This window comes from Bradyrhizobium sp. P3_C3 (assembly GCF_056402655.1).
Map to the genome: position 1 here is coordinate 1 of NZ_JBFUGY010000051.1, position 51,150 is coordinate 51,150.

50 protein-coding genes and 2 pseudogenes are annotated in these 51,150 nt (G+C 63.4%); 27 read left to right on the forward strand and 25 right to left on the reverse strand.

Annotated elements, in window-relative coordinates; translation table 11 throughout:
- A pseudogene (locus AC1DW2_RS37395) lies at positions 1–437 on the reverse strand (DUF2147 domain-containing protein); the annotation flags it as partial.
- 317 nt (positions 438–754) lie between these two features.
- On the opposite strand from AC1DW2_RS37395, the gene AC1DW2_RS37400 reads away from it, so the two are divergent.
- Positions 755–1,648: an alpha/beta hydrolase family protein gene (locus AC1DW2_RS37400; RefSeq protein ID WP_477008477.1), complete on the forward strand. Its 894-nt coding sequence runs from the start codon at positions 755–757 to the stop codon at positions 1,646–1,648.
- A gap of 16 nt (positions 1,649–1,664) precedes the next feature.
- On the opposite strand, the gene AC1DW2_RS37405 is transcribed toward AC1DW2_RS37400, so the two are convergent.
- Positions 1,665–2,447: a transporter substrate-binding domain-containing protein gene (locus AC1DW2_RS37405; protein ID WP_477008478.1), complete on the reverse strand. Its 783-nt coding sequence runs from the start codon at positions 2,445–2,447 to the stop codon at positions 1,665–1,667.
- 114 nt (positions 2,448–2,561) lie between these two features.
- Between AC1DW2_RS37405 and AC1DW2_RS37410 the strand changes: the two genes are divergently transcribed.
- Positions 2,562–3,065, forward strand: coding sequence for a DUF1993 domain-containing protein (locus AC1DW2_RS37410; protein WP_135213857.1), 504 nt, complete (start codon positions 2,562–2,564; stop codon positions 3,063–3,065).
- Here the strand turns inward: AC1DW2_RS37410 and AC1DW2_RS37415 are convergent.
- The 6 genes from AC1DW2_RS37415 to AC1DW2_RS37440 form a co-directional block, all read right to left on the reverse strand.
- Positions 3,062–3,544 carry a hypothetical protein gene (locus tag AC1DW2_RS37415; RefSeq protein ID WP_477008479.1) on the reverse strand — a complete coding sequence of 161 codons (483 nt, stop codon included), beginning with the start codon at positions 3,542–3,544 and terminating at the stop codon, positions 3,062–3,064. The genes AC1DW2_RS37410 and AC1DW2_RS37415 overlap by 4 nt on opposite strands.
- A 168-nt stretch (positions 3,545–3,712) precedes the next feature.
- Positions 3,713–4,702 (reverse strand): hydroxyacid dehydrogenase, encoded by a 990-nt coding sequence (locus AC1DW2_RS37420; RefSeq protein WP_477008480.1) that lies wholly within the window; start codon positions 4,700–4,702, stop codon positions 3,713–3,715.
- A 34-nt stretch (positions 4,703–4,736) separates the two neighbouring features.
- Positions 4,737–5,837, reverse strand: a complete 1,101-nt coding sequence (locus AC1DW2_RS37425) for an ABC transporter ATP-binding protein (protein ID WP_477008481.1) — start codon at positions 5,835–5,837, stop codon at positions 4,737–4,739.
- Positions 5,838–5,843: 6 nt separating this feature from the next.
- Positions 5,844–6,755 (reverse strand): carbohydrate ABC transporter permease, encoded by a 912-nt coding sequence (locus AC1DW2_RS37430; protein WP_063983243.1) that lies wholly within the window; start codon positions 6,753–6,755, stop codon positions 5,844–5,846.
- Complete coding sequence (locus AC1DW2_RS37435) at positions 6,755–7,693, reverse strand: carbohydrate ABC transporter permease (RefSeq protein ID WP_477008482.1); 939 nt, start codon at positions 7,691–7,693, stop codon at positions 6,755–6,757. Before AC1DW2_RS37435 ends, AC1DW2_RS37430 begins: the two co-directional genes overlap by 1 nt.
- Positions 7,694–7,841: 148 nt before the next feature.
- Positions 7,842–9,182, reverse strand: coding sequence for an ABC transporter substrate-binding protein (locus AC1DW2_RS37440; RefSeq protein WP_477008483.1), 1,341 nt, complete (start codon positions 9,180–9,182; stop codon positions 7,842–7,844).
- 484 nt (positions 9,183–9,666) lie between these two features.
- Between AC1DW2_RS37440 and AC1DW2_RS37445 the strand changes: the two genes are divergently transcribed.
- On the forward strand, positions 9,667–10,455 hold the full coding sequence (locus AC1DW2_RS37445) for a Spy/CpxP family protein refolding chaperone (protein ID WP_477008484.1): 789 nt from the start codon (positions 9,667–9,669) through the stop codon (positions 10,453–10,455).
- A 111-nt stretch (positions 10,456–10,566) separates the two neighbouring features.
- Positions 10,567–10,944, forward strand: a complete 378-nt coding sequence (locus AC1DW2_RS37450) for a response regulator (RefSeq protein WP_477008485.1) — start codon at positions 10,567–10,569, stop codon at positions 10,942–10,944.
- Positions 10,945–11,039: 95 nt separating this feature from the next.
- On the opposite strand, the gene AC1DW2_RS37455 is transcribed toward AC1DW2_RS37450, so the two are convergent.
- The 3 genes from AC1DW2_RS37455 to glk form a co-directional block, all read right to left on the reverse strand.
- Positions 11,040–11,195 (reverse strand): hypothetical protein, encoded by a 156-nt coding sequence (locus tag AC1DW2_RS37455; protein WP_477008486.1) that lies wholly within the window; start codon positions 11,193–11,195, stop codon positions 11,040–11,042.
- 146 nt (positions 11,196–11,341) lie between these two features.
- On the reverse strand, positions 11,342–11,545 hold the full coding sequence (locus tag AC1DW2_RS37460; RefSeq protein WP_014495215.1) for a hypothetical protein: 204 nt from the start codon (positions 11,543–11,545) through the stop codon (positions 11,342–11,344).
- Positions 11,546–11,684: 139 nt separating this feature from the next.
- On the reverse strand, positions 11,685–12,671 hold the full coding sequence (gene glk, locus AC1DW2_RS37465) for a glucokinase (RefSeq protein WP_477008487.1): 987 nt from the start codon (positions 12,669–12,671) through the stop codon (positions 11,685–11,687).
- Positions 12,672–12,928: 257 nt separating this feature from the next.
- On the opposite strand from glk, the gene pncA reads away from it, so the two are divergent.
- The 9 genes from pncA (at position 12,929) to AC1DW2_RS37510 (ending at position 23,590) form a co-directional block, all read left to right on the forward strand.
- Positions 12,929–13,555 (forward strand): bifunctional nicotinamidase/pyrazinamidase, encoded by a 627-nt coding sequence (pncA, locus tag AC1DW2_RS37470; protein WP_477008508.1) that lies wholly within the window; start codon positions 12,929–12,931, stop codon positions 13,553–13,555.
- Positions 13,556–13,571: 16 nt separating this feature from the next.
- A complete protein-coding gene (locus tag AC1DW2_RS37475; protein ID WP_477008488.1) occupies positions 13,572–14,687 on the forward strand; it encodes an alpha/beta fold hydrolase in 1,116 nt (371 codons plus the stop codon).
- A 151-nt stretch (positions 14,688–14,838) separates the two neighbouring features.
- Positions 14,839–16,872 (forward strand): NAD(+) synthase, encoded by a 2,034-nt coding sequence (locus tag AC1DW2_RS37480; RefSeq protein WP_477008489.1) that lies wholly within the window; start codon positions 14,839–14,841, stop codon positions 16,870–16,872.
- Positions 16,873–17,344: 472 nt separating this feature from the next.
- Positions 17,345–18,160 (forward strand): sugar phosphate isomerase/epimerase family protein, encoded by an 816-nt coding sequence (locus AC1DW2_RS37485; protein ID WP_477008490.1) that lies wholly within the window; start codon positions 17,345–17,347, stop codon positions 18,158–18,160.
- A 30-nt stretch (positions 18,161–18,190) separates the two neighbouring features.
- Complete coding sequence (locus AC1DW2_RS37490; protein WP_477008491.1) at positions 18,191–19,828, forward strand: ABC transporter substrate-binding protein; 1,638 nt, start codon at positions 18,191–18,193, stop codon at positions 19,826–19,828.
- A complete protein-coding gene (locus tag AC1DW2_RS37495) occupies positions 19,829–20,815 on the forward strand; it encodes an ABC transporter ATP-binding protein (protein WP_477008492.1) in 987 nt (328 codons plus the stop codon).
- On the forward strand, positions 20,812–21,804 hold the full coding sequence (locus tag AC1DW2_RS37500) for an ABC transporter ATP-binding protein (protein ID WP_354096480.1): 993 nt from the start codon (positions 20,812–20,814) through the stop codon (positions 21,802–21,804). The genes AC1DW2_RS37495 and AC1DW2_RS37500 overlap by 4 nt, the downstream gene beginning before the upstream one ends.
- Positions 21,804–22,733 carry an ABC transporter permease gene (locus tag AC1DW2_RS37505; RefSeq protein WP_014495224.1) on the forward strand — a complete coding sequence of 310 codons (930 nt, stop codon included), beginning with the start codon at positions 21,804–21,806 and terminating at the stop codon, positions 22,731–22,733. The genes AC1DW2_RS37500 and AC1DW2_RS37505 overlap by 1 nt, the downstream gene beginning before the upstream one ends.
- The gene (locus AC1DW2_RS37510; RefSeq protein ID WP_354096481.1) at positions 22,730–23,590 is read left to right on the forward strand and encodes an ABC transporter permease; all 861 of its coding nucleotides are present in this window, start codon (positions 22,730–22,732) and stop codon (positions 23,588–23,590) included. The genes AC1DW2_RS37505 and AC1DW2_RS37510 overlap by 4 nt, the downstream gene beginning before the upstream one ends.
- A 47-nt stretch (positions 23,591–23,637) precedes the next feature.
- Here AC1DW2_RS37510 and AC1DW2_RS37515 read toward each other — a convergent pair whose 3' ends face one another.
- Both AC1DW2_RS37515 and AC1DW2_RS37520 read right to left on the reverse strand, forming a co-directional pair.
- Positions 23,638–25,014: a SagB/ThcOx family dehydrogenase gene (locus AC1DW2_RS37515; protein WP_477008509.1), complete on the reverse strand. Its 1,377-nt coding sequence runs from the start codon at positions 25,012–25,014 to the stop codon at positions 23,638–23,640.
- 95 nt (positions 25,015–25,109) lie between these two features.
- The gene (locus AC1DW2_RS37520) at positions 25,110–27,356 is read right to left on the reverse strand and encodes a TOMM precursor leader peptide-binding protein (protein WP_477008493.1); all 2,247 of its coding nucleotides are present in this window, start codon (positions 27,354–27,356) and stop codon (positions 25,110–25,112) included.
- A 905-nt stretch (positions 27,357–28,261) separates the two neighbouring features.
- Between AC1DW2_RS37520 and AC1DW2_RS37525 the strand changes: the two genes are divergently transcribed.
- From AC1DW2_RS37525 to AC1DW2_RS37535, 3 genes are all read left to right on the forward strand, one after another.
- On the forward strand, positions 28,262–29,131 hold the full coding sequence (locus AC1DW2_RS37525) for a VOC family protein (RefSeq protein WP_477008494.1): 870 nt from the start codon (positions 28,262–28,264) through the stop codon (positions 29,129–29,131).
- 201 nt (positions 29,132–29,332) lie between these two features.
- Positions 29,333–31,183 carry a dihydroxy-acid dehydratase gene (ilvD, locus tag AC1DW2_RS37530; RefSeq protein ID WP_477008495.1) on the forward strand — a complete coding sequence of 617 codons (1,851 nt, stop codon included), beginning with the start codon at positions 29,333–29,335 and terminating at the stop codon, positions 31,181–31,183.
- Positions 31,184–31,405: 222 nt separating this feature from the next.
- Entirely contained in the window at positions 31,406–31,729 is a 324-nt protein-coding gene (locus AC1DW2_RS37535) for a hypothetical protein (protein WP_283016508.1), read from the forward strand.
- Between the two features lie 349 nt (positions 31,730–32,078).
- Here the strand turns inward: AC1DW2_RS37535 and AC1DW2_RS37540 are convergent, their stop codons facing one another.
- Positions 32,079–32,600, reverse strand: coding sequence for a GNAT family N-acetyltransferase (locus tag AC1DW2_RS37540; protein WP_283016507.1), 522 nt, complete (start codon positions 32,598–32,600; stop codon positions 32,079–32,081).
- A gap of 152 nt (positions 32,601–32,752) precedes the next feature.
- Between AC1DW2_RS37540 and AC1DW2_RS37545 the strand changes: the two genes are divergently transcribed.
- Genes AC1DW2_RS37545 through fabI form a run of 4 tightly spaced genes read left to right on the forward strand, consistent with a single transcriptional unit; the run spans position 32,753 to position 37,972 of the window.
- Positions 32,753–34,975 carry a DUF3141 domain-containing protein gene (locus AC1DW2_RS37545; protein ID WP_477008496.1) on the forward strand — a complete coding sequence of 741 codons (2,223 nt, stop codon included), beginning with the start codon at positions 32,753–32,755 and terminating at the stop codon, positions 34,973–34,975.
- Positions 34,976–35,004: 29 nt separating this feature from the next.
- Entirely contained in the window at positions 35,005–35,967 is a 963-nt protein-coding gene (locus AC1DW2_RS37550) for a phosphate acetyltransferase (protein ID WP_477008497.1), read from the forward strand.
- A 5-nt stretch (positions 35,968–35,972) separates the two neighbouring features.
- A complete protein-coding gene (locus AC1DW2_RS37555; protein ID WP_071913859.1) occupies positions 35,973–37,187 on the forward strand; it encodes an acetate/propionate family kinase in 1,215 nt (404 codons plus the stop codon).
- Entirely contained in the window at positions 37,184–37,972 is a 789-nt protein-coding gene (gene fabI, locus AC1DW2_RS37560) for an enoyl-ACP reductase FabI (RefSeq protein ID WP_477008498.1), read from the forward strand. The genes AC1DW2_RS37555 and fabI overlap by 4 nt, the downstream gene beginning before the upstream one ends.
- Before the next feature lie 6 nt (positions 37,973–37,978).
- Here fabI and AC1DW2_RS37565 read toward each other — a convergent pair whose 3' ends face one another.
- The 5 genes from AC1DW2_RS37565 to AC1DW2_RS37585 form a co-directional block, all read right to left on the reverse strand.
- A complete protein-coding gene (locus tag AC1DW2_RS37565; protein WP_071913863.1) occupies positions 37,979–38,437 on the reverse strand; it encodes a MaoC family dehydratase in 459 nt (152 codons plus the stop codon).
- A 13-nt stretch (positions 38,438–38,450) separates the two neighbouring features.
- On the reverse strand, positions 38,451–39,101 hold the full coding sequence (locus AC1DW2_RS37570; RefSeq protein ID WP_477008499.1) for a 3-oxoacid CoA-transferase subunit B: 651 nt from the start codon (positions 39,099–39,101) through the stop codon (positions 38,451–38,453).
- 4 nt (positions 39,102–39,105) lie between these two features.
- Positions 39,106–39,753 carry a CoA transferase subunit A gene (locus AC1DW2_RS37575; protein WP_477008500.1) on the reverse strand — a complete coding sequence of 216 codons (648 nt, stop codon included), beginning with the start codon at positions 39,751–39,753 and terminating at the stop codon, positions 39,106–39,108.
- A 93-nt stretch (positions 39,754–39,846) separates the two neighbouring features.
- Positions 39,847–40,443: a hypothetical protein gene (locus AC1DW2_RS37580; protein ID WP_477008501.1), complete on the reverse strand. Its 597-nt coding sequence runs from the start codon at positions 40,441–40,443 to the stop codon at positions 39,847–39,849.
- A complete protein-coding gene (locus AC1DW2_RS37585; RefSeq protein ID WP_477008502.1) occupies positions 40,440–41,366 on the reverse strand; it encodes an alpha/beta fold hydrolase in 927 nt (308 codons plus the stop codon). Before AC1DW2_RS37585 ends, AC1DW2_RS37580 begins: the two co-directional genes overlap by 4 nt.
- Before the next feature lie 132 nt (positions 41,367–41,498).
- Between AC1DW2_RS37585 and AC1DW2_RS37590 the strand changes: the two genes are divergently transcribed.
- The 6 genes from AC1DW2_RS37590 to AC1DW2_RS37615 are packed head-to-tail and all read left to right on the forward strand — an operon-like array spanning position 41,499 to position 46,348.
- Positions 41,499–44,006, forward strand: coding sequence for an alpha/beta hydrolase (locus tag AC1DW2_RS37590; RefSeq protein ID WP_477008503.1), 2,508 nt, complete (start codon positions 41,499–41,501; stop codon positions 44,004–44,006).
- Between the two features lie 9 nt (positions 44,007–44,015).
- Positions 44,016–44,879, forward strand: coding sequence for an alpha/beta fold hydrolase (locus tag AC1DW2_RS37595; protein ID WP_477008504.1), 864 nt, complete (start codon positions 44,016–44,018; stop codon positions 44,877–44,879).
- 27 nt (positions 44,880–44,906) lie between these two features.
- Positions 44,907–45,257 carry a phasin gene (locus AC1DW2_RS37600; protein WP_354118217.1) on the forward strand — a complete coding sequence of 117 codons (351 nt, stop codon included), beginning with the start codon at positions 44,907–44,909 and terminating at the stop codon, positions 45,255–45,257.
- Positions 45,258–45,306: 49 nt separating this feature from the next.
- The gene (locus AC1DW2_RS37605; protein ID WP_014495244.1) at positions 45,307–45,483 is read left to right on the forward strand and encodes a hypothetical protein; all 177 of its coding nucleotides are present in this window, start codon (positions 45,307–45,309) and stop codon (positions 45,481–45,483) included.
- A 19-nt stretch (positions 45,484–45,502) separates the two neighbouring features.
- Complete coding sequence (locus AC1DW2_RS37610) at positions 45,503–45,634, forward strand: hypothetical protein (protein WP_477008505.1); 132 nt, start codon at positions 45,503–45,505, stop codon at positions 45,632–45,634.
- A 24-nt stretch (positions 45,635–45,658) separates the two neighbouring features.
- On the forward strand, positions 45,659–46,348 hold the full coding sequence (locus AC1DW2_RS37615) for a MarC family protein (protein ID WP_477008506.1): 690 nt from the start codon (positions 45,659–45,661) through the stop codon (positions 46,346–46,348).
- 13 nt (positions 46,349–46,361) lie between these two features.
- Here AC1DW2_RS37615 and AC1DW2_RS37620 read toward each other — a convergent pair.
- The 6 genes and pseudogenes from AC1DW2_RS37620 to AC1DW2_RS37645 form a co-directional block, all read right to left on the reverse strand.
- Positions 46,362–46,529, reverse strand: a pseudogene (locus AC1DW2_RS37620) (helix-turn-helix domain-containing protein); the annotation flags it as partial.
- Between the two features lie 24 nt (positions 46,530–46,553).
- The gene (locus AC1DW2_RS37625) at positions 46,554–48,056 is read right to left on the reverse strand and encodes a multicopper oxidase family protein (protein WP_477008507.1); all 1,503 of its coding nucleotides are present in this window, start codon (positions 48,054–48,056) and stop codon (positions 46,554–46,556) included.
- A gap of 1,001 nt (positions 48,057–49,057) precedes the next feature.
- The gene (locus tag AC1DW2_RS37630; protein WP_162136800.1) at positions 49,058–49,228 is read right to left on the reverse strand and encodes a hypothetical protein; all 171 of its coding nucleotides are present in this window, start codon (positions 49,226–49,228) and stop codon (positions 49,058–49,060) included.
- A complete protein-coding gene (locus AC1DW2_RS37635; RefSeq protein ID WP_038955530.1) occupies positions 49,225–49,416 on the reverse strand; it encodes a hypothetical protein in 192 nt (63 codons plus the stop codon). The genes AC1DW2_RS37630 and AC1DW2_RS37635 overlap by 4 nt, the downstream gene beginning before the upstream one ends.
- Positions 49,417–49,553: 137 nt before the next feature.
- Positions 49,554–49,826 (reverse strand): hypothetical protein, encoded by a 273-nt coding sequence (locus tag AC1DW2_RS37640; protein ID WP_038955531.1) that lies wholly within the window; start codon positions 49,824–49,826, stop codon positions 49,554–49,556.
- 42 nt (positions 49,827–49,868) lie between these two features.
- Positions 49,869–50,123, reverse strand: coding sequence for a hypothetical protein (locus AC1DW2_RS37645; RefSeq protein ID WP_038955532.1), 255 nt, complete (start codon positions 50,121–50,123; stop codon positions 49,869–49,871).
- Between the two features lie 356 nt (positions 50,124–50,479).
- Here AC1DW2_RS37645 and AC1DW2_RS37650 point away from each other — a divergent pair, with 356 nt between their 5' ends.
- Positions 50,480–50,917: a hypothetical protein gene (locus tag AC1DW2_RS37650; RefSeq protein WP_038955533.1), complete on the forward strand. Its 438-nt coding sequence runs from the start codon at positions 50,480–50,482 to the stop codon at positions 50,915–50,917.
- Positions 50,918–51,150 lie beyond the last annotated feature (233 nt).

The following is a 51,150-nucleotide window of genomic DNA, read 5'->3' on the forward strand; positions in this document are numbered from 1 at the left end:
GTGCAGGTGGCGGCAACACGGCCGCCTCAGCCGGCGCGTTGTGCAGGTGGCGGCAACACGGCCGCCTCAGCCGGCGCGTTGCTGGCGGTTGCAGACGGCGGCGGAGCGGGCGGGGGCGGAACTGGCGGCGGCGCTGCAGCGGCGGGCGCTTGTTCGGTTGCGGGCGGCGCTGCGGCAGGGGCGGGAGCTGGCGCCGGAGCGGCCGGCGGTTGCGGATCAACCTTGGCCTGTTGCGGCGCCTGCTGGCCCGGGGTCGTCTCGTTCTTCTTGGCTTTCTTCGCCTTGCCCTGGCCGGTGTTGTCGTAGACGCCGGGGATCTGCACCGTGCCGCGGTCCGGATCGATGCGGATGGTGCGCCCGCCATATTCGAAAGTGTACTGCGCCTGCGCAGCGGTGCTCGCCAAAAGGAATGCGGCCGTGGCCAACAGCTTCCTCATTTCGGTCTCCTGAACAGCTGGTCCCCGTACCAACGCTTACGCGCCGGTTCGATCGCAAAAAGTGATCTAGATCACTGTCACCGTATGAGTCGTGGTCCGGCGGTTCCGGGTTCAATAACGCTGAACTCCGTCCAGAGTTGGACGGCGGCGCGGCGCAGCTCTGGACGGGGTATGGGATGGGCAAGTAAAACCGTTGTGGTTGAAGCTTCCGAAAGCACACGCAAATGCTATGGCCGCGCCTTGGCGAACTTGTTCTGATCGTAGTCGCTTGCCTTGCTGCGACACTGGCGCACGCGGCCGGGCTCGGATTTATCGAAGTGTCGGCGGACGCCGGCGGCCCCGCGCTCACGGGCATGGTGTGGACACCTTGTGCGGCGCCGCCCTCCGAGGTCGTTCTGGGCGGCGGTGTCGTCCTGCCGGGTGTGAAGGATTGTCCGGTAGCGGGCAGTCGACTGCCGCTGATCGTCGTGTCGCACGGACGGCGCGGCTCGTTTTTGGGCCACGTCGACACGGCGACCGCGTTGGCCGATGCCGGCTTCGTGGTCGCTGCGATCAATCACCCAGGCGACACTGCCAGCGACAGCAGCCGGACCGATGAGTTCTCCGTCCTGGTCGAGCGTCCCGCCGACATGAAGCGGCTTACGGATTTCATGCTCGGCGCCTGGAAGGAAGCGGCGGTCCTGGACCCCAAGCGGGTTGGTTTGTTCGGGTTCTCGCGCGGCGCCTATACCGGTCTCGTCGTGATCGGCGGCAACCCCGATTTTGGCGCGCTCGCTCCGCTCTGCGATAGAGATGGAGCCACGACGCCAAAATGCCAGGCCATTCGCGATGGCCTTGTGCCAACAGAGGCGGCCGTACACGACCCCCGCATCAGAGCTGCCGTGCTGGCGGATCCGCCGCTTTATGAAGGCCTTTTCAACCGGGAGCGCGTCGCCAATGTGACGATCCCGATTCTCTTATGGCGTTCGGCGCTCGGCGGCGACGGTGTCGTGCCCGCTTCAGTCGATACGCTGGAACAAATGCTTCCCGCGCGCCCTGACTTCCGGATCGTGCCGAACTCGTCGCACTTTTCCTTTCTTGCGCCATGTCCGCCCAAGCTGGCCGAAGCCGCGCCGATCCTGTGCACTGATCCGCCCGGGTTCGACAGGGAAGCGTTTCACAGCGCCTTCAACGACGCGGCCGTGAGCTTCTTCCGCAAGCATCTGGAGTGACAGACGGGATCGGTCGCTAGTCGAACCATGCGGCGTAGATCTTCCTGTAGCTGCCGTCCTCCATCGAGATGTGCAGCCACTGGTCGACGAAAGCCTTCAGCGCCATGTCGCGCTGGAGCCAGTAAGCCTTCTCCGAGAAGTCGAACGGCTTTTCGGGATGCACCGCGCACAGCACGCCGGAATGCTGCTTCTGCTGGTAGCGGGTCTCGGAGGCGTCCGTCATCATCAGATCGGCGTCGCCCTTGGCGATCTCGTCGAAGATCACGGTGTTGTCGGGGAAGACGTTGATTTCGGCGTCCTTGATGTTGGCGCGCGCGAACCGCTCGTTGGTGCCGCCGGGGTTGACGATGACGCGGGTGCCCTTCTTGTCGATGTCGGAGATGGTCTGGTACTTGCCGGCGTCGGCGCAGCGGGCGATCGGTGTCTTGCCTTCACGCATGATCGGCATCGAGAAGAAGCCCTTCTTCTGCCGATCGAGCGTGACCGAGACGCCGCCCATGGCGATGTCGAACTGGTCGGCCTCGAAGTCCTTCATGAGCTTCGGCCAGGCCGTCGGCACGAATTCGACCTTGACGCCGAGCGCCTTGCCGAGCGCCTCCGCCATGTCGACGTCGAAGCCGCTGAACTGCTGTGTCGCCTTGTCCAGGTAGGTGAAAGGCTTGTAGTCGCCGGTCATGCCGACGCGCAAAGTGCCGCGCTTGACGATCTCGTCGAGGCGCGATGGCGCCGGCTGCTGTGCATATGCCGAAAAGTTCGCCAGCAGGACCGCGGCCAAAGCCGCCACGATTCGAACGATCATCTCTTTTCCACCCATGCCCGAGCTGTCATTGTGCAGCTCTTGAAACTTGGATTTAGACCAGATGCCCGTCGCTGGCGAGGCGGAATTGAAGGGAATTTTGGGGTGACGATCTCGATGTATGACGCCTCGGTCGGCGTCTTCGTGCCGTATCTGCGCAACCTGTCGGCACTGCTGGACAAGGGCGTCGCCTATGCCGAAAGCCGGAAGTTCAATCCGGCCGTCCTGCTCGGCATGCGCATGGCGCCGAACATGTACGATCTGGCGCAGCAGATAGGGGAGGCGTGCCGCCATGCCACGGTCGCGCCGGCCTTGCTGGCCGACCAGGAGCCGGTGACGCTGCCGGCGCTGGAGCACGACATCGCCGGGCTTCAAGCGCGCATTGCGACGTCAATCGAGTTCATCGAAAGCCTGTCGCGCGCCGAGATCGATAGTGCGGCGGAACGGAATGTCTTCTTCAGGCTGAAAAACGGGACCGAGCTGCCCTTCACCGGGCGGACGCTGCTGCTGACGTTCAGCGTCCCGCAATTCTTCTTTCACGTCACGACGTCCTACGACTTGCTCCGGCATGCCGGCGTCGAGCTCGTGAAGCGGGATTTTCTCGGCCCCCGCGAGCGCTAGGCTTCGCCCTTGCGCTCGTAATCGGCGAGCGAGCTGCGGCCGGCGATCTCGCTGCGCAGCTCCTCGAAGCGCCGATGTGCCTCATCCTCGTGCGCGTCGACGAAATGCACCGCGGCTTCGCTCGTCATCGGGCCGCTGACCACGGGCGCGGACTGCTCGCCGATGGTCTCGTGGACGTAGAACTGGCCGTCATCGCCGCGATGGACCGTCCATTTCAGACGGATCGCCACCATCGGCCCCGGACCGACCTTGCTGTAGCCGTCGGCATCGGTGTGCTCCGGCACCAGCGGCTGCTCCTCGACCACGGGATGCTCGTGCTCGTCGACCACCACATGCTCGTCGGCGATCGGATGCTCATCGGCGACGACCTGCTCACCGTCGACCATCATTTCGGTCTCGGTCTCGCGGACGGGCTCGGGGTGCTCCAAAATGCTGGCGATGGTTGCCAGCGCGTGGTCGGTCGGGTCGATCTCTGACAAGGGTTCATCCTCCAGCTCGACGCGGCCGGCAAGTCTGTCCCACTGCCGCCGCGGCCGGACTTATTACGCGGGTTTGATTAAGGCTGAGTTGGGGCTCGATCTGCACCAAAATGGGACGCATTCTGGCGTTCCGGAGGCGGGCGGCTAACCGCCCGCCTGGAGGTCGGCTCAGCCGAGCACGTCCTGGTTGATGATGTTCTGCCGGATGGGATCGCCGTCCAGCACACTCAGGATATTGCGAGCGGTCTGCTCGCTCATGCGGCTCACCGCCTCGACGGTGACGCCGGCGACGTGCGGGGCCATGATGACGTTGGGCAGCGCGAACAGCGTGTTGCTGACCGGCGGCGGCTCCACCTCGAACACGTCGATCCCGGCACCGGCAATCCTGCCGGAGACCAGAGCGTCGTATAGCGCAGCCTCCTTCACGATGCCGCCGCGTGCGGTGTTGATGAGATAGGATTTCGGCTTCATCCGGCCGATCCGCGCCGCATCGAACAGGCCGACGGTTTCCGGGGTCTTCGGGCAGTGAATGGTGACGAAGTCGGCGTTGGGCAGTGCGGCGTCGAGGTCACCGACGGGCTCGCAACCCGCGGCCTTGATCTCGGCGGCAGGCTTGTAGGGATCGTAGACCTGCACCTTCATTTCCATCGCTTGGCAGCGCTTGGCGGTGCGACTGCCGATGCGGCCGAAGCCGATGATCAGCACGGTCTTGCCGTAGAGGTCGAACGGCAGCATGCCGAGCCGGTTGGCCCATTGGCCATCCTTGACGCAGGCGTGCATCTCATTGGCGCGCTTGGCCAGCGTCAGCATCATGAACAGCGCCTGCTCGGCGACCGAGGGCGAGTTGGCGCTGCCCGCCACCATCAGCGGCACCTTGCGGCGGGAGAGGGCGGGCACGTCGACGGCGTCGTAACCGACGCCGATGCGGGTCACCACCTTCATGTCCTTCGAGGCCTCGAGCTCGGTCTCACCGAAGGCGGTGGCACCCAGCGCCACGCCGTGAACCGGCGCGTGGTTCTTCAGCAAGGCTTCGAAATCCTTGGCCGAGATCAGGTTCGGAAACTCGACGAGCTCGATATCGTCCCGCTGGGTGAGGAGGGCGCGGGCCCCTTGCGACAAAGTTTGTGTAACGAAAATCTTCTTCTTGTTGGTCGCCATCGCTCCCCGCCTGCTTGCGTTTCTTGAGACGGCGTCACAGCACGACGCCGGTGTCTTCGTTTAGCAGGTGCATATTGTTGAGGTCCATCGCCAAACGCATGGGTGCCCCGTCCTTGGCGCCGGCGTTGGGATCGACGCGGCCACAGACGGGCGTGCCGTCGAGCCCGAAATAGACCAGGGTCTCCATCCCCATCGGCTCGGTGACGTCGAGCACGGTGTCGAAGGTCTCGACGCCCGGCCCCAGATGCGCATGCGACTCGGTGAGGTGCTCGGGCCGGAGCCCGAGCAGCAGCTTGTCGGTGCGCGGCAGCGCGTTGTAGCGCGCGGCGCGAGCCTGTGGCAGCGCAAAGGCGATGCGGTCGGTCAAACGGATCTGGAGCGCGCCGCCGACATCCTCTAGCCGGCACGGGATGAAATTCATCGCGGGCGAGCCGATGAAGCCGGCAACGAAGCGCGTCGCCGGCTTGTGGTAGAGTTCGTTGGGCGTGCCGATCTGCTCGATGCGGCCCTTGTTCATCACAACGACGCGGTCAGCCAACGTCATCGCCTCGACCTGGTCGTGGGTGACGTAGACGGTGGTGGTGCGCACCTTCTGGTGCACCTTCTTGATCTCGATCCGCATCTGCACGCGCAGCTTGGCGTCGAGATTGGACAGCGGCTCATCGAACAGGAACACTTTCGGATTGCGCACGATGGCGCGGCCCATCGCGACACGCTGGCGCTGGCCGCCGGATAGCTGCTTCGGCTTGCGGTCGATCAGGTCGGTGATGTCGAGGAGGCGGGCGGCTTCCGTCACCCGCGCCTTGATCTCGGCCTTGGGAAAGTGCTTCAGGCGCAGCCCGAACGACATGTTCTCCGCGACCGTCATGTGCGGGTACAGCGCGTAGTTCTGGAACACCATTGCGATGTCGCGGTCCTTGGGCGGCACGTCGTTGACGACGTCGCCGCCGATCATGATGTCGCCGTCGGTGATGTCCTCCAGTCCCGCGATCATGCGCAACGTCGTCGACTTGCCGCAGCCAGAGGGGCCGACGAGCACGATGAACTCGTGGTCGGAGATATCGAGATCGATGCCGCGCACGGCTTCGACATCATCGTAACGCTTGACCACCTTCCGCAATGCAACGTCAGCCATGAGACATCAACCCTTTGTCGCGCCGGCGGTCAGGCCGGCGATGTAGTAGTCCATCAGGAAGGCGTAGATGACCAGCGGCGGAGCTGCGCCGAGCAGCGCGCCGGTCATGATCTGGCCCCAGTTGAAGACGTCGCCCTTGATCAGGGTGGTGGTGATGCCGACCGGGAGCACGAGCTGGTCGATGGACGTCGTGAACACCAGGGGATAGAGGAACTGCGCCCAGGACACCGTGAAGGCGAAGATGGTCGCGGCAATCAGGCCCGGCAGCGCGACCGGAATAAAGATCCGCGTCAGGGTCTGAAGCCACGAGGCGCCGTCGATGATCGCGGCCTCGTCGAGCTCCTTCGGGATCGAGGCGAAATAGCCGATCATGATCCAGGTACAGAACGGCACCGTCAGCGTCGGATAGACGAATAGCAGCACGTACCATCGGTTCAGGAGCGTGATGCCGGTGATGTCCTGAACCAGCGCCAGCATCTTGAACAGCGGGATGAAGAGGAGGCTGTCCGGAACCAGGTAGGTCAGGAACACGCCGGTGGCGAGCGTCGTCGAGCCCCAGAACTTCATCCGCGCGAGCGCGAAGGCGGCAGGGATGCTGATCAGCATCGTGACGAGCACAACCACCAGCGACACGATGGTCGAATTCCAGAAGAACCGGAGGAATTGGTTCGACGTCAGTAGTTCGACATAGTTCGCCAGCGTCGGGTGGAACACCCACCACGGATTGGTCGCAGCCGAGATCTCCGCGCTGCTCTTGAGCGAGGTGATCACCATGTAGAGCGGCGGCGTCAGAAAGAAGATCGCAAACAGCACCAGGAAGAAATAGGACCAGCGCAGCGCCCAGGTACGGTCGCGGCTCATGCTGCCATATTTAACCTTGCGCCGGGGGCCGGCCTTGTCGATCGCTATTGTGCTCATCAGGATTCGTTCMCGCGTTTATTGACGTCGCGCAGGATGAAGATCGCTGCGACGGCGAGGATCGGGACCATGAACAGCGAGACGCTGGCGCCGAGCGGAATGTCGTTGCTCTCGATGCCGACCCGGAACGCATAGGTGGCAAAGATCTGGGTCTGGTCGAGAGGCCCGCCTGAGGTCAGGATGCGGACGATGTCGAAATTAGCGAAGGTGACGATCAGCGAGAACAGCGTCGTGATCGCGATGATGTTGCGCATCATCGGCAGCGTCACGTACCACATCTTCTGCCACCAATTGGCGCCGTCGATTGCGGCGGCCTCGTAGAGCTGGTCCGGCACCGATTTCAGCGCCGCCAGGTACATGATCAGGAAGAACGGCGCGCCGTACCAGACGTTGACGAGGATGACGGAAAAGCGCGCCCAGGCGGCATTGCCGAGCCAGTTGATGGGACCGATGCCGAAGAAGGAGAGCGTGTAGTTGAAGGCGCTGTAGGAGGGGTCGAACAGCCACAGCCAGGCGAGCGTGCTCATCGCCGGCGGGATCACCCAGGGCACCAGCAGCATGCCGCGCCATTTGCGCTGGCCCTTGGCCGGTATGTTGTGCACGAAATGCGCGACGATGAAGCCGATCAGCGCCTTGAAGAACACGGCGGTGATCGCGAAGATGCAGGACTGCTCCACCACCATCCAGAACGTCTCGCGCTTGAACAGGAAGGTGAAGTTGCCGAAGCCGACGAATTTTTGCATCGACTTGTTCAGCGTCGCGAGGTGGATCGAGAACAGGGCAGGGTAAAGCACGAACAGCGCGATCAGCAGGATCAGCGGCAGCGTCAGGAAGAACGCCACGGTCGATTTCCGCTTCAACGCATTGTGCAGGCCCGTCCGTTTGCGCGCGCTCGCCGTGCGGGCGACGCGACCGTCCTCAACGACGACATCGGCCATGTCAGTGTCCTTGGGTCAAGCTTCCTTGCGGAATGTCCAACGGCGGAGCCGGCACCCGCGTGTCGGCTCGATCTGCTCATTCCATCGAACGGTGGGGTGCCCTGGCGGCTCACGCGGGGATGCGTGAACCGCCGTGGCACACCCCGGCTTAGGTTCGCATGAAGCCTTCACACTCGCCTTCGCCCCAGGCGAGTGCGGTCTCCAACTTTTCGCCCTGCGCAAAGCGCAGCGCCATCTTGGTCAGCGTGGCCTGCGCGTAGATCTGCTGGGCGATCTTCGGCGGCGCCGGAGAGGCCGCAATCGACAGTGTCTGATGATTGTAGGGATTTGGATAGTGATAGAGCGTGCCCTTCGGCGGGCCTACCTCGGCCCAGGTCTTCAGCGTCGTCATCTTCGCATAGGCCGGCAAATCGTATCCGCCGCTCGCTGCGACGAACTTTTCGATCGATGACGGCTGTGACAGAAAAGCCAGAAGGCTCTTGGCCGATGCCTTGTTCTTGGAGAAATTCCAGAGACCCCAGAAATAGGGCAGGAACGGCGCATACCGGCCTTTAGGACCGGAGGGGAAGCCGTGCGTCCAGCATTGCTCGGCGACCTGCGGCGCGTCGCGCCTGGCGACCGCCCAGGCGCTCGGCGGATTCATGATGAGGGCGCCGCGGCCGGAGATCAGCCATTTGTTGTTCGAGGCGTCGTCCCAGGACGGAGCGTCCGGCGGCAGGAAGGCGATCAGCTTCTTGTAGTATTCGAGCGCCTGGCGAACCTCATCGGTCTTCACCGTGACATCGCCCTTGGCGTTGACGAGTTCGGCGCCGAACGACTGGAAGATGGCGCCCGCGGTATCGACGCTGTCGGTGGTCTCGCCGAGACCTATTCCGAATGGGAAACCTGCCTTCTGGCAGGCTTCCGCCGCCTTCAGGAATGTATCCATATTCCAGCTATCGGCCTTGGGCGGCGCGCCGACGGGGTACAGTTCCTGGACGTCGATCCCCGCATGCTTCTTCATGAGGTCGATGCGCGAGCAGGGCCCCTTGATCTGGCTCCCCGGGGTTGCCGGGACCGCAAGCCATTTGCCGTTGGCCTTGCCGAGATATTTGACCGTGTCGTTGACCTCACCGTTCTGCTTGATCGCCTCCTCGACCACGTCGTTCACCGGTTCAAACTGCTCGGCATACGCATGCGGCCACCAGGTATACATCTGAAGAATGTCGTGACCGGATTTGGCCTGCGCTTCGGCCGCGACCGTCAACTCGATCTTCTTGTTGTTGCTGGTGATGTAATCGATGGAGACTTCGACCTTCTCCTTTTCAGCCCATTCCTTGACCATGGCGGTGGAGGCGTCGTTGGCACCGGGCACCCAGTGGTCCCAGAAGCCGATCGAGAGTTTGCCGGCGGCGTAAGCGCCGCGGACATAGGGCGCTGTGATCAGCGCTGCGGAGGACATTGCAGTGGCAGCTACAAATTGACGTCGCGTCAGTTTCTTGCGTGACATCTCGTTTCCTCACCTGGATGTTTTATTGTTCTCGCGTTTCCTCTGGCATTCCGAGTTTTGTTTTTGATTTTTCGTTCGCGTTTCTTGGTGCTACGCCTCGCCGTGAAATCGCGCGAAGTGCAGCAAATTGGTAGCGCGATCAGATCATGATTGATCCCGTCTGTCGAGGAAGCCGAACGACTCGCCGTCTAGAACTAACGTTGCGTCCGGGAACGCGGCGGCGCCGTCTCGCGAAGCACACCTGGAGGTGAACCTCGGAGGCGCATTTTGCGACGCACACTTCGGGTCAAGGACCGCAGGACATCTCGTGCGCAATTACGCCGCAGTTTCGAATAAGCCTTCATAACCGCTTCGCGCCAAACAGTTTTCGGGCGTGGACAGCAATTGGCTGCGGCTGGACCGCGAAGCGGCGAAAACGATAGAGTTGCAACCGGCGGGTGGCCCCCACCCGGACAGGACAATCGGATCGACGATGGAGACCAGAATGATCAACCCGGCGCCGCCTGCGCGGCTTCACCTGCGACGATGGTTCGCGCTGGGCTCCGTGCTCGCGGTGCTGTTCGGCGCCGCCGCGGTTGCGCAGGCGCAAGGCCTGGTCAAGGGCGTTCAGGATGGAGCCGCGGCCGGCAACAAGGCGGCCGGACCCGTTGGCGGCGTGCTGGGCGGTGCGATCGGCGGCGTGGTCGGTGTCTTCACCGGCGTGCTCGGCGTCAACAACCAGCCGGCTCCGGCTGCCAAGGACGTGAGCAAGGATTCCAAGCAGCCGGGCGCCGGCAAGGACAAGGATGCCAAGAGCGCCAAGGAGACCGCCAAGGCGGGCAAGGGCGCCAAGGCGAGCAAGGAAGCCAGGAATGCGCCGCAGGACAACAAGGATAATAAGGACGTCACCGTCCTCACCCAGCCCGGCGCGCCGCAACAGTCCGCCGAGCAGATCGTCGCCAACAGCGATTCCTATATCGAGCGGATCAAGACCGAGTTGAACCTGACGCCCGATCAGGAGAAGCACTGGTTCGGCTTCTCAAGCGCAATGCACTATCTGGGGCATAATGGCGCGGAGCGGCTCAACCTGCGGATCGCCCGCGCCAAGCGGGATCCGCCTGACGACATCATCGAGCAGATGCGCAACGAATCGCAATTCCTGATCGACCGCGCCGCCGACCAGCGCAACGTCGCCGATGCCGCCGAGCCGCTTTATTCGAGCCTCGACGACAAGCAGAAGCAGGTCTTCATCCAGGAGATGGTGCGCCTCAGCCACGAGCGCGGTCTGGATTAATCAAGTTGAATCCGATCGCGGGCGTCTGAATTAACGGCGCCCGCCACGAATTCGTGAATCCTCTCCGCATTTCGGGTATGGTTAGCTTCGTAAGCTGACTGCGGGGTTGATATGGCGGACGGACTCTCCGTTTTCCTGGTCGAAGACGAGGCGTTGATCCGGATGATGATTGCCGACATGGTGGGGGAACTCGGCCACCATGTCGTCGCGGAAGCGGACAATGTCCGGGACGCGAGCGCCTTCGCAATGACCGCGCAATACGATTTCGCCATCCTCGACATCAATCTGAAGGGCCTCTACGTCGATCCCGTCGCCGACCTGATCGAGCGCCGCGGCAAGCCGTTTCTGTTCGCCACCGGCTACGGGCCGGAACTGCTGCCGTCCTTGCTCCGGCGGCGGCCGATCCTGCGCAAGCCGATTTCCCTCGACCAGCTCAAGGTGATGATCGATTCGCTGTTTCCGGACGCGGTCGCCAAAACTCCTCACTGAGAAGGCTCCTCACCGAGAAGGCGCCGTACCGAGATCGCCAACGAAAATGGCCGCCCGTGAGGGGCGGCCATTTGGCGAAAGAATGTCTCGTCGTCTCAGATCAGGCCGGCGCTGAGGTCGATGCCGCGCGCCATCAGGCCGACCGAGGCGACCAGGCCCATGCAGCAGAACAGCAAGATGATCTTGAACGAAGAATCGGCAAAACGGGTTTCGACGGCGACCGGGATCGCGGCAAGCGAAATCATGCTCATGTTCATTCCCCCCTTTGTTGACCCCTGAATTGCATCAGGTAAGGGAAGCTCTTAGAGCAAAAAGTTTGACGCGAGCTTGCGAGGGATCGTTAACGGAATCGCAATCGCTCGCGTGTTTTCGCGAGCAGCGAGCGGTCCCGCAAGTCTCAGTTGCGGCCGTTCTTCAGCACGGTGGCGATGGTATGGGCCGTCATGGCGGCGCGATCAGAGGCGCGCTGCGCGGCCAGCCGGTCGCGGGCCTTTTCCTCGATCAGGAGCTCGATCAGGGCCAGCCGCTTGTCATCGTCGTCCGCCTCGGTCAGCAGGCGGTGATAGCGGTGATAGTCGAAACCGAAGTCCTGCTTACGCATGTCACGCCCCCGCAACTACGGGAATTGTTTCCCATCGGACACAGTCGGGCAAGCACGATCCTGCGTGGAACCGCGCCTTGGCTGCAATCAGCTGTGTATAGTTAACGGACTGGACGGCGTCGGAGCCGATCGCGGCTCATCAATCCGGATTGTGGTCGGCGAACATCTTCAGGCCGAGGAAGCTCGCGTCGGGTTTCGTCACCAGCCTGGTCGGGATACTGCGCAAATAGTCCTGGAAGCGTCCCTTGGCTTCGAAGCGCGCCCGGAACGCGGAAGCGGCAAGGAACTCCGGAAAGCGCGGCACGATCCCGCCGGCGATGTAGACGCCGCCGCGGGCGCCGAAGGTCACCGCGAGATTGCCCGTGACTGAGCCGAGGATGGCGCAAAACATCTCCAGCGTCGCGCGGCTCAGTTCGCAACTGCCCTCCAGGGCGGCCTTGGTGATGGCGGCGGCGTCGCGGTGCGGCACCTGGGCGCCGTCGACCTCCGCCAGCGCCTCGTAGAGGTTTTGCAGGCCGGAGCCCGAAAGCGCGCCGCGCTCGATGGAGACATGACCGAGACGTCGGCGCATGGCCGCGATCACGCGCTCCTCGCGCTCGGTCTCCGCCGGCAAAGTCGCGTGGCCTGCCTCGGTGACGACCGCCAGCCGGGCGCCGTGGCGTTCGACCAGACAGGAGACGCCGAAGCCGGTTCCAGGCCCAACCACCAGCAGCGGCTCGCCCGGGAGGCCGTCCTGGCCCCCGAGCGGGATCAAATCGGCAGGCTTCAGGGCGGGCAGGGACCAGGCCACGACCTCGAAATCATTGAGCACATGCACGCTCTCAAAGCCGAGGGCCGGCTGGAGCTCGTTGCCGTCGATGACCCACGGACTGTTGGTCATGACGCAGCGGTTGTTGGTCACGGGACCCGCGACGGCCAGCACGGCTCGTTTGGGCTGCTTGCCGCCGGACCGGCGCGCAAGGACGTCGGCGATGGCTTCCCGGACGGTCGGGAAGTCAGCGACCTTCACATAGTCGATGGGCCCGGCCTGGTCGCCGCTGTCCGATGCGCTTTCGCTCAGCGCAAAGCGCGCATTGGTGCCGCCGATATCGGCGAGAAGAATCTGTCCTGTCTTGCCGATACTCATGACCTTGTGGCTGCCGCGCCCTGCAGGCTCGCGGGAACCGTTCCCTCCGCTCCATCCGATCCGCAATTTGCGAACGTCTCTAGAATCCGTCCTTGGGTGAGCCTAGTCAACTCTGACAACGCCAAACCGTTGCATCCCAGGTGCGACGGGCGCGATATCGCCGCATGGGTCGATGGTTGCGAAGCCGCGCGGGAAGATCGACATTGGACGGAGCGTTCGGCGCCCGTCGCGCCGAACGGCTGGAACGGGACCTTGCGATGCAGATTTCCGACCGCGACGTGCTGCTGGTGATCGACGTGCAGAACGACTTTTGCTCCGGCGGAGCGCTCGCCGTTCCCGGCGGCGAGAAGGTTGTCCCGGCCATCAACCGAATTGCCGCAAAATTCACCAATGTGGTGCTGACCCAGGACTGGCATCCGGGCGATCACGTCTCGTTCGCACCGAACCATGCGGGCAAGCAGCCGTTCCAGACCATCGAGCTCGACTACGGCACCCAGGTGCTGTGGCCGACGCACTGCGTGCAAGGCACGGCGGGCGCTGAATTCCATGGGGAGCTCGAAATTACCAGGGCAAACCTCGTGGTGCGCAAAGGCTTTCGTCGCGGTATCGATTCCTATTCGGCGCTGTTCGAGAACGACCACCGGACGCCGACCGGGCTGCTCGGCTATTTGCGCGAGCGCGAGCTGAAGACCGTCTTCATCGCCGGTCTGGCGCTGGATTTCTGTGTTCGTTTCTCGGCGGAAGATGCCCGCAAGGCGGGGTTCGAGGTCGCCGTCATCGAGGATGCATGCCGCGGCATCGATCTCGACGGCTCGGTGGCCGCGACCCATCGGAGTTTTCGCGATCGCGGTATTTCGATCGTCAGCCTGGAGGCCTTGCTGTGAGGACCTTGAGATAGTCATGGTGGAGAAGAGAGGAAAACCGCTGGGTGGATCGGATCGTCCTCCGGATGATCCACTGCTATGGCCGTTTGCGGCGGCGCGGCTCGCGATGGACGCCTGCTTCTGGTGGCTGGAACGCGGTCCGCCGGAACAGGACGCGAGCAATCTGCCGTGGACGACACCCAACACGGTCGCCCTGGAGCTTGCGACCATGCGCCTGCGCGATTGCACGCGGACGCGATCCGGCCAGCCGGCATTGGTCTGCGCGCCCTATGCGCTGCATCGGGCCCTGATCGCCGACTTCGCACCGGGCCACAGCGTGGTGCAGTCCCTGCAGAATGGCGGCATCGATCGGGTGTACCTCACCGACTGGCGCTCGGCCTCGCCGGACATGCGCTATCTCTCGATCGACAGCTATCTCGGCGATCTCAACGTCGCCGTTGACGAAATCGGCGCGCCGGTCGATCTCGTCGGCCTGTGCCAGGGCGGCTGGCTGTCGCTGCTCTATGCGGCGCGCTTTCCCGCCAAGGTGCGGCGGCTGGTGCTGGTGGGGGCGCCCGTCGATCTCTCGATCGATTCCGCGCTGTCCCAGCTAGCTCGCAATGCGCCTGAGGCGCTCTACGACCAGCTCGTGGCGCGCGGCGGCGGCAATGTCAGCGGCGACGAGATACTGCGCTTCTGGACGAAGGCGCCGAGCCGCGACGACATTGCGGCGGCGTTGCAGAGGGATCTCTCGGACGAGGAGGGCGGGGCACTGCTCGCGCGTTTCGATCGCTGGAATACCGAGACGCTCAACCTGCCCGGCACCTATTATCTGGAGATCGTCAACCGAATCTTCCGGGAGAATCGGATTGCCGGCGGCAACTTCACGGCGCTCGGCCGCGAGGTTGATCTGAGGGACGTCAAGGCGCCGGTCTTCCTGCTCGCCGGGCTCGATGACGACGTCGTGCCGGCCAGACAGGCGCTTGCGACCGCCGGTCTGCTCGGAACGCCGCCGGCCTTCATTGCCGCGGCCTCCGAGCCCAGCAATCATCTCGGCCTGTTCATGGGGGCGCGCACCCACGCCCATGCCTGGCCCCGGATCGCCGAGTGGCTGCGCAACGACCTCTCCGGAGTGCTGGCCCGCAGCGCCTGACCTTGTCAGGTGCCTTGGCCCGGCCGGGCCGGCGAACACGCAAATCCGTTATGCATGACGGCGGATGGCCTGCACGGGGCCCGGTCGATGGGTTACATATCATGGGGAACTGGCGGCTGCGGCCGCGACAAGATTAAGGGTACCGCGCTCGATGAGCTTCCACTCGATCTACGCCCACGGATTTGCGCGCGTGGCGGCCTGCGTCACCACCTCCCATGTGGCCGATCCCACGGCCAATGCGAAGGCGATCCTGGCGGCGGCAGGCGCTTGCCACGAACAGTCGGTGGCGGTTGCCGTGTTTCCGGAGCTGTGCCTGTCGGGCTACGCGATCGAGGATCTCGTCAAGCAGGACCCGCTGCTCGATGCGGTCGAGCGCGGGCTCGCCTCAATCGTCGAGGCGTCCTCGGCGCTGATGACCGTCCTGATCGTCGGCGCGCCGCTGCGCTTTGGTCATCGCATCTACAATTGCGCCGTCGTCATTCATCGCGGCAACGTCCTTGGCGTCGTGCCCAAGTCTTATCTGCCGACCTATCGCGAATTCTACGAGGGACGGCATTTCGCCTCCGGCGCCGGCATGGCCGGAGAGACGATCGCGTTTGGCGGGCTGCACGCACCGTTCGGCGTTGACCTCCTGTTCGCGGCCGAGGATGTTCCAGGCCTGATCATCGGCGTCGAGATCTGCGAGGACATGTGGATTCCGGTGACGCCAGCTTCCGAACTCGCGCTTGCCGGCGCCAGCGTGCTGATCAACCTATCCGGCAGCCCGATCACGATCGGCCGGGCGCGCTCGCGCGCACTGCTGTGCCAATCGACTTCGGCGCGCTGTCTTGCGGCCTACGTCTATTCAGCCGCCGGAGCAGGGGAATCGACCACGGACCTGGCCTGGGACGGCCAGACCTCGATCTATGAGAATGGCGTGCTGCTGGCCGAGGGCGAGCGGTTCCGTCAGGACGGCCAGATCACGCTGGCCGACGTCGATCTCGATCTGCTCAGGCAGGAACGCGCACTGATGGGCACGTTCGACGATAATCGCCGGCAACGCGAAGCCTTTTTCCGGAGGATCACCTTCGCCCTGAAGCCGCCGGCCACCGACATCGGCTTCCTGCGCCAGATCGAGCGCTTCCCGTTCGTGCCGAGCGACGAAGCCCTGCTCGAGCAGGATTGCTACGAGGCCTACAACATCCAGGTCGCCGGCCTCGTGCAGCGCATGCGCGCGACCGGAACCAAGCGCGTGGTGATCGGCGTCTCGGGCGGGCTCGATTCCACCCACGCCCTGATCGTCGCCGCCAAGGCGGTCGACCTGCTCGGACTGCCGCGCAGCAACATCCTGGCCTACACGATGCCGGGCTTTGCCACCGGCAGCGAGAGCAAGACCAACGCACTGGCGTTGATGAAGGCATTGCAGACGGAGTGGCAGGAGCTCGACATCCGCCCCACGGCGACGCAAATGCTGAAGGACATCGGCCATCCCTTCGGCAAAGGCGAGAAGGTCTACGACATCACCTTCGAGAACGTGCAGGCGGGCCTGCGCACGGACTATCTGTTCCGGCTCGCCAACCATCATGGCGGCATCGTCATTGGAACCGGCGATCTCTCGGAGCTCGCGCTCGGCTGGTGCACCTACGGCGTCGGCGACCAGATGGCGCATTATAATGTCAACGCCGGGGTGCCGAAGACGCTGATCCAGCACCTGATCCGCTGGGTGATCGCCTCAAAACAGTTCAGCGACGACGTCAACCGGACGCTTGCGTCGATCCTGTCGGCCGAAATCTCGCCCGAGCTGGTTCCGGTCAAGCCCGGCGAGAAACCGCAGAGCACGGAAGCCTCCGTCGGCCCCTACGAGCTGCAGGATTTCAACCTGTTCTACACGCTGCGGTTCGGCGTGCGGCCGTCCAAGATCGCCTTCATGGCGCAACACGCCTGGAATGATGTCGCCAAGGGCGAATGGCCGCCGGCGTTCCCGACCGATAAGCGCAAGGCCTATGATCTGCCGGAGATCCGGCGCTGGCTGGAAGTGTTCCTGCGCCGCTTCTTCGCCTTCAGCCAGTTCAAGCGCTCGGCGATGCCGAACGGGCCGAAGGTTTCGGCTGGCGGCTCGTTGTCGCCGCGTGGCGACTGGCGCGCGCCGTCGGATTCCAGCGCGGCGGCATGGCTCGAGGATCTCGAGCGGAACGTTCCGAAGTGATTGAGACGGCTGATCGGGCAGGGTGGCTCCGAAACGATTTCGCGCCGCGCGGCTCATAAAGCCGGCGGCGCGAAATTGCGTTCAATCTAGAAAGTGCCGAGGTCCGGAGTGCCTAGGAGTCCGGACCTCGTCACCTTGCCCCAGCCTTTGATCCCCCCGCCCCATGCGGTCCCCCAACCCCATGTAGCGCGATCAGAAGGTGATGCCCCTGGAAGGCCGCCGATCGATGCGCGCGATGTACGCGAAGTATGGTTAGGATTCCATTCCGGATCACTACGGACACGAACGCGCTTGATGCTGCACACTGGTGCATTTGTCCGCATCTGCTGCGATCACGGCTGCCTGAATTCGATGCAGGCGATCGGCGGGGATGTCCACATCGGCGCATCGCCGCGGCACCTGCGTTTCACGGGGCTGTCACTTAACTGGTCTAGCGCTGCTCCTGTCATCGCTGACGGTCAAGGAGCAAGCCATGTCGAAGCCGGTGCTGGGCGCAGCATTGTCCATCAAATCGATCCCTGCTCACCGCGACTGGCTTCTGGAACGGCAGCGCGATCTCGAGATCCAGGATTTCTTCCGCGCGGATTTGCTTGACGGCGATTGGCGGAGTGCGGCCAGCGAGATCAAGCAGATGCTCTCGGGCCATACCGGTCGGCTCGGCATTCACGGCCCGTTCTGGGGCTTCAAGATCGACAGCCATGATCCCTTGATCCGCAAGGCGGTGACGAAGCGCCTGCTTCAGGGCCTCGATGCCGCGGAATTCCTTGGCGCGACGCAGATGGTGATCCATTCGCCGTTCACGACCTGGGACCACAACAATCTCGACCTCTATCCTGATAACCGCGGCAATCTCGTCGAACGCGTCAAGACGACGCTAGCCGAGGTGATCGCGCGCGCCGAGACGATCGGCTGCGAGGTCGTCATCGAGAACATCGAGGACAAGGATCCGCGCGACCGCGTGCGCCTCGCCAAGGCGCTCGAAAGCAACAAGGTCCGCGTCTCCCTCGACACTGGCCACGCCAACTATGCCCACATCTCCACCGGCGCGCCGCCGGTCGATTACTATGTCGAGACCGCCGGCGACATGCTGACGCATGTGCACCTCCAGGACACCGATGGCTTTGCCGACCGGCACTGGGCGCCGGGCGAGGGCAACATCCCGTGGGTGGCCGTGTTCCGCGCACTGGGCCGGCTGACCTCCAACCCGCGGCTGATCTTCGAACTCCGCAATCACGACGACGTTCGCGCCGGCGCAGCCCATCTGGCCGCGCTCAGTCTCGCTGAATAACCGGCATCACAAAGATCAGGGCTTATCGTCATGAGCAAACTCACCCGTCGCACCATTCTGAAGTCCGGCGGCGTTGCCGCGGGCACGCTTCTCCTGCCGCGCTTTGCGATCGGGCAGGCCGACAACCGCCCGTCGGTGACGATCGCCGTGCAGAAGGTGACGAATTCGAACGTGCTCGACGTGCTGCGCGAGCAATCGAACGTCGGCGAGCGCGTGTTCTTCTCCTCGATCTGGGAGGGCCTGATCTCCAAGAACTGGCGTGGCAGCCTGGAGGCCGTGCCGKGCCTCGCCACCGAGTGGCGCCGCATCGACGACCAGACCGTCGAGGTGAAGCTGCGCCAGGGCGTGAAGTTCCACAATGGCGACGAGCTGACGGCCGAAGACGTCGTCTTCACCTTCAGCCGCGAGCGCATGTTCGGCGAGACCGAGGCCAAGAGCCGCTCCACCATCCAGGCCTTCGAGAAGATCCCGACGCCGCGCCCGGGCAAGGAATTGCCGCCTGATGTGCCGGCGGTCGCCCGCCGCATCTGGCCGGACCTCGTGCGCGTCGATGCCGTCGACAAGTACACGGTGCGCTTCTACAACGCGACGCCCGACGTCACGATTGAGGGCCGGCTGTCGCGCTACGGCTCCGACATCATGAACCGCCGTGCCTGGGAGCAATCCGCGAGCTATCTCGACTGGGCGCGCAAGCCGATCACGACGGGCCCGTACAAGGTCGTCGAGCTCAAGCCCGACGTATCGCTGACCCTCGAAGCGCATGACGAATATTGGGGGGGCCGGCCGCCGCTCAAGCGCATCCGTTTCCTCGAAGTGCCCGAGGTTGCGAGCCGCATCAACGGGCTGCTTTCGGGCGAATACCAGTTCGCCTGCGACATCCCGCCGGACCAGATTGCCGGCATCGAGAAGAACTCTGCGTTCGAAGTGCAGGGCGGCACCATCCTCAATCACCGCCTGACCGTGTTCGACAAGAACCACGCCCAGCTCGCCAATCCGCTGGTGCGGCGCGCCTTCACCCACGCGATCGACCGCCAGGCGATCGTCGACAGCCTGTGGGCGGGCCGTACCCGCGTGCCGAAGGGTCTTCAGTGGGAATTCTACGGCGACATGTTCAACGCCGACTGGAGCGTGCCGGCCTACGATCCGAAGCTCGCGCAGGATCTGTTGAAGCAGGCCAACTACAAGGGCGATCCGATTCCGTATCGCCTGCTCAACAACTACTACACCAACCAGGTTGCGACCGCCCAGGTGCTGGTCGAGATGTGGAAGTCGGTCGGCCTCAACGTCCAGATCGAGACCAAGGAGAACTGGTCGCAGATCATGGAACGCGCGCCGACCCGCGCGGTACGCGACTGGTCGAACTCGGCTGCCTTCAACGATCCCGTCTCGTCGCTGGTCGCCCAGCACGGCCCGAACGGCCAGCAGCAGCAGATCGGCGAGTGGACCAACGCCGAACTGAACAAGCTTTCGGAGTTCCTGGAGACCTCGACCGACCGGGCCGCCCGCAAGAAGGCGTTCCGCCGCATGCTGGAGATCGCCGAGCGCGAGGATCCCGCCTATACGGTGCTGCACCAGAACGCGACCTTCACCGCGAAGCCGAAGTCGATCAAGTGGAAGGCGTCGCCGGCATTCGCGATGGATTTCCGCGCCGGCAATTTCGAGGCGTAAGTGGCGACGCCGCTGGTCAGCATCCAGGGCCTCAGCGTCGCCTTCAACGGCGTAGCGGTCCTGCGCGGCGTCGATCTCGCTTTGCAGAAGGGCGAGGCCCTCGGCCTCGTCGGCGAGTCCGGCTCCGGCAAGTCGGTGACGTGGCTTGCGGCGCTCGGCCTCTTGCCGCGGCATGCAAAAGTCTCGGGCTCCGTGCGGCTCGACGGACGCGAAATCCTCGGCGCAGCCGCGGGTGAGCTTGACCGGGTGCGGGGCGGGCGGGTCGCCATGATTTTTCAGGATCCCGCAAGCGCGCTCAATCCGGTGCTCACCATTCGCAAGCAGCTCTGCGAGGCTTTGGCACTGCATCGCGATCTCTCGGGCGAGGCGGTGAAGGCCGAAGCGCGGCGGCTGCTCGATCTCGTCGGCATTCCCGATGCGGCGCGGCGGCTCGAAGCCTATCCGCACGAATTCTCGGGCGGCCAGGTCCAGCGCATCATGATCGCGATGGCGCTGGCCGGAAATCCCGATCTCCTCGTCGCGGACGAGCCGACCACGGCGCTCGACGCCACCATCCAGGCGCAGATCTTGGAGCTGCTCTCGACCATCCGCCGCGAGATGAGCATGGCGATGGTGCTGATCAGCCATGATCTCGGCGTCGTCGCGGAAAAGTGCGACCGCGTCGCCGTGATGTATGCCGGCCGCATCGTCGAGCAGGCGCCCGCCAACCAGCTCTTTGCCGATCCCGTCCATCCCTACGCGCAGGGCCTGATCGGCGCACTGCCGCCGCTCGACGGACCGCGTCGGCGTCTCACGGCCATTCCGGGGACCGTTCCCGATCCCGCGCACATGCCAAGCGGCTGTGCCTTCGCGCCGCGCTGCGCGCTGGCGGCCGAGCCGTGCGGACTTGCCGTGCCGAGCCTCGCGCCGATCGCGAACGATCGCGTGGTTGCCTGCATCCGTGCCGAGGCCTCGCGCCGCGCGCTGCTCGGGATCGCTGCCGAATGAGCGGGCCGCTTGTCGAGGTGTCCTCGATCTCGCGCAGCTACGCGATGCGCTCCGGGATGTTCGGCCGCAGCACAGCGGTTCACGCGGTCGACGGCTTGTCACTTGCGATCCGCAAGGGCGAGACGCTCGGCCTCGTCGGCGAGTCCGGCTCGGGCAAGTCGACCACGGGTCGTATCGTGCTCGGTCTCGAGCCGCCGGATCGCGGTGAGGTGCGGTTCGACGGCAGGGCGATGGCCGCGCCAGGCACGAAGGCGTGGCGCGCGCAGCGGGCGCGCATGCAGATGATCTTCCAGGATCCGCTGGGGGCGCTGGACCGGCGGTTGCCGGTCGCAGCCCAAATCCGCGAACCCCTGGACATTCACGGTCTCGGCACGCCGGCCGAACGCGAGGAGCGTGTCCGCGAATTGCTGCGCGCGGTCGAGCTGACGCCGGCGCATGGCGCGCGCTATCCGGGCGCGCTCTCCGGCGGCCAGCGTCAGCGTATCGTGCTGGCGCGGGCACTGGCGACAAAGCCCGATTTCCTCGTCTGCGACGAGCCGGTCAGCGCGCTCGACGTCTCGATCCAGGCGCAGGTGGTGAACCTGCTTTGCGACCTCCAGGCGCAGCTCGGGCTGACGCTGCTGTTCATCAGCCACGATCTGCGCGTTGTCAGGCAGATCAGCAATGCCGTCGCCGTGATGTATCTCGGCCGCATCGTCGAGATCGGCAGCGCCGACGATCTCTTCGCGCGTCCCGAACACCCCTATACGCAGGCGCTGGTCTCGGCGTCACCCGCGCCCGGCCGCCGCAGTGCGGGCCGCATCGTGCTGGCAGGCGATCCGCCGAACCCGGCGGCGCGGCCCCAAGGCTGTGCCTTCCATCCGCGCTGCCCGCGCGCTATCGCGCGCTGCGCGAGCGAGGTGCCGGCGCTGTCGGCCGTTGGTGGTGACAGGCAAGTCGCCTGCCATCTGGTGACGGGGCCGCAGGCCGAGACGCGGGACGCGGCCTGATGGGACGCTATCTCGCCATTCGGATCGGACGCGCGGCGCTGACGATCGTGCTCGTCGTCACCTTCGCCTTCGTGGTGCTGCGGCTCTCCGGCGATCCTGCGCTGATGATCCTGGGACCGGAGGCGCCGCCGGAAGTGCTCGCTGCTTTCCGCAAGGCCTGGGGGCTCGATGATCCCATCTGGTTCCAGTACCTCGACTACTTCGGCGCCATTGCCAAAGGCGAGCTCGGCCGCTCCATGCGCGACGGGCGGCCGGCGATCGAGCTCGTGCTGGAGCGGATTCCGGCAACACTGGCGCTGACGCTGCCGGCCTTCTTCTTCAAGGTGGCCCTCGGCATTCCCGCCGGCATCTACGCGGCGCTGCACCGCGGCTCGGGAATCGATCGCGCCGTGATGATGACGGCGGTGGCCGGCTTCACCGTGCCGAGTTTCGTCCTTGCGCTGCTGCTCGTGCTCGTCTTTGCCGTTCAGCTCGGCTGGTTGCCGTCGGGCGGGCAGGACAGCTGGCGTCACGCCATCCTGCCAATCGTGACACTCAGCCTCGGCGGCGCCGCGGTGCTGGCGCGCTTCACTCGCAGCGCCATGCTGGAGGTGCTGGGCCAGCCCTATATCCGCACCGCCTCGGCCAAGGGCGTGCCGTGGCGCAAGGTGGTGACGTCGCATGCGCTGCCGAACGCGGCGATCCCGACCGTCACCATCCTCGGCTTCATGGTGGGCACGCTGATCGCGGGCGCGGTCGTGGTCGAGAGCGTGTTTGCCTGGCCCGGAGTAGGGCGCCTGCTGGTCGTCGCCGTCGCCAACCGCGACCTCGCCGTCGTGCAGTGCATCCTGTTGCTGGTCGCGATGACCATGGTCACGTCCAATCTGATCGTCGATTTCCTTTACGGCTTCCTCGATCCGCGCCTGCGCGCCAAAGGGGCGCACGCATGACCGACGCAACGCTGAAGGACGCAGGCGTCCGCCGCCGCATCAGCCTTCCCGCGATCCCGGTCTCGGTCGCGCTCGCGATCAGCTGGATCGTCGCCATGCTGGTGATCGCGGCGTTCGCCGAGAAAATCGCGCCTAACAGCTTCACCCAGCTCGACCTGCGCAACCGGCTGGCTGCGCCCGGCAATGTCGCGCACTGGCTCGGCACCGACGAGCTCGGCCGCGACGTGCTGTCGCGGCTCCTCGTCTCGATCCGCATCTCGCTGTTGATCGCCTTCGGCGCGACCGCGATCGCGGCGATCGTCGGCACCACGCTTGGCTTTCTCGCCGCGCATTTCCGTGGGGCCGTCGAGCAGCTCGTGCTGATGCTGACCGACTTCCAGGCCAGCATGCCGTTCCTGATCATGGCGCTCGCGGTGCTCGCCTTCTTCGGCAATTCGCTGCCGCTGCTGATCGGCCTGATGGGGCTGTTCGGCTGGGAGCGCTATGCCCGCATCGCCCGCGGCCTCGCCATCTCCGCCAATGCGCAAGGCTATGCCGCGGCCGTCCGCCAGCTCGGTGCGACGCCGTCGCGCATTTACCTTAGGCATATCCTGCCCAACATCGCTTCGACCCTGATCGTTTCGACGACGCTGGTTTTCCCCGAGGTGATCCTGATGGAATCCGGCCTGTCCTTCCTCGGCCTCGGCGTGCAGCCGCCGATGACCAGCCTCGGCAACATGGTCGGCTATGGCCGGGAGTACCTGACCCGGGCGCCCTGGATCATGCTGGCGCCGGCGACCACCATCGTGATCACCACGCTGGCCGTCTCCGTGATCGGCGACTGGCTGCGCGACCGGCTCGATCCAACCCTGCAATAGGGCGACTGGCCTGACGCATGCGTCGATTTGCCGTCGGACACCCGTTTCTAGCCTTGGACCTCCGGCGTCCTGCCGCGCCCGAGCGCGAATTGACCGACCGGGCCCTCGATATGGAATTCCAACTCCGTCATTTTCGCGAACAGATCGATGTTGGTGCTGCCAATGGCGCAGCCGCCGAGGCCCATATCGGTCGCCGCCAGATAAAGCGTCTGAATCAGGCTGCCGACATCCTTCAGGATCAGCGAATATGCGATTGAGCTGTATTTCCAGGAGACCCGCCCAAAACGCGCCGCGATCGTGATGAGGATTTGCGGCTGACCCGGCGCGTCCATGGCGAACTGGGCAGCCGCCAAATGCGCCTGGAGTTGTTGGGGGGAGGCGCTGATCGCGACGAGCGCGTGGCTCCCTGCATCGTAGTGGTAGAGTCCGCGCGCAAGCCCGTCGCAGTTCGCGACGGTAAGGTACAATTCCAGCTCGTATGCGCTGCCCGCCGACGGATAAGGCCTTGTGCTGTAGGTGACGTCGGAACCGCCTTCGAAATACGGCTCGCTCTTCCATTCGGACAGGACACGCGCGCTGGTGTCGAGAAACTGCGCGAGTTCGCCGAGCGTGACCGGATTCTTGTCGTCGAATTCCCGCGTTGAATGGCGTTCGCGCAACAGCTTCGGGAAGCGGGAGTTTGGCTCAGGGGAGGAGAATTTGCGCAGGTCAATCTTGCTGCCGGCCCAGGGCGGACGCACCGCTGGCGTCGGCGGAACGATGCCGGCATAGGTGAAGGCGGCGCCGACCGGATTGGCTTGCCGACCCTCCGTGCTCCGCGTGTGAAACACCAGATCGTGGAAATCCCAGAGTACGAGGTTGCCGTCGCCTTCGTTCACCCGCAGGCCTTCTCCATCTTTCGTATCGAGCTTGAGCAGGATCTGGCTGTCCAGCAACAGTTCGAGCAGATGGAGGGTGGGGGAAGCTACCTTCTGGTTGAGCTTGCCGATCTTCCGAGGCTGCGACAGCGCAGCGAGGGTGGCGGCGATGGCGGGATCGCCAATCCGGAACAACGCGCCGGCGCGTGGCGATTCCAGCACCAGCTCGTTGCCGCGCCGACGCAGAAAGGCAAAGCGCGATAGCACAATGGTGTCACGACTGCCCAGCTTCGCGCGCCGCGGCCAGTATTCGGGGACTTGGGGCTCGATGACCACGAAGTCCTGCGTGTTACGCGAAGAGGAGAGGCGGTATTCCAGAAGCCCCTGCCGGGCCAGGCGACGCACCAGGGCGTCGACGTCTCTCGCGAGGGCGCTCTTGCCTGCAAAGGACGCGAGCGGAAGGCCGGTGCTCAGATGTCGCGCGCAGTTCATCGCGGCCGCGCTGAATTGTCCGAGGTTGACGGAATAGTCGCCCAGAATGGCGGTGATGTTTCCGTCCGGCTGCATCTGGAGGGAGAAATGATGGCTCAATCGGGCGGCAATGTCTGGCGCGATCTTCCTGGTCGGCTTTTTCCGGGGAGCGCGCACGAAAGAGCAACCCTTCAGGTGTGTGGAAGGAATGAAGTCAGATCGCTTTCCGGTCGCGGCCGGTCCAGCAATCCGAGCTTCACCGGCACATCGTAAAGGCGACCCGGTGCGAAACGGCGATAGAAATGACGCAGGCCGGGAACGAGCACTCTGACGACCGGAACCTCGACGTCGGGACGTGTCTGGTCGAGGACGAGGAAATCGTAGCCAGCACGGGCGGCAATCTCGACGCAGGCGACGACCTGGTCACGCGTATTGTCGTGAAGCTTGAGGCTTGGCGCTGGGGGGACGATCGGGTGGTCGCTCGGTGTCAGGAACGGGTAGTCTTCCAGGCGCAGCGGCGTGACACCGTCGAGGGTCGGCTTCTCGCCGCTTGCGCCGCCCATCATGCCGACGGACATAAATTGGGTCAGTTCGGTGAGGGATCGCAGCAGCGCTATATGGCGGTCGAAATGCGCGCCGGAACCGAACTCGATATTCTCGTGTCCATTCTGCATCCAGTGCATGATCGCCACGTAAGTCGGAATGCCGAGGTCGGTGGTGATGTCGAGCACCCACAGCTTGCGCCCGGCTTCCGCAAATTGAGCCTGGAGATCCCGAACATAGAAATCGTCGAATCGCCCGAGATCGACCTCGGCGCGTTGCACCCGGTTGTACCACCAGATCGCGTAGGCATCGCGCTCGATCAGTTCGAGGAAGCCCTGAACGATGGCTTCGTCGCGGGTGTTGCCGGCCGCGCAGCCGTTGGAATCCGTATGAAAGCCGCCATAGAAGAAGTACAGGAGGCCGGTCGGCAGATATTTGAAGCGTTTGTCGCGCAACGACGAGACCGGCGACCACTCGGTCTTCGTCGAGGGATCGAACGGCTCGGGCACCGGATGGGGATCGTCCGGCTGCTGCAGAAACCTGGTCTTGAACTGCGTTTCGCTGAAGAGCTGGACATCGTTGGGAAGAAGCGCGTCGCCAGGCGCGAAATCGACAAAGCGGCGCGTCGTCCTGATCTCATCGCCCTGGAAAATGCCCGAATAGCGTTCGATCGATTCCATCAGCGCGCTGGCTTCACCCTGCTCGGCGGTCGAGCCCTTGCCAAAACTGCCGCCGCTCAATCCGGACCTGAGCTGGTCGATGCTGTGGGCCGGCGCGGAGAAATTGTGCTGGGCGAAGTAATTGGTGTTCATCGGCAGGTCGACGTCGATCCGCTCGAGCCGGGTGACCACGCCGGTCAGCGGGCTCACATGCTTGCGGAAGCGCGACACCGTCGACCGCGACGTCACGGTGCGATATCCACCGCTGGTCATGACGAGTCTCTTGCCCTCGGCAATCTCGACCAGGGCTGGAGATCGGCGCGGGTTGTTCAGCTTCCTGCTGCCGCAGGTCGGACATTGCGGACGTCGCGTCACGTAGTGCTTGGCGATGGCGGCGCCGGTCAGGTCTAAGCTTGCGATGTGATCGCACAAATCGGTGCGAAAATCCGAGGCAATTGCCTTGGCGATCTCGACGGCCGCAAAATGGATTCCAGTCTTGCCGACGCTTTCTCTGACGAGAGGCGACATGGCAACCGCACGCGCCGGTCCCCGGTCAAGAAACCCCTTGATCTCCCGGTTGCGGATCATGCGATCGAACAGGCAGGTCCAGCAGGCGCTCTCGCCCGGTTTGAACATGGGCCCGACCAGCGGAAACGCGCCGGACGGCTGTACCAGCAGCCATGGCGTCTTGCTGGCTACGCGTTCGTGGTTCAATTCGGCGAGCCGCCGGTCAAGATAATCGTTCACCAGGGTGATCGTGAGCTTCGGCGAACGCTTGGCGATTTGAACGCCGAGCTTACCCAAGGCCGCGGTCAGCTCCTTGGCGCCTTTGACGTCAATCGACTCGACCTGCACGGGGCAATTGCGAAGATTTTGTTCCGCGATCTCCAGGGGCATGCCGAGGCTTGCCAGGAAACCGCCAACGGCGTCGTCGAACGCTTTCGGGGTCCGCGCAACGACATATCGGCGATCGAGCAGCCGCTTGATTGCTTCCTCGATCTTGTCGGCCGGGAAGCGCTTCGAAAGCTGGCGAATGATCTCCGACCCGGCCTTGCCGTGTTGCCCGATCGCAGTGGCGAGGGCGCAGTAGAGCTCGCCGTGCAGGAAGAATTTGCGGTTCTCGGAATAGAGACAAACCGCATCGGGAGGCAGCAAGTAAGCGGTGAAGTTCGGTGCAAATCGGAGAATGTCTTTGCGGGTCTGCCGCGCAACGCGGGTCTTGCGAGTTGCAGTCATTGAGTCAGCACGCTGATCCTGTTGCCGTCACGCTAGATCCCCGGCGCAAGATGGATCGTCGCGACCGCACGCCGGCATTTTCCCAGAGAATTGAAGCGAATTCAGCTGTCACCCGCAAGCCGCCGATGCAGGCGTCGTAGCGAAATCAAGCAATTGGCCGGACCCTTTCTTGAGGCCGGCCAATGACCTATCAACCCGTGAATTTGACATTCGGAATGCGCCGGGGTCTAGCACACGCGGCAGCGGCCCCACGATGCGCAGCAACCCGCGCATGATACGGCGCATCCCACCACACCAACGCCACAGCCGACAGCACAGCCAACGGCACAACCCGCACATCGGCAACCGACGCCACATCGGCAACCACGGCAAGCCCGACAGCCTCCGCAGCCGCGGCAACCGCCGCATCCGCGCCATGCCAGCTGCACGCGGCTACCGGCGTTTTCCTTGTCGAAGAGATGGAAGGTGGCCAGGCTGACGTCAGCCATTTCCTCTTCATCGAGCGTGATTGCCTGGCCCGTTCCAAGGTGCGGCAATTGTTGTACGTCGGGTGTCGGCACGGCGGACGCCGATGCGCCTCCCGCCAGCGAGAACGTCAACCCTGCGGCTCCGAACGCCGGCACGGCGACTTTGCTTACTCGCTTCTTCCCTTTAGAAGTCTTCTTCGCCTGCCGCATGGTCCAACCTCCGAGCATTGCAAGAAGTATCCCAGCCGCGGTAAGTCTACGCCCAGGAAATAACGCGGGCAACAATTACGCGCACAAAAGCGCGGCGCTGCACGTTCGGGATGTATTCATCTTCATGAACGGCAATCGGCACGGCCGCGTCAACGATCCACGCTCTCGGTGCGCGTGCAACTTGGTGCAGTGCCGCAATCGCTTCCAGGTTTGAACGGAGAGATCGGCGTGGCGGATCAACTCGGACGTTTCGCTTGGTACGAGCTGCTGACCACGGACGTCGCGGCGGCGGGCGCATTCTATCGCAAGGTCGTCGGCTGGGGCGTGACGGATGAATCGACTCCGGAACTGCATTACACGGTGCTTCGTAGCGGCGGCACCCCGCTGGGCGGCCTTATGGACATCCCGGAAGAGGGGCGGAGATCAGGGGCAACGCCGAGATGGATGGGTTACGTCGCTGTCGACGACCTGGACGGGGCTGCCGCGCAGATCAGGCGTCTCGAAGGCACGATCTTTGTGCCGCCGACCGACACCAATATTGGCCGAATAGCAGTCGCTGCCGATCCGCAGAAAGCGACGTTCGGGCTGATCGAGAAACCGACATATGGCCGATGGAAACCGGGCCGGCTGGACGAGCCGGGGCGCGTAGGCTGGCATGAGCTATTGGCCGCCGACCGGACCGTGATCTTCGATTTCTACAGAGAACTGTTTGGTTGGCAGAAGGCTGACGCTCAAACCGATCCAGCGGACTGGTACCAATTGTTTTCGGCGGAGGGGCAAACGGTCGGCGGCATGCTGACGAAACTTTCGAGCGTAGCGCAGCCATGTTGGCTGCATTACTTCAATGTCGACGACATCGGCGCTGCGACGAAGCATGTGAATGCTGGTGGAGGCCGGATCCTCCAGGGTCCGATCGAATTGCCTGATGGCTGCTGGATCGCACGATGTGTGGATCCCCAGGGCGCCCTGTTTGCGCTGCAGGGTGCCGGGGGGCATGCAGGCATCGAGCCATTCTCGGCCTCGGAAGTCGGGTGGTCCGCCAAGTGGGGCGGCATTGCCTCCCAGGGGAGAATTGTGCTGCCCAAGCCGAAGCGCTAGCTGCTGCAGCGTCCGTCCGGCGCTGGCGCGACCCTGCAATAACCCGCGCCGGGAGCAGGGGAGGCCTGCGCTGGGCCGATCCGGGCCGTTTCGGGGCAAGTTCCCGTTGCGCGCGCCCAGCCCGTGCGCTATCCGGCCGGAAAGGCCTGAGGCGGCTTCCATTTTTCCGCCCGGCTGACCCAACCGAGGACGGAAACCGCCATGCCAGCCTATCGCTCCCGCACCACCACCCACGGCCGCAACATGGCGGGCGCCCGCGGCCTCTGGCGCGCGACGGGCATGAAGGATGCCGATTTCGGCAAGCCGATCATCGCGGTCGTCAACTCGTTCACCCAGTTCGTCCCCGGCCACGTCCACCTCAAGGACCTCGGCCAGCTCGTCGCCCGCGAGATCGAGCAGGCCGGCGGTGTCGCCAAGGAATTCAACACCATCGCGGTCGATGACGGCATCGCCATGGGCCATGACGGCATGCTCTACAGCCTGCCGTCGCGCGAGCTGATCGCCGACAGCGTCGAGTACATGGCCAACGCCCATTGCGCCGACGGCCTCGTCTGCATCTCCAACTGCGACAAGATCACGCCCGGCATGCTGATGGCCGCGCTGCGGCTCAACATCCCCGCCGTGTTCGTCTCGGGCGGCCCGATGGAGGCCGGCAAGGTCACGCTGCAGGGCAAGACCAAGGCCGTCGACCTCATCGACGCCATGGTGGCGGCCGCCGACTCCAAGGTCAGCGACGAGGACGTCAAGGTGATCGAGCGCTCGGCGTGTCCGACCTGCGGCTCCTGCTCGGGCATGTTCACGGCCAATTCGATGAATTGCCTGACCGAAGCGCTTGGCCTCGCATTGCCCGGCAACGGCACGGTGGTGGCGACCCATGCAGACCGCAAGCGCCTGTTCGTCGAGGCCGGCCACACCATCGTCGATATCGTCCGCCGCTATTACGAGCAGGACGATGCCTCCGTGCTGCCGCGCAACGTCGCCAACTTCAAGGCGTTCGAGAACGCGATGACGCTGGATATCGCGATGGGCGGCTCGACCAACACCGTGCTGCATCTGCTGGCGGCGGCCCATGAAGGGCAGGTGGAGTTCACCATGCAGGACATCGACCGGCTGTCGCGCCGCGTGCCCGTGCTGTGCAAGGTCGCGCCGTCGGTCGCCGACGTCCATGTCGAGGACGTGCATCGCGCCGGCGGCATCATGGGCATTTTGGGCGAGCTCGATCGCGCCGGCCTGATCGACACCTCCGTCTCGACCGTGCACGCGCCGACCATGAACGACGCGCTGGAGCGCTGGGACATCAAGCGCTCCAAGAGCGAGTCTGTCCGCACGTTCTTCCGCGCGTCGCCCGGCGGCATCCCGACCCAGGTCGCCTTCAGCCAGGAGCGCCGTTACGACGAGCTCGATAGCGATCGCGAGAAGGGTGTGGTCCGCAACCTCGAGCATGCCTTCAGCAAAGATGGCGGTCTCGCCGTGCTCTACGGCAACCTCGCGCAGGACGGCTGCATCGTGAAGACCGCGGGCGTCGACGCCTCGATCCTGAAATTCTCCGGCCCCGCGCGCGTGTTCGAGAGCCAGGACGCCGCTGTCGAAGGCATTCTGGGCGGCAAGGTCGTCGCCGGCGAGATCGTGGTCATCATCTACGAAGGTCCGCGCGGCGGCCCCGGCATGCAGGAGATGCTGTATCCGACGAGCTATCTGAAATCGATGGGCCTCGGCAAAGCCTGCGCGCTCGTCACCGACGGACGCTTCTCCGGCGGCTCGTCCGGCCTGTCGATCGGCCATCTGTCGCCGGAAGCGGCCGAAGGCGGCAACATCGGTCTCGTCCGCACCGGCGACCGCATCGCCATCGACATCCCGAACCGCAGCATCACGCTGGAAGTCTCCGACGAGGAGCTCGCCAAGCGCCGCGCCGCGGAAGAGGCGAAGGGTGATGCCGCCTGGCAGGCTGTGGGCCGTAAGCGCAACGTCTCGACCGCGCTCCAGGCTTACGCTGCGCTCACCACCAGCGCTGCGCGCGGTGCCGTGCGCGAGGTGAAGCGGCGCACGAAGTAAGCGCTGCACCGTCCGCGCCTCGCGCGCATAGTCAACAAGTTCTGAACGGCCGGCGAAAGCCGGCCGTTCGCATTAAGGATGCCTCGACGAAGTTCGGCAACTCGGGATGTTGCAGCGTATACTGCTCGCGACCTTCGCAAATCCATTTTGGGCAACTGGGGCACCACCACAATGTCTCGTACTCTCGCTATCGCTTTCTCAACAGTCGTCGCCGCGATTTCCATGACGAGCGCGGCCTCCGCCGGCTGCTACAATTGCTACGCGCCGCCGCCGTGCCAGACCTGCTACCAGCAGCAATACGTGCAGCCGCAATACCGCACCGTCGACGAGACCGTGATGGTGTCGCCCGGCGCGACCGTCGCGCACCGCGCGCCGGCGCAGTACCGCACCGTGATGGTGCCGCAGACCGTGATGGTGGCACCGCCGAGCGTCCAGTACGAACGCATCCCGCCGCAATACGCCACGCGCCAGCGCGTCGAGATGGTTTCGCCGGGGTATTCCTATTACGCGCCGGTGCAGATGGGCTGCGCGTCCTGCGGCTACTGAGCCAACGCAGCGACGAAGAGTTTCGGGCGGCGCTCCTTTGGGGGCGCCGTTTTCTTTTGAGGCAGCAAACGAGGCCCGGAAATGGACGCGAATCCAACCGGGCCTCGCAACCGGCGACGCCCTGGGCGGTGTCGCCAGTGTCCGGGATTGCTGAGGGGCGGCGTGTGTCGGCGGCCGACATGTTGCGAAGCTAGACGAACAGGCTGACGCTCGCCTGACAGATCACGTGCGGCGGAAAATTCAGGCTTGGGGTGAGGGCGCGCGTTTGGAGGTGCCGGTACCAACGGACGGTGGCGCGACGCGCCGCCGCCATTTCTCTCGATGCTGGAGCTCTCGTGCCGGCCGCGTATTAGGACAGCTTCAATGCCATGTGAATTACACCGGGTTCGCGGATCGTTGCGGGCTTGAAGCCAAACTTGTCGAAGACGCGGAGCATCGCTGCGTTCTCCGGTAGCACTTCCGCGGTCAACTCCGTCAAACCGGCCTCGCGGGCGATAGCGATCAGATGGTGCGTCAGCAGCCCGCCAACGCCGCGTCCCTGCCAGGCATCGATCACGACGAAAGCTGCCTCGGCCCGTCCAGGCTCGAATATGACATAGCGACCACCGCCGATGATCATGCTGCGGCTCGCCTCTTCCGTGCACGCAACCAGCGCCACGTGGTTTCTGAAATCGGGTTCCATGAAGAAAGCGCGTTCCCGTTCGGAAAAATGACGCTTCGTCACAAAGAAGCGGCGTTGGAGCGATTGAGCGCTGGTCTCCTCGAGCGCGGCAAGCATGTCGGGCTCGTCCTCGGGACGAAGCGCCCGGATATCGACCAATCGTCCGTCGCGAAGTCTCTCCTGGCGGCTGTAATTTGCGGCATCCGGCACTTGAGCTCTCCCGCGGCCCGATTGCGGCGCGCCCCCGCGGGGCAGTTGGTCGATCCCGATTGACGCGAACACCGTCGCCAACCGTTGACCTAAATCAACGTCAGCGACCGCCGACCTTAATTGAATGACCTCGCGCGACGACGAGGTCGAACATGGCGATCAAAGACTTAAAGCTGCCTGATGGCCCAATGTCGGGGCTGGTCGCCTCGGCCGTGGAATACATGGTCGATGCGGGACAGCGCAGCGTCCTGTTCCTGGACATCATGCGCCAGCGCGGCGACCAGTACCGCGAGCACGTCGCCCAGACTGCGCCGCACGTCCTGCAATATGCCGCCGAACTGATCACGGACGGCCGGAAGCTGGACGAGCCCGTCAACTACGCACTGGTGCGCATCATTCCGCCGAAGGATGTTGAGATCGACATGAGCCGGCGTCCGTTCATCGTGGTCGATCCGCGCGCCGGCCATGGACCCGGCATCGGCGGCTTCAAGGCCGATAGCGAGATCGGCGTCGCCATGAAGGCGGGGCATCCCTGCTACTTCATTGGCTTCCTTCCGGAGCCGATGCCCGGGCAGACCATCGAACGCATTGCACGCGCGGAAGCCATCTTCATCGAGACCGTCATCAGCCGTCATCCGGACGCCGACGGGAAGCCCTGTGTGATCGGCAATTGCCAGGCCGGCTGGGCCGTCATGATCCTGGCGTCACTGCGGCCGGAATTGTTTGGGCCGCTGATCATCGCCGGTGCACCGCTGGCCTACTGGGCAGGCGTGCACGGCAAATACCCCATGCGCTATTCCGGCGGCCTGCTGGGCGGAAGCTGGCTCACGGCGCTCACGAGCGATCTCGGTGCCGGCAAATTCGACGGCGCCTGGCTGGTGCAGAATTTCGAGAACCAGAACCCGTCGAATACGCTCTGGACCAAGCAGTACAACGTCTACTCCAAGGTCGATACCGAGGCGGAACGCTATCTCGATTTCGAGCGCTGGTGGGGCGGACACGTCAATCTCAATGCCGAGGAAATCCAGTTCATCGTCGACGAGCTCTTCATCGGCAACAATCTCGCAGCCGGCAAGATCGATATGTCCGATGGCCAGAAGGTCGATCTGCGCAACATTCGCTCGCCGATCGTGGTGTTCTGCTCCAAAGGCGACAATGTCACCCCGCCGCAGCAGGCGTTGGACTGGATCCTGGACTGCTACGCCGACGTCGACGAGATCAGAGCTTATGGCCAGACCATCGTCTATACCGTTCACGAGAGCATCGGCCATCTCGGCATCTTCGTATCCGGCGGTGTGGCGAAGAAGGAGCACGCTGAGTTCTCCAGCAACATCGACCTGATCGACGTGCTGCCGCCAGGACTCTACGAGGCCACGTTCGAGGCCCGTGGCAACGAGACGCTCAATGCGGATCTTGCGGTAGGCCAGTGGGTGATGCGCTGCGAGGCCCGCACGCTGGATGATATCCGCGCGATGGGCGGAAATTCGCCCGAGGACGAGCGGCGCTTTGCTGCGGCCAAGCGTGTCTCGGAGCTCAATCTCGCTGCTTATCAGAAATTCATGCGGCCGTGGGTGAAGGGCATGGTGACGCCCCAACTCGCGGAATGGGCCCGCAACATGCATCCGCTGCGGCTGCAATACGAGGCGTTCAGCAGCCAGAACCCCTGGATGTCCACGGTCAAATCGGCTGCCGATCGTGTCGAGACAGACCGCAAGCCGGTTTCAAAGGACAATCCATTCCTGGCATTCCAGGAACAAATGTCGAAGCAGATCGTGCACACGCTGGATAGCTGGCGCGATGCGCAGGAGGCGCTGAGCGAGGCCGTCTTCCTCAACCTCTACGGCTCGCCGCTGCTCCAGGCCGCGGTCGGCGTCGACCCTAATTCCGTGCCCTCGCGCCACCGGGAGATGTCGCAGGAGCATCGCGCCATGCTCGCGGCACGGATCGCCGAGCTGAAATCGCACATCGCTGAGGGCGGGCTCCGCGAAGCGGCGCTCCGCGCGCTGCTTTATGTTGGCTCCGCACGCGGCATGGTGGATGAGCGGAGCATCGAGGCGTTGCGGCAGGTTCGGCGTGACCATGCCGGCGCCCGCATGACGCTGTCGGAATTCAAGAAGCTGGTGCGTGAGCAGTTCTTCATGCTGCTTCTCGATCGCGAAGGTGCTCTCGCTGCGATCCCGAAATTGTTGCCCGACGACACCAACCAGCGGCGTGCGGCCTTCGTGGCGATGCGCGAGGTGCTGTCGGCGAGTGAGGACATCACCGGCGAGCGGGCCAATCGCCTGAAGCGCGTCGCCGCGCTCTTCGGTCTGGACGGAGAGGGCGAGTTGACATCGAACGTCGCCCCTTTCGATCCCAAGGCACGGGCGTCGTAACGCGGATTGGCAGGATCGGGAGTGACATCATGTCGGCCGACACGACGCAAACCCAGCCCGGCAGCAAGTACGATAGGTTAATTGCGGCGGCGAAGGGCGCGCCGCCAACGCCGACCATCGTGGTGCATCCTTGCGACGAGACCTCGCTGCGCGGCGCCATCGATAGCGCAAGCGCCGGCATTATCCGGCCTGTGCTCGTCGGGCCCGAGCGGAAGATCAAGGATACTGCCGCCCGGTGCGATCTCGATGTGTCCGGCTTCGAGATCGTTGATGCCGCGCACAGCGACGAATCCGCGGCCAAGGGCGTCGAGCTCATCCATGCCGCCAAAGGCGAGCTGTTGATGAAGGGCAGCCTGCACACCGACGAATTGATGCGCGCCGTCACCGCCAAGACCGGAGGCTTGCGCACCGACCGACGTATCAGCCATGTCTTCGTGATGGATGTGCCTGCCTATGCAGAGACCATCTTCGTGACGGATGCGGCGATCAACATCTTCCCCGATCTCGACGCCAAACGCGACATCATTCAGAACGCGATCGACCTCTACAACCAGGCAGGGTTCGGCAAGACGCCGCGGGTGGCGATTCTGTCTGCCGTCGAGACCGTGACCTCGAAAATCCCCTCGACAATCGAAGCCGCGGCCCTGTGCAAGATGGCTGATCGCGGCCAGATCACCGGCGGCATCCTCGACGGCCCGCTGGCTTTCGACAATGCCATCGATCTGGAGGCCGCGCGGATCAAGGGCATCACATCCGAGGTCGCCGGCCGCGCCCAGATCCTGATGGTTCCGGACCTTGAGTCCGGCAACATGCTCGCCAAGAATCTCGCCTATTTCGCCAAGGCCGATGGCGCCGGCATCGTGCTCGGTGCGCGTGTGCCCGTCGTGCTGACCTCGCGCGCCGATTCGCCACGTGCGCGGATGGCGTCCTGTGCCGTCGCCGCGCTCTATGCTCATGCCCGGCGCCGGAAGGCGCCGACGGTTGCCGCGTGATCGCCATGGATACGATCCTCGTCGTCAATGCCGGCTCGTCCAGTGTGAAGTTTCAGGTCTATGCGATCGAAGGCGACGGTGCGCTTCGTCGTCAGATCAAGGGACAGATGGACGGTATCGGCAGCCGACCGCGTCTGCGGGCAAGTGGCCCGAGCGGCGATCCGATGGCCGATCGGGCTTATCCGATCGAGGCTGTGCCTGATGTTCCGGCGGCGATGGCCGTTGCCGGCGACTGGCTGCGGGACGAACTTCGCGTCACGCCGATCGCGGTCGGTCACCGGGTCGTGCATGGTGGGCCGGACTATTCGCGGCCGGTACTGATCGACCACGGCGTCGTGTCCCGTCTCGAACGATTTGTGACCCTGGCGCCGCTGCACCAGCCCCACAATCTGGCGCCGATCCGTTCGCTGCTGGCGAATTTCCCGACGCTGCCACAGGTTGCCTGCTTCGACACCGCATTTCACCGCACGCATGATGCCGTCGCCGACCATTATGCTATTCCGCATCAACTTCATGCCGAGGGTGTCAGGCGCTATGGCTTTCATGGGCTGTCCTACGAGTATATCGCCCGGACGCTGCCGGGCGTGGCGCCCGATATCGCGAAGCGGCGCGTGATCGTTGCCCATCTCGGCAGCGGCGCGTCGATGTGCGCGCTCAAGGACGGGCGCAGCGTCGAGAGCACCATGGGTTTCACAGCGCTCGATGGCCTCCCGATGGGAACGCGTCCAGGGCAGATTGATCCCGGGGTGGTGATCTATCTCATCTCCGAGAAAGGGATGTCCGCCTCAAACGTGCAGAACTTCCTTTATCGCGACTGCGGATTGAAGGGGCTCTCCGGTGTCAGCAATGACATGCGCGAGCTGGAGGCGAGCGCCGACCCCAAGGCGAAGCTCGCGGTCGACTATTTCGTCTATCGGATCGGTCTCAGTGCCGGCATGCTCGCGGCCGCCTTGCAGGGCCTCGACGCCTTCGTCTTCACGGCCGGGATCGGCGAGAATTCGGCGAACATTCGCGCTCGCGTGGTCGAGCAGCTAGGATGGCTCGGCGGCACGCTCGATCCCGTCGAGAACGCGCGTAATTCCAGGCTGATCTCGCGTTCCGACAGCCGCATCCCCGTCTACGTCGTGCCGACCGACGAGGAACTGATGATCGCACAGCATACGCTGTCGCTGTTGATGAACGGACAATCGACCAATCCAAGGCAAGAGAGGGTGTCATGATCCCCGTGTTCCCGGATACAAAGGTTGCCCTGAAGGGCAAGAAAGGCCTCGTCGTCGGCATCGCGAACGACCAGTCCATCGCCTGGGGGTGCGCGAGGGCATTTCGTGCGCTTGGGGCCGATCTGGCCGTCACCTACCTCAACGATCGCGCCAAGAAACACGTCGAACCGCTTGTGCAGGCGCTGGAAGCGCCGATCTTCATGCCGCTGGACGTGATGACGGAAGGGCAGACCGAGGCGGTGTTCGAGCGGATTGCGAAGGAATGGGGACAGCTCGATTTCCTGCTGCATTCGATCGCCTTCTCGCCGAAGGAGGCGCTCCATGGCCGCGTGGTGGACGTCGGCCGCGATGGCTTCCTTAAGACGATGGACGTCTCTTGCTGGTCATTCCTGCGCATGGCGCATCTCGCCGAGCCGCTGATGAAGAACGGCGGCACGATGTTCACCATGACCTACTATGGCAGCCAGATGGTGGTGGAGAACTACAATATCATGGGCGTGGCGAAAGCGGCGCTTGAAGCGGCCGTCCGCTACGCGGCCGCCGAACTTGGCCCCAAGGGCATCCGCGTGCACGCGATCTCGCCAGGCCCGCTCGCCACGCGCGCGGCGTCAGGTATCCCGGAGTTCGACGAGCTCATGGACAAGGCGCAGTCCAAAGCGCCGGCGCGCAGCCTGGTCAGCATCGACGACGTCGGCAATGCCACCGCGTTCCTGGCGCTGGATGGTGCCAAGCTGATCACCGGGGGCGTTCTCTATATCGATGGCGGGTATCACATCATCGACTGAGCGCCCTCAGCGATAGTGCAGGGCGATCAGCTCGGCGACGCAAGCGGGCTTCTTGCCGCCCTCGATCTCGATCACGAGATGATAGTTGACGCGCAAGCCGTCCGGCGGCACGTCCTCGGTTTCAGCGACGGTGACCCGGCCGCGGAGCTTTGAACCGGCCGGCACCGGCGCCAGATACCGGATGCGATCCGCGCCATAATTCAGCGTATTGCGCAGCCCTTTCAAACCCATCACGGATCGAATGAACAGCGGAGCAAGCGAGAGCGACAGCAGTCCGTGAGCGATGGTGGTGCCGCCGGGCGCTTCCTTCCTGGCGCGGTCCTGGTCGACATGGATCCATTGCTCGTCACAGGTTGCTTCGGCGAATTTATTGATCCGATCCTGGGTCACTTCGATCCAGTCGCTCGCGCCGATCTCGGTGCCGACCGCGGATTTGATCTCGTTGAAGTCGCTGAATATCCGCATGGTCGTGACCTCGTCAGATCGTCATTTCCGGGATGTTGTCAGGAATGACCAATTCGGCCTCTGTCACCGCCATAACCTCGCCAACGCTGACACCTGGAGCGGTCTCGAGCAGCGTCGCCTTGCCGTCCGCAAAACCGATGACCGCCATGTCGGTCACGACCAGATGGACCGGGCGCGCCGAGGTCAGGGGCAAGTTGCATGTCTTGACGATCTTCGACTTGCCCTTCGCAGCATGTTGCATGGCGACGATGACCCGCTTGGCGCCGCTGACGAGGTCCATCGCCCCGCCCATGCCCGGCACCATCTTGCCTGGGATCATCCAGTTGGCGAGAAGCCCATGCGCATCGACCTGGAGGCCGCCGAGCACGGTGACGTCGACATGGCCGCCGCGGATCAGTCCGAACGACATCGCGCTGTCGAAGGTCGCCGCACCCGGGAGCGCGCTAATGGGGCGGCCGCCGGCGTCTGTCAGCGTCGGATGCGCCATGCCTTGTTCGGGAATCGGCCCGGTGCCGATCAGTCCGTTCTCCGACTGAAAGAAGATTTTCAAATCGGCCGGAACGTAATTCGCAACCAGGGTCGGAATGCCGATGCCGAGGTTGACAAGGTTTCCGCTCTTCAACTCCCTGGCGACGCGTCGGGCGATGATGATCTGCGGGTCCATGATCTCACCCGTTGGTAATGAGGTAATCGACGAGCGGCGCCGGGGTCACGACGTGATCGGGCGCGATGACACCGACGGGCACGATGTTCTCTGCAGTGACGATGACCGTGTCGGCAGCCATCGCCATGACCGGGTTGAAGTTGCGGGAGGTCAGTGCGTAAGCGAGATTGCCGAGATAGTCGGCGAGAAACGCGTGAACCAGCGCGTACTGCGCCCGCAATGCCGTCTCCAGCAGGAACGGCTTGCCATCCACCTCGATCTGACGCTTGCCTTCGGCAACCAGCGTTCCGACGCCCGTCGGCGTCAGCACCCCGCCGAGGCCACATCCGCCTGCGCGGATGCGTTCGACGAAGGTGCCTTGCGGCACGAGATCGACGGCGATCTGGTTCGCGAGCATCTGCTGCTGCGCCTTCGGATTGAGGCCGATATGCGTTGCCGTCAGCCTTGAGACCAGCATAGCGTCGAACAGCTTGCCGACTCCTTTGCCGGGGGTGGCGGCGTCATTGCAGATCAGCGACAGGCCGGTCTTGTTCTGCCGCACGAGTTCGTCAAGCAGGCGCTCCGGGGTTCCGACGCCCATAAAGCCGCCGACCATTACGCTCGCACCGGCCGGGATCATCGCAACGGCTTCTTCGACGGAAACGGCCTTCATGGGCGGAACTCCGGTCGGCAGGCGCAGGTGAATACCGGATCGATGTTGGGGGCGGGCAGACTCTCGGCTTTGATCTGCGTCAAGGTTGCCGGGTCATTCGCGCAGGCCAACGCCGACGCCTGCAAGGGTCTCGTGCCAGAGCCTGCGCACCTCGGCGTGCCGCCGTTCGAGCGTCGCGCTGACGGCATCCCGGAAAGGTAGGAGGTCCGGGCCCTTCAGGAACAGAATCTGCGCCTGTAACAGCCGGCCGCTCTCGAACTCGATACGGCGCAGCGCCATCACGAAGGGATCGTTCGCGTTCGCTTCCGTCGGCAGCAGGGCCGCCGGCCGGATCCCGGCATGGACCGCATGTGCGAGCGTCGCGAGGTGAATGGTCTGTGCGCGGGCGTGGTCGGCAATGCCTTCGATCGGGGCGGGGAGCCAGGCCATCTCCCAGGATGCCGCCATGGGGCCCAGCGCGAGGTCCGGGACCCAGGCGGTCGCGCGCATGAGAAGCGAGACGATCTCGCTCTCGCGATAGAACTGCGCGTGCAATTCGGTCTGCCAGGCGGCATCGAATCTCGCGGGCAGGGCGACCGCGAATTGCCGTGCCAGCGCACCATGCGCAGAAACCAGGAACGCGGCGACCCGCGTCTGCTGGCGCGGCGGCACGCGCCCGTCGGCTTGCAGCGGTCCGAAGAACGCGCTCATGTTGCTGGCCTCTGCACCGGAATCGCGCGCAGATGGTCATAGCCGGCGGGAAACGGCGAAAAGTCTCCGCCGGCATCCTCCGGCGCGATCAAGACCTGCTTGTTGCCCTGCCAGCGGCCAGCCAACACGTCCTCGGCGAAGCGCGCCAGCAGGTCGGCTGTTAAGGCGGCCTTTTCGAGCGTGAAGGCGTGATAGGCCCTCGGAATGATGACGAGCGCACTGTCAGCAATTTCCACACGCAACGTCTCGTGCAGCGTCCGCGGCGTGAGGAAGTCGAACTCGCCGTTCAGGATCATGGTCGGGACGGATATTGAGGAGAGCTGCGGCGTCAGCGGCTTGAAGTCGAGGAAAGACTCCATCAGGTTCTGAAGGGCGTAGACGTCGTTGACCAGCCAGCCCTGCCGCTTCACGTTGTCGAGCTTGTCCAGCAGCGGCTTCAGCCACTGGTCGGATAGGTTCATCGGCAGCAGCAGATCCTGGAGGTAGCCGGTGCCGCCCAGGATGAGGCCGGTGCGCAAGGCGTTGCCGATCAGTAGCAGTTGTGGTGAAAGCTCGGCAAAGCAGCTCATCGGTACAAGGCCCGACAGCCGCGCGCCATGCTCGATGGCATAGCGTAGCGCGATCAAGCCACCGAAACTGATGCCACTGAGGAAGACCGGACTGTCGCCAAGTTCGCCGATCAGGCGATGCAGCACAGCGATGTGGTCGTCCTGATCGATGAACAGCGCGGGCTTGTCGGAGACGCCCTGGCCGAGCAGGTCGAACGTAGCGACCCGGAACCGACGTGCGATCAGCGTGTCGCGATACGTGCCCCAAAGCTCGGAATACTGCGTCAGACCGTTGACGAGCACATAGGCAGGCGCATTCGCCGGTCCGTCGAGCTCATAGCGGACACGATATGAGCCATGACTGAGGAAGGGCATTGCGGGGACCGGCCAGCGTGACGATGACCACGATCCTCAACGCAGGCCTGAGGATTCCATTGAGCTAAATCAAACCTCAGGAGGAGGTCCAGCCTAGCGTTCGCGCAAAATACCGCCAGGAGGGAGTTCGTCATGAACGGGAGAAGCGCACTCAAGCGTTGCTTCGTCAGCCTGATCCTGTTGCTGGTCGGCACCGCGCTCGCGGTCGCCCAGCCGTTCACGCGACGCTCGTCGCAGATGCAGCATGACGGGCTCAAAAAGACCTATGAGATCGCAAACTTCCGGCTTGGCGGCAAGTACGACCTGGCCAATCCCTCCAAATGGGAGAATGGCGGCGAGGGCGGCGTGACGTTGGAATCGCTCGGGGCAGGCAAGCTGCGTACCGGATACATCGCGATCGGCAACGCGCGGCGCAATGCCGCCGGTGAGATCACCAACGCGGTCGTGATCAATTCCTATTATTCGGGCGATTCCACCGATATGTACGAACAGTGGGTCAAGGGCGCGGCCCTGTCGGGCGGCGTCCCGATTATCGGCCCCGGACGGCCGATCGACACCGACCGCTACTACGTCATCATGGTCGACCCGCTGGGCACGTGGGGCGCAAGCAAACCGTCCGACGGCCTCGGCATCAAGTTTCCGCAGTACAGCTACTACGACATGGTGCAGGCGAACTACCGCCTGCTGCGCGACGAGTTGAAGGTCGCGCGTGTCGCGCTTGTCACGGGCGTCTCCATGGGCGGCACCCAGACCTATGTGTGGGGGGTCATGCATCCCGAATATATCGGCGCCCTGATGCCGATCGGCGGCACCACGCAGTCGGACGGTGAAGACCCCGTCGGTAACTGGACCTTCCAGATGATGACGGCCGCGATCGAGGGCGATCCGGTCTGGCAGGCGACCAAGGGCGACTACTACAATCTGCCCAAGGAGAAGCACCCGATGCCGGGTGTGGCGTTCGGCTGGTCGATCCTGGGCATGACGGGCTACGACTTCGGCTTCCGCACGACCCAGAACTGGGCCGCGGTCCAGCCCGAGATATTCTACTGGGATCCGCCGAACGAGAAGGCCGGTCTGAGCGTCACTAACCGTGCCAAGCTCTATGACGCCGTCGATCTCGTCTGGCGCAACCGGGTCGGTGAGACCCATAACGTCAATCCCTATCTCGGCCGCATCCAGTCGCGCACACTGGTGATGCACATCACCAACGATCTCTGGCTGAACTTCAAGCTGGCCCAAAAAGCCGTAGATCGCGTGCCGGGCGCGGACCTGATCGCGCAGGAGAGCCCGGTCGCCCATTACGGCGTGTTCCCGATCATCAACCAGCGCAAGAACGATCCGAAGTTCGTCGCCTTCATGGACGACGTCGCGGCCCTCGATCGCGCGAGGATGTTCGTCGACAAGAATTATCGCGTACCGGGCGTCGCCGAAAACATCGATCCGATCAAGTCCTTCTGGAAGGACTTCGTGACCTATCCCTATCCGGTCAAATACGCCAACGCCAAGGACAAGATCGGCAACACCTGGCAGATCGGCTACATGGATGAGTATGCCGGCACCGACAAGGATCCCAAGGTCCTCGTCATCATCCACGGCAAGGGCGCATTCGGCGGGCACTACGGCAACATCATGCAATATGCGCTGCGGAGTGGCTTGCGCGTGATCGTGCCGGACTTGCCCAACTACGGCATGTCCGGGCCCGGTAATCTCGATAAGAGCCCGGCGCGCACCATGCAGGATATGCGCGAGGTCATCTACGATCTCGTCGTAAACCAGCTTGGCGTCAAGAAAGCCTATTATCTCGGCCACTCGCTCGGTGGTCAGTTCGTCACGGGGTACGCCCTGACCTGGCCGGATGCGGTGCAGGGCCTCGCGCTCGAAGCACCATCCGGACTCGAGGAATACCCGCGCGACATTACGATCGCGAAAGACAAGAAGGCACCTCTGTTCCAACCGGGACTCGGTCGCGACTTCGACAAGTGGAAGCAGATCTGGGACCAGACCGGCATCCTGGCGGCGGAGAAGGCCCGCGACGAGCAGAGCATTCGTGACTTCTTCTACTTCAAGAAGCGCAACCCCGACACCGGCGTGGTGTCGGCGGCGAAGAGCGGCTACTTCTTCAGCGACAGCGAATATGCGCGCTTCCATACCGAGCAGCGCGTCGGGCTTACCAAGGGCAACCCCAAGGAGCTCGAACAGTGGTGCAACGTCTTCATCTTCGACATCTACACGATCGGAGCCGAGCTCCAGCAGGATGATCCGAAGAACCTTTACGAGCGGGTCACCCAAATCAAGGCGCCGATCTTCCTCGCTTTCGGTGACAAGGAGCCGTTCATCCCGACGCCCGCCTTCAACGGGTTGACCGATCTCGGACGCGACGTCATCACGCCGTTCATGACGCGCATGACCAACGCCGGCAACCGGCCGATGCTCAAGATCTATCCGGAGACCGGGCACTTCATCCACACGGACAATCCGGTGGAATATTCAGCGGACGTCGTGGACTTCGTCACGAAGGGAACGGTCGACGCCTCATCCCCCCTTGGCACAGATCGCATGATCAAGGGTTCCGTGGTATCCGCCCTGCCAGTGGCGCCGACACCTCCCGGTGCGGCACCAACCGCCGGTCTCAACAAATAGGATCGGTCTATGCCACGGGTGCAGGCGGGTGAAATCGAGCTTGGCTGGCGGGAGTGGGGCCGAGGCGAAGTGACCGTCGTCTTCATCCATGGCAATCTCGCCAGCAAGGACTGGATCGAGCTGGCTGCGCCCTTGTTTCCAACGGGCCTGCGCGTCATCGCCATCGACTGGCGCGGCTGCGGGGACAGCGACCGGCCGAAGCCTGCCGCCGATTATTCGAACTACTCCATGCAGCAGCATGCCGAGGACATGCTGGCGGCGCTCGATGTGCTCGACATCGGCTATTGCCATCTCGCGACGCATTCGACCGGCGGCATCATCGCTGCCCGCATGCTCTTGATGCAGCCGCAGCGTTTCGGGCGCGTGTTCGCACTCGATCCGGTGACGCCGCTCGGCATGTCTTTCAATGCTGACCAGATCGGCTTGTTTCGAGCGATGATGGCGAGCAAGGAGCTGACGCGGACGATCATGGCGACCGCGGCGTCCTCGCTGTTCGTGCCCGAGAGCATGGCGCCGAACGCCGTGCCTCGATTTCGGGAGGGATTGAAGGACATCCAGGCGTTGTTCGACCGCATCATCGAGCAGACCTTTGGCGTCTCCGAGGGCATCTGGATCGGAACGCCGGTCAACCTCACGAAGGAAAGAGAGAGCAGAGAGCTCGAGCGCCGCATGCCGGAGCTGAAGCATCCGCATCTGGTGCTATGGGGCGAATGGGACGGTTGGATTCTGCCGGCCGATCTTCACGTCATGGCCGATGCGATGCCGGATTGCCGTCTCGTGATCGTGCCTCGCGTCGGGCACTCGATGAATCTCGAAGTACCCGCGCTCTACGCCGGTTATTTCGGCGCCTGGTTCGGAGGGCTTACCGCGTAACTGCTAACACCTGAAGGGAGAGACGTCATGGCAGAGATCAATCTATCCGCAGATAACGTCCGTGCGGCGCTGACCGAGGCACTTGGCCGCCTGCGTAAGGCCAACGCCGACTATTTCGAGATGCTGGAGAAGGGGATCAGTTCGTCGCCTCTGCCGATCGCGAACCAGGCGAAGGAGTTTTGCAGTTTCATGCAGCGCAATGTCACAGCGACCCTGGACCTCAGCGACAAGCTGATCCATGCTAGGGATGTCCAGGACGCGCTCAAGCTTCAAGCCGATTTCTTCCAGGAGCAGATGCGGGCCCTGACCGACCAGACCAAGACCATGGGTGAGGCGGCGATGAAGGCGGCCGGCGGCATGTTCAGTCCGAAGAGCTGAGACTGCAACCACGGTACTGACAGACGCGGTAGCGTCAGAAAGGTCTGGTATGGCCGAGACCAACAAGCTTTCTGTCGAAAAGGCACTCCAGAAGTTGCTTCGCGACGAGCCCTTGGAAACGGCGAGCGAGCAACGAGACGAAAAAGCTGAGGCGCTCAGGGAGGAGATCAAGCGCATGCGCGCGCAGAGATCGCGTCTTGAGCGATCACCCGGCAAGGGCAAGTGAGATCCGGTTTGATGGGATGATGCCCCGATTTTTCGTCGGCATGCTGGCCGGTGTCGCCAACAGCTGGTCGGTTGCCGTGCTGTTCGAGGTTCTGCGCAAGACGCTCGACAATCTGGCCGATTTCAAAGCGCCCGGCTTCACATGCCCGTAAGCCGAAGAGCGGAGCGGGCGCAGCATGCGTGATATCGCCACATCGGGGCTGGTTGCCGATTTCCTGTTCGGCTTCGGCGCGCTGTTCGCGATCATCAATCCCTACGGACTGGCCTTCATCTTCCTCGACAAGACGAGAGGTCTTTCTGAAGACGAGCGCGCGGGCCTCGCGCTGCGGGTTGCCGGATATGCCTTCGTGGTCCTGCTGGTGTCGCTGTTTCTGGGCAGCCAGATCCTCAACTTCTTCGGCGTGACAATCCCGGCGCTTCGGATTGCCGGCGGCCTCGTGGTCGCAGCGACAGGCTGGTCGATGCTTCACGCGCCCTCGGGCCCGGCCGGACCTCACGAGGTCTCGTCCCCAGATCATGCGACCATGAAGCGCATGGCCTTCTTTCCTCTCACAATTCCGCTGACGACCGGGCCGGGAACGATCGCGACAGCCATCGCGATCGGGATTAGCCGGACCAGCAGCCTCGATGCGATGTTCCAGTCATCGATCGTTTCGCTTCTGGTGGCGTTCGCCGTGACTGCCGCGATCTACCACGCCTACCGGAAATCGAGCGCAATGGCGCGTCTGTTCGGCGAGGAGGGCACCAGCGTGGTGACGAAACTGTCAGCTTTCCTGCTGCTCTGCATCGGCGTGCAGATCATCCTCACCGGCGTTTCCGAGGTCGCGCGGTCCATATTGGACGGCGCTTTGCGCGCTATTCAATAGGTGGATTGCAGGTTTAAGCCTGTAGCCCCGCCAACTGGCGCCGGTTGAGCAGCACGATCTGACGCTGGGTATTGCCGACGAAGCCGAGAATGCCGGGCTCATGCAGTCACGACAAGGCGCGCGATACAGTCTCCAAAGTCAGGCCGAGATAGTTGGCCCCGAAACTGAAGATGTGTTGGTGACCTAATCGCCGTGTGCCGCGCTTTCAAGCGACGACTTCGATGACGCCCATCATGCCCTTGTCTTCGTGATCGACTGCATGACAATGGTAGACAAATCGACCGACGATTGCTGGATCGGTGAACGGAATGAGGACCTTGAGGGTGCCAGGTCTCTGGTCCGTTGCTGGCGGTACCGAAAAAGTGTCGCGCAGACTGTCATCGTGCCAGGAAGCGCCGCCTACTTCCGTCACCAGGAAGGGTGTCTGGTGAATATGGAAGCTGTGATACTGCTGATCCGTGTTGATCACCGTCCACTCTTCGGTATCGCCGAATTTGACGGTTTGGTCGGTGCGCGCCTCGTCGACAACGCGGCCATCAATCATGAATATCTTGCGGTCGCTGGTGCGCGAATAAGATAGCGTTCGGCGCCGCGCGATCGGCGCGATGCGAACGTCGTTTATCCATTGTGGCCCAGTGACCCGCTGGCGCAAGATATCATCGTCGATCTTCGCACTCTGCAACAAACCGCTGGAATGGATGACTGCCAGTTGCCGCACCGGTTCCGGCGGCCGCCAGGCTTCGTTCTGAAAAGAAATGGTTCGCATCGGGTATTCCCCTGCGGGCGGACCGATGACAAGGGCGTCAATCCGCTCGCCGGGGCCAATGAAAAGTTCGGTCATCTTGCGTGGCTGCGACAAGGCGTGCCCATCGGTTGCCACGACGTAAAGCGGCATGCCCTCAATACACAATTTGTAGAAATCCGACGCTCCGATGTGCGCAATGCGCCAAAACTGCATTTCGCCGGCGCGCATGGAGATGGCGGGATTGATCTGACCATTGATCGAAACTATTTCGCTTTCGTCGTCACACTTGAAGTGCTTGATTAGAAAGAAGCGCTCCGGCAATCCGCGCAGCAGCGGGAAAAGTTCGTCAATGCCATCGACGACCAGAGCACCCGACATGCCGCCAATGATTTGATTATTGACGAACCCGTGCGCATGGGGGTGGTACCAGAACAAGCCCGGACTTTGCCGGCCGGACGCCGGAATGCGCACCTGGTATTGGAATGTTTCGCCGGGTTGAACGTGGACGAATACGTTATCGCTGTTGCCTTGGGGCGAGACGCTCATGCCGTGAAAGTGCAGGTTCGACGCGGTGCCGACACCGGCACAAATAGGGCCCAGGTAGCCAGGGCGATCGAACCCGGAGCTCAAATTGTTGCGGAAAGAGATCCGCAACGTGTCGCCCAGGCGTGCGCGCAGCGTTGGCGGCACATAGGCGCCATTGTAGAGCAGACCGGTAAACGCGCGATCGCCGAGCTGCACCGGTCCGGGCGCTGCCGCAATCGTCATATCGAGCACGCCGTTGACGCTGTGCATCTCGGGCGGCTGGATGAGCGGCTCGGGCGTTGGCGCTCTAGACTGCGAACGCGCCCCCGGCATCGATGGGCCAAGCGATAGCAGACCTCCGGCCGCGGCCGTCGCGCCAACGAAACGACCGGCGGCCTTGATGAACAGGCGGCGGTCGAGCGTCGAGGACTGGCGCATTGCATCCCTCATCACGCGCATGGCTACCGGAAGACGATCTTAGGTCTCTATGGGCCAAATTGTATTCTGCCATCTGCGTGTGAACCGGATGGCGGTGGCCAGTTAGCACGTGCCGAGACTTACCGCTTGTCACAGCTTCTTGTAGCCTCCCTTCGCAATTTGCCCTGGCCCTGCTGGGACCCGCACGTCTGCTCTTGCGTCGTTACCGGGGGACAAGCGGACATCAACAATTTCGGCCGCAAAACAGCACACCTCCTTACTGGACGCCGGCTTCCACCGACTTCCAATCTCTGGGCGCTCGCCATTTGCCATGTCTTCTTGCCCGCCAGATGCAGCACTTGGCGCGCGACTTTCCTCGCTCGGTGCCAAGCCGGGGACCGGATCGAGACTGTCGGTATAACTTGTTGATTGTGCTTGAGGTTTGGCGGAAGGGGTGTCCTGTCAACCTTGCTGCAGTTACTTGCATTTTCTGTCTGCGTCGCGAGCAATCTACGGTCCTAACCACGGCTAGTTTGGCTGCCTCTCGACCGTAGTTTTCGGCCAACTTCCCGTAGCTCGCCGCGATCGAGGGGCAGGGTGCTTTCGCGCATCAGGGCGCGGCGGACGCTCTACTCGAAGACGCGACCGGCTCGCGAATAGCTCGATCGGCCTCGATTGCGCTGCGGATAGACGCCTTGTGGCGGCGGACCAGGAGGCAGCTTCAGCACGCGGACATAGACGTCTTGTCCTGGCTTGATCACTGTGTCGACGCTCTGCTGTACCTGGAGAAGAATTTCTCCTTGCTGCCGCCAGACGTCGCCTGTGGCGCCAGCAACGGGCAGTCGCTCGCGTTCAGCCTACTTCAGACCGTTCGCTTGTCGCTTCGTGAGATTGCGAAGTACGGAAAACGAGGGCCAACATGAAGCGGCGGCGCCGAACACACAGGACGCGTGACCGGCAGCGACTGATGACGCACGCCAAGAGGATAAGGAAACGAAACTGAGATAATACGCCGCCGGGCTTTAATACATTGTCTCGGCGGCGGTGTTCATTTCCAGCCCCGAGATGGAATGGCAAAAATCCCGGATCGGCAGCGTGGCGATGTACTCGCCGGCGTCGAGCAGCGTCACCAGTACGCGATCGCCGATCCTGATCGGATCCTCGAAACGCCGACCCCAGCCTCGTTCGGTCATTCCTTCCGCTTCAGCTCAGGTCCCGCGGCGGCAATGGCGTGTTCAACCTCGTCGGCCAGAACTGTCAGATGCTCGGCCAGCCTTGTGAACAGTTCTCGCTTCTTGGGTTCAGTTGCCAGATCGCGGATCAAGGCGCACTCGGCAGCATCCGTGCGGAGCTTTTCTAACTGAGCCTGCATGTCCTTCATTGCGATCGGTTCCGTTCCCGATGAGGAACTATACCGCTTTGGGCATAAGTGGACAGAACTGATTGCCGGTTTCCTATGCTCGTCACCACCTGGCGACCCCATTACCGCCGAGGTGACCTCCAAACGGCCCCGGCAACTCAGTCTTTTGCGGGGGCCGCTTTTGCGCTGGTGCTGATCAGCCGGACATACGTCCCGCTCTCGTGTAGCTCGAGCCAGCCGCATTCAACCGCATACTTGATGCCAGCCCCAAACTCCGACCCTGTGGCCTTGAGCGTGTAGAGAAACGGAGCATTGAGCTTTTCGATGTGAATGCGACCGTCCTGGACGGCTTCAATGGTCTTCGCGAGCTCGACCAGTTTGCGGGCGGCGGCTTCAGGAGCGGCAAAGGCACGTTCGGCGGCGAGTTTCATGCAGATCGACTACCCGATTCTTCGTCCCCAGGCCGAACTGCTTCACCCGCACTTGTGGTTTTTGGTGTGCAGCGCGGTTCGATCGCCAGTCATCTCACCGACGTAGTCGTCAATGGCGCTCATCAGCTTCTCGCGGTCGGCGCGGCGATCCTTCCTGCCAAAGATGAGGTAGTGGCGAAGCCGGCCGAGTTCGGCCAGATCGGCCGCTATCGCCTCGGCCCGCACTTCTTCAGCGCGCTGACGCATGCGCTCTTGGTGCCAAGCTCTCGCCGCCGCTCTGTTCTCTGCCTTGGTCATGACGCCATCGAACCGCGGCGCAGGCGAGAGTCAAATTATCGATTCCTATCGATTCCTAGCGGCGCAGAATGCGCGCGAGCTACTGCCTGTCGTGGGTGTGGAGAACTTTGCTTCGCGAGTCCTTACTGAAGTTGTCGGCGATCTCGAGGAGCGCGGCGCGCTCTACCGCGTCGTCAGTATCAGCGGCGACATACGTTTCTTTCCTTTCGCTGGCTGTCCTCCTCCATCGTCACGTGTCTTTGAATACGGGAACAAGGTCCTATTTCAGATCGGCTTTGACAGCATGCCCGATCGGGCATCGAATGCTCGACACCGCCCCCGTATCATGGGTGGTCAGCGAACCTCAGGAGGAAAGCATGAGCGAAATTGATCGGCGTTCTGCTCTGATGTTCTGTGTCGCGACAGCGGGAACTGCTCTCGTTGCAACCAATCCAACCGAGGCTCAGCCTTACCGGCCCGATGAGGGCAAGGAACTCGCCCCAGGCGTTCGGCTAGTGGAGGTAAGCGAGCGCGAAGCGATGCATGGGCGTGACTCCGTACTCCCGGGCTACAAGCGAATTAAAGTCTTTGACATAGTCTTCCAGCCGAAGGTAAGGCACAAAGATGATGCCATGCGAAACGATATGGTTTGCCAGTGCGTCGACGGCGAAATGCGGCTCGATCATCGCGATGGCCATCCGTTCACGGTGAAGAAAAACGACGTATGGACCTGTGTCAAAGGTGAGCCGGAGGACACTGAGAACATAGGTAATGGGCCCGCCATCATGCGAGTCATCAATCTGATGCCCGCTTGAGTTCCGACTGCCTACGTTCGAACCATCCAGCATATTCAATCGAGGAGACAAACTGAACTGCAACGGAGCGAAGTCCGCAATGGGTCAAGCTCGGAAGTCGGCGGGTCCATGGTAGATTGTCTGCTCTGCCACTGTGAGCGGACATCACCGGATCCGCGGTTCAGGTCCGCGAAGGGCCAACAAGAGACTCGTGCATTGCAGCAAACAGCATCTCTATTCGATCACCTCATCGG

Excerpts from the sequence above, each read along its gene's own strand:
- fabI (WP_477008498.1), top strand. The coding sequence starts at position 37,184 with ATGATCCCCGTGTTCCCGGATACAAAGGTTGCCCTGAAGGGCAAGAAA.
- AC1DW2_RS37580 (WP_477008501.1), bottom strand. The coding sequence starts at position 40,443 with ATGAGCGCGTTCTTCGGACCGCTGCAAGCCGACGGGCGCGTGCCGCCG.
- AC1DW2_RS37610 (WP_477008505.1), top strand. The coding sequence starts at position 45,503 with ATGCCCCGATTTTTCGTCGGCATGCTGGCCGGTGTCGCCAACAGCTGG.
- AC1DW2_RS37550 (WP_477008497.1), top strand. The coding sequence starts at position 35,005 with ATGTCGGCCGACACGACGCAAACCCAGCCCGGCAGCAAGTACGATAGG.
- AC1DW2_RS37625 (WP_477008507.1), bottom strand. The coding sequence starts at position 48,056 with ATGCGCCAGTCCTCGACGCTCGACCGCCGCCTGTTCATCAAGGCCGCC.
- AC1DW2_RS37405 (WP_477008478.1), bottom strand. The coding sequence starts at position 2,447 with ATGATCGTTCGAATCGTGGCGGCTTTGGCCGCGGTCCTGCTGGCGAAC.
- AC1DW2_RS37565 (WP_071913863.1), bottom strand. The coding sequence starts at position 38,437 with ATGCGGATATTCAGCGACTTCAACGAGATCAAATCCGCGGTCGGCACC.
- AC1DW2_RS37570 (WP_477008499.1), bottom strand. The coding sequence starts at position 39,101 with ATGGACCCGCAGATCATCATCGCCCGACGCGTCGCCAGGGAGTTGAAG.
- AC1DW2_RS37645 (WP_038955532.1), bottom strand. The coding sequence starts at position 50,123 with ATGACCAAGGCAGAGAACAGAGCGGCGGCGAGAGCTTGGCACCAAGAG.
- AC1DW2_RS37475 (WP_477008488.1), top strand. The coding sequence starts at position 13,572 with ATGGTGGAGAAGAGAGGAAAACCGCTGGGTGGATCGGATCGTCCTCCG.
- AC1DW2_RS37585 (WP_477008502.1), bottom strand. The coding sequence starts at position 41,366 with ATGCCCTTCCTCAGTCATGGCTCATATCGTGTCCGCTATGAGCTCGAC.
- AC1DW2_RS37520 (WP_477008493.1), bottom strand. The coding sequence starts at position 27,356 with ATGACTGCAACTCGCAAGACCCGCGTTGCGCGGCAGACCCGCAAAGAC.
- AC1DW2_RS37455 (WP_477008486.1), bottom strand. The coding sequence starts at position 11,195 with ATGAGCATGATTTCGCTTGCCGCGATCCCGGTCGCCGTCGAAACCCGT.
- AC1DW2_RS37650 (WP_038955533.1), top strand. The coding sequence starts at position 50,480 with ATGAGCGAAATTGATCGGCGTTCTGCTCTGATGTTCTGTGTCGCGACA.
- AC1DW2_RS37445 (WP_477008484.1), top strand. The coding sequence starts at position 9,667 with ATGATCAACCCGGCGCCGCCTGCGCGGCTTCACCTGCGACGATGGTTC.
- AC1DW2_RS37615 (WP_477008506.1), top strand. The coding sequence starts at position 45,659 with ATGCGTGATATCGCCACATCGGGGCTGGTTGCCGATTTCCTGTTCGGC.
- AC1DW2_RS37640 (WP_038955531.1), bottom strand. The coding sequence starts at position 49,826 with ATGAAACTCGCCGCCGAACGTGCCTTTGCCGCTCCTGAAGCCGCCGCC.
- AC1DW2_RS37630 (WP_162136800.1), bottom strand. The coding sequence starts at position 49,228 with ATGACCGAACGAGGCTGGGGTCGGCGTTTCGAGGATCCGATCAGGATC.
- AC1DW2_RS37425 (WP_477008481.1), bottom strand. The coding sequence starts at position 5,837 with ATGGCTGACGTTGCATTGCGGAAGGTGGTCAAGCGTTACGATGATGTC.
- AC1DW2_RS37420 (WP_477008480.1), bottom strand. The coding sequence starts at position 4,702 with ATGGCGACCAACAAGAAGAAGATTTTCGTTACACAAACTTTGTCGCAA.
- AC1DW2_RS37535 (WP_283016508.1), top strand. The coding sequence starts at position 31,406 with ATGACGAGCGCGGCCTCCGCCGGCTGCTACAATTGCTACGCGCCGCCG.
- AC1DW2_RS37485 (WP_477008490.1), top strand. The coding sequence starts at position 17,345 with ATGTCGAAGCCGGTGCTGGGCGCAGCATTGTCCATCAAATCGATCCCT.
- AC1DW2_RS37430 (WP_063983243.1), bottom strand. The coding sequence starts at position 6,755 with ATGAGCACAATAGCGATCGACAAGGCCGGCCCCCGGCGCAAGGTTAAA.
- AC1DW2_RS37590 (WP_477008503.1), top strand. The coding sequence starts at position 41,499 with ATGAACGGGAGAAGCGCACTCAAGCGTTGCTTCGTCAGCCTGATCCTG.
- AC1DW2_RS37595 (WP_477008504.1), top strand. The coding sequence starts at position 44,016 with ATGCCACGGGTGCAGGCGGGTGAAATCGAGCTTGGCTGGCGGGAGTGG.
- AC1DW2_RS37460 (WP_014495215.1), bottom strand. The coding sequence starts at position 11,545 with ATGCGTAAGCAGGACTTCGGTTTCGACTATCACCGCTATCACCGCCTG.
- AC1DW2_RS37500 (WP_354096480.1), top strand. The coding sequence starts at position 20,812 with ATGAGCGGGCCGCTTGTCGAGGTGTCCTCGATCTCGCGCAGCTACGCG.
- AC1DW2_RS37545 (WP_477008496.1), top strand. The coding sequence starts at position 32,753 with ATGGCGATCAAAGACTTAAAGCTGCCTGATGGCCCAATGTCGGGGCTG.
- AC1DW2_RS37600 (WP_354118217.1), top strand. The coding sequence starts at position 44,907 with ATGGCAGAGATCAATCTATCCGCAGATAACGTCCGTGCGGCGCTGACC.
- AC1DW2_RS37510 (WP_354096481.1), top strand. The coding sequence starts at position 22,730 with ATGACCGACGCAACGCTGAAGGACGCAGGCGTCCGCCGCCGCATCAGC.
- AC1DW2_RS37575 (WP_477008500.1), bottom strand. The coding sequence starts at position 39,753 with ATGAAGGCCGTTTCCGTCGAAGAAGCCGTTGCGATGATCCCGGCCGGT.
- AC1DW2_RS37555 (WP_071913859.1), top strand. The coding sequence starts at position 35,973 with ATGGATACGATCCTCGTCGTCAATGCCGGCTCGTCCAGTGTGAAGTTT.
- AC1DW2_RS37480 (WP_477008489.1), top strand. The coding sequence starts at position 14,839 with ATGAGCTTCCACTCGATCTACGCCCACGGATTTGCGCGCGTGGCGGCC.
- pncA (WP_477008508.1), top strand. The coding sequence starts at position 12,929 with ATGCAGATTTCCGACCGCGACGTGCTGCTGGTGATCGACGTGCAGAAC.
- AC1DW2_RS37410 (WP_135213857.1), top strand. The coding sequence starts at position 2,562 with ATGTATGACGCCTCGGTCGGCGTCTTCGTGCCGTATCTGCGCAACCTG.
- AC1DW2_RS37440 (WP_477008483.1), bottom strand. The coding sequence starts at position 9,182 with ATGTCACGCAAGAAACTGACGCGACGTCAATTTGTAGCTGCCACTGCA.
- AC1DW2_RS37515 (WP_477008509.1), bottom strand. The coding sequence starts at position 25,014 with ATGCAGCCGGACGGAAACATCACCGCCATTCTGGGCGACTATTCCGTC.
- AC1DW2_RS37450 (WP_477008485.1), top strand. The coding sequence starts at position 10,567 with ATGGCGGACGGACTCTCCGTTTTCCTGGTCGAAGACGAGGCGTTGATC.
- AC1DW2_RS37505 (WP_014495224.1), top strand. The coding sequence starts at position 21,804 with ATGGGACGCTATCTCGCCATTCGGATCGGACGCGCGGCGCTGACGATC.
- AC1DW2_RS37635 (WP_038955530.1), bottom strand. The coding sequence starts at position 49,416 with ATGAAGGACATGCAGGCTCAGTTAGAAAAGCTCCGCACGGATGCTGCC.
- glk (WP_477008487.1), bottom strand. The coding sequence starts at position 12,671 with ATGAGTATCGGCAAGACAGGACAGATTCTTCTCGCCGATATCGGCGGC.
- ilvD (WP_477008495.1), top strand. The coding sequence starts at position 29,333 with ATGCCAGCCTATCGCTCCCGCACCACCACCCACGGCCGCAACATGGCG.
- AC1DW2_RS37605 (WP_014495244.1), top strand. The coding sequence starts at position 45,307 with ATGGCCGAGACCAACAAGCTTTCTGTCGAAAAGGCACTCCAGAAGTTG.